Raw genomic sequence first — 57671 nt, 5'->3', positions numbered from 1 at the left:
CCACCCTAAGGCTGGCGCCCGATTATGGGAGGCCCGGTGCCACAGCGACCTGCGGCTGCCCACGGCTGAACGCCGGACGGGCCGAAGCACCCGTCCGGCGTCACACGCGCCGCGTCGTTCCTACGATCCGCTCCGCTGCCCCGGCAGACTCGCCGACAGCTGAGGTCCCGAACCCACCGCGCTCGCCGCCGCCGTACGACGGGTCTGGAGCGGGACCGGACCGCCCTCCGGGTGGAGAACCGGCGCCGGACCCACCGGGCCCGCCGCTCCGTCACTGTCGCTCGGCCGGTCGCCCTGCGGACGCCGCGCCCGGTACGCCGCGCGGTACGCCGCCGGAGACGAGCCCAGCTGGCGGCGGAAGTGCCCGCGCAGCGCCACCGGCGAGCGGAAGCCGCAGCGCCCCGCGACCTCGTCCACCGAGTAGTCCGACGTCTCCAGGAGACGCTGGGCCTGGAGCACCCGCTGCGTGATCAGCCACTGGAGCGGGGCCGAGCCCGTCAGCGAGCGGAAGCGGCGGTCGAAGGTACGGCGTGACATGTACGCCCTCGCTGCCAGCGTCTCCACGTCGAACTGCTCGTGGAGGTGCTCCAGCGCCCAGGCGACGACCTCGGCGAGCGGGTCGGCGCCGATCTCCTCAGGTAAAGACCTGTCGAGGTAGCGCTCCTGGCCGCCCGACCGGCGCGGGGGGACCACCAGGCGACGGGCCAGCGCACCGGCCGCCTCGTTGCCGTGGTCCGTCCGCACGATGTGGAGACAGAGGTCGATTCCGGCCGCCGTACCGGCCGATGTGAGGACGTCTCCGTCGTCGACGAAGAGTTCTCTCGGATCCACATGCACCGACGGATAGCGCTTGGCCAGCGTCGGTGCGTACATCCAGTGTGTCGTCGCGGGTCGGCCGTCCAGCAGGCCCGCCGCGGCCAGCACGAAGGCGCCGGTGCACAGCCCGACGATACGGGCGCCTTCCTCGTGCGCCCGGCGCAGTGCGTCGAGCGCCTCCTCCGGCGGCGGCGAGGTGATCGAACGCCAGGCCGGCACGACGACCGTGCCCGCCCGTGAGATCGCCTCCAGGCCATGTGGCGCGGTGAGTTCCAGGCCCCCTGTGGTCCGCAGCGGGCCTTCCTCGCCGCCGCACACCAGCAAGCGGTAGCGCGGCACGCCGGCGTCCTGGCGGTCGATCCCGAACACCGACAGCGGTATGGAACTCTCGAAGATGGGGCCGCCGCTGAACAGCAGCACCGCGACGATCTCCTTGCGGCGTCGCCCGGAGAGTTTCCGGGCCGCGGCTTCCGGCGCGGCAGTGGAGTCGTGGCTCATACTGCTAAGCCCCCCTCGGTGGTCGCGGCTCCTCGGTTGTGTCGCTCCTGCACGTTTCCCCTCGGTCCTGCACGAGTCCCCCGCCGTAAGACGTCAAGATCGAATCTACTGTGTCCCGTGGTGCCGGGGTGACCAGTTCGGCAACCGGCACAATGTCGACATGGCAACTTGGCGTGAAGCATTCGATCACGAAGCGTTGCACTCGTGGGCCGTGCAGGGAAGTGCGCCTCGTCGTAGTGGCCAATCCACGTAGGGTGCGGGGGCCCTTGGAGACCCTTTCCGTGCAGGTCGAACGGGGGGTGGGGGGTGGTGAGGGCAACGGATGCACGGTGGCCGGAAGTTGGCTGAAAAGATACGGGTCCGTGCGCGGAAACCGGTCAAGCGACCGGTGAGTTTCCCCCAGTGTGACGACCGCCTCGGTGGGACCCGGTGCCGGTCCTGTGACGACGGCCACGATGAGGTGCGTGTTCCTCGGCGAGCAAGCGGGCCGCACCGCGTTCCGACTGGCGCAGCAGGATCCGGCACACGGCGGTGACGGCGGCGAGACCGAGGGCGGTGCCCGCGGCGCCGGCGAGCGAGCTGCCGTACCAGACAAGGACCACCGGGACGAGAACGCAACTGAAGGCCGCCCAGCGGACCACGTCCGTGGCGGATTCCTCGGAGGGCGGGCGGTGTCCGGACATGCGGTGCTCCCTGGGGCGTGGGGGTACCGGTTCAACGCCTGTTCGAGCGGTCGGTCACTGCGCGGGCGGCCATGCGGGGCGTACGGGCGCGTGAATCCTGTGCAAACCGCCTGTACAGCGCAGCAACCATTGCGTTACGGGCGTCCCCTCGTGCATGCTCCCTGGAACCCCCACGTCCTGGGGGCGGGATCTGGGCTAAGGAGGCGTGCCGCCGTACCCTTGGGGGTATGGGGTTGGGAAGATGATTCCCGGACACAGCTCCGCCGCACACGGTCGTCCCTCCCAATAAGGATCACAACGCCGAGACAGCCATGGCCGGTCACGAATTCTTCGAACCCGCGGACCGCAAGCGGCCCGTCGCCGATCCCACGGCGGCCGAGCCCCTGGCGGCCGAAGAGCCACGTCATTCCTGCGACCCCGCCTTCAAGCACGGCGTAGTGGTCGGCTTCGACGGCTCCACGTCCAGTGAACGCGCCCTGGCGTACGCCATCGGCATGGCCCACCGCTCCGGCTCGGCCCTGATCATCGTCCATGTCGCCAACCGGCTGCCCACCACCGTGTGGGCGGGCTGCGAGCCGCCGGTCTTCGTGGACGTCCCCGACCATCGCACCGAGGTGCTCGGCCTGGAGCTCGCCTGCGCCGACTATCTCGCCGAGGTGCCCTGGATCCTCGTCGAGCGCGGCGGCGACATCTGCCATGAACTCGAAGAGGTCGGGCGGGAGTACGAGGCGGACGCGATCGTCGTCGGGTCGACCCATGGGATCGTGGGGCGCATCTTCGGATCCGTCGCGGGGCGGCTCGCGAAGCGCGCGAAGCGGCCCGTCGTTGTGATTCCGTAACGCGCCGTTGGCCCTCGTGATATCCCAGGTGGGAAGGGCCAGCTGGTCCTTCGAACTCCCTTGAGCGGTGCGTAAATCTACTGGCGCGTAGAGGTGTTTGTGCCTTTGTGAAGGGCATATATCGCTCACCGCGCAACTGCACAGCATGAAGGGAGCCCGCCGTGGACAACGACGTCTCCGCGGGAGCAACCACCACTATCGTCGGCCGACTCGCCCTCGGGATCACCCTCCTGGCGTTCGGACTCGGCCACACCGACGTGATCGACGGTGTGACGGCCGCTGACGCCGTATCAATCGCCCATTACGTGGGCGGAGTTGCCCTCTTCGTCGCGGGCCTGCTGGCCTTCCGCGACCACGACACCGCCAACGGCACGGCTTTCGCGGCGCTCGGTGCGCTGTGGTTCACCTGGGCCGTCTCCGACGCCGGATCCGCCAACGCGGCCGGGCTGTTCCTGCTGTTGTTCGCCCTCGTGGCACTGTCCCTGACCCTCGCGGGAGGGGACCAACTCGGGCAGGCGACCTACGGGTTGTTCTTCGTGGCACTGGTGCTGATGGCCATCGCCCAGTTCGCCGACAACGACGGGCTCACCAAGGTGGGCGGCTGGTTCGCCGTCGCCTCCGGTGCGGTGGCCTGGTACGCGGCGACCGCGGCGCTGGCGCACTGGCCGACGGTGCTTCCTCGACGTGCTGCCGGCCGGGGGGTGACGGCCACCGGCTAACTGGCAGCCGCCGCCGGGGTATTGGGCGGCCCCGGCGATGAAAAACGGACCCCCACGTGCGGTGGCACACGTGGGGGGCCGTTTTGTGCGCCTAAACCGGCGCCGCTCTCGCGGATGCGGTTGCTCGCCGTGGGGGTTGCGCAATTATCGCTTCCGTCAGAGCGGGACTTCCTACTCGACCGTCACCGACTTCGCCAGGTTGCGCGGCTTGTCGATGTCCCGGCCGAGCGCCAAGGCCGTGTGGTACGCCAGGAGTTGGAGGGGGATGCCCATCAGGATGGGGTCGAGTTCGTCCTCGTTCTTCGGGACGACGATCGTGTGGTCGGCCTTTTCCTGGGGCTGGTGGGCCACGGCGAGGATCTTGCCGCTGCGGGCCTTGATCTCCTCCATGGCGGCGCGGTTCTTCTCCAGGAGGTCGTCGTCCGGGACGATCGCCACCGTCGGCAACGCGGGCTCGATCAGGGCCAGGGGGCCGTGCTTGAGCTCCGAGGCCGGGTAGGCCTCCGCGTGGATGTAGGAGACCTCCTTGAGCTTGAGGGAGGCCTCGCGGGCGACCGGGTAGCCGCGGACGCGGCCGATGAAGAGCATGGAGCGGGCGTCGGCGTACTGCTCGGACAGCTTCTTGATCTCGTCCTCGTTGTCGAGGATCTCGGTGATCTGCTGGGGGAGCTTGCGCAGGCCCTCGATGATGCGCTTGCCGTCGCGGACCGAGAGGTCGCGGGTGCGGCCCAGGTGGAGCGCGAGGAGTGCGAAGGCGACCGTCGTGTTCGTGAAGCACTTCGTGGAGACCACGCAGACCTCGGGGCCCGCGTGGACGTAGATGCCGGCGTCCGCCTCGCGGGCGATCGCCGAGCCGACGACGTTGACGACGCCGAAGACCCGGGCGCCCTTGCGCTTCAGCTCCTGGACGGCGGCCAGGACGTCGTAGGTCTCGCCGGACTGGGAGACGGCGACGTAGAGGGTGTCGGGGTCGACCACCGCGTTGCGGTAGCGGAACTCCGAGGCCGGCTCGGCGTCCGCGGGGATGCGGGCCAGCTCCTCGATCATCTGGGCGCCGATCATGCCGGCGTGGTACGAGGTGCCGCAGCCGAGGATCTTGACGCGGCGGATCTGGCGGGCCTCGCGGGCGTCGAGGTTGAGGCCGCCGAGGTGGACCGTGGAGAAGCGGTCGTCGATGCGGCCGCGCAGGACGCGGTCGACGGCGTCGGCCTGCTCGTGGATCTCCTTGTGCATGTACGTGTCGTGGCCGCCCATGTCGTAGGAGGCGGCCTCCCACTCCACCGTGGTGGGCTCCGACGTCGTACGGGTGCCCTCCGTCGTGTACGTGCGGAAGTCGTCGGCCTTCAGGGTGGCCATCTCGCCGTCGTCGAGAGTCACTATCTGCCGCGTGTGGGTGACGAGGGCGGCGATGTCCGAGGCGACGAACATCTCCTTCTCGCCGACGCCGAGGACGACCGGGGAGCCGTTGCGGGCCACGACGATGCGGTCGCTGAAGTCGGCGTGCATGACGGCGATGCCGTACGTGCCCTCGATGACCCGCAGGGTGTCGCGGACCTTCTCCTCCAGGGTGGTGGCCTGGGAGCGGGCGATGAGGTGGACGAGGACCTCGGTGTCGGTCTCGGAGAGGAACTCGACGCCGTCCGCCTCCAGCTTGCGGCGCAGGTCGGAGGCGTTGTCGATGATGCCGTTGTGGACGACGGCGACCTTGAGGTCGGCCGACATGTGCGGGTGGGCGTTGATGTCGGAGGGGGCGCCGTGGGTGGCCCAGCGGGTGTGGGCGATGCCGGTGGTGCCCTTGAAGCGCGCCGGGACCTTGGCCTCCAGGTCACGGACCCGGCCCTTGGCCTTGACCATCTTCAGGCCGGCCGTCTTCGGGGACGTGACGACGATGCCCGCCGAGTCGTAGCCGCGGTACTCCAGGCGCTGGAGGCCCTCCAGGAGCAGGGGGGCGACATCACGCTTGCCGATGTATCCGACGATTCCGCACATATAGGGGTATTCCTCAGCCGTAGACGATGCGGCGCAGCTGCCTGAGCGTAAGCTCCGGCGGCGCGACCGCCCGGTATTTCAGATCCGCCTCGATCCGTTCGAAGATCTGCGCGTTGACCAGGCCCTGGGCCTGGAGTTCGCGGTGGCGGCGACGGACGTAGTCCTCGGTCGTCTCGTCGAAGTACGCGAGCACGTCCTGGATCACCCGTAGCGCCTCGCCCCGCTGGAGGGGCGTGGACCGCATCAGATGATCAACAAGGTCGTCGTGCACTCGGTAGATCCTGGGGTATCGAAGGGCGCGTCGCAAGAATCCTGCCCGATTTCGGGCAGAGGCATGTGGAAACTCTTAGAAGAACATTGAATCTCTTATGAGGCCGTGTTCGTGAGTTGGCCATCCCGCGTCTTGCGTCTCGTTGCCTGAGGGGACGAGTTTCGGACGCCATGGACACTCCTCGCATGGGCGTACCCGAGCAGCTCGCCGAACGCATGAGCATGGCCGAGCAGCATGAATACCTTCGCGCCAGATTCTCCCGGCGCACGATGATCAGGGGCGGCGCCGTCACGCTGGGCGCGGTCGCCGGTGGCGCCTTCGTTCCGGGCGGCACCGCACAGGCGGCCACCCCGACCCGGACGTACGCCGCCACCGAGACCGTCGACGGCGCGCTCGTCGCCCCCTTCGGCCGTCACCTCGCCTTCGGCGCCGACCCGCGCACGGAGCTCACCGTCTCCTGGCAGGTCCCGGTCGCCGTCAAGAAGCCGTTCGTCCGCATCGGCGCCCACCCCTGGGAACTCTCCCGCAAGATCGAGGCCGAGGTCCGCACCCTCTACACCCCGGCCGGAGTCGGCGCCAGCGCCGACCACACGCAGTACTACGTCCACGCCGAGCTGAGCCACCTCAAGCCCGGCAAGACGTACTACTACGGAGTCGGCCACCAGGGCTTCGACCCCGCCGCCCCGCACCTCCTCGGCACCCTCGGCACCTTCACCACCGCCCCCGCCCACAAGAAGCCGTTCACCTTCACCGCCTTCGGCGACGAGGGCGTCGGCTACCACGGCCTCGCCAACAACAGCCTCCTCCTCGGCCAGAACCCCGCCTTCCACCTGCACGCCGGCGACATCGCCTACGCCGACCCGGCCGGCGCGGGCAAGACCGCCGACACCGGCTTCGACTCCCGGGTCTGGGACCAGTTCCTCGCCCAGACCGAGTCCGTCGCCAAGTCCGTCCCGTGGATGCCCGCCTACGGCAACCACGACATGGAGGCCTGGTACTCGCCCAACGGCTACGGCGGCGAGGAGGCCCGCTGGAACCTCCCCGCCAACGGCCCCGACGCCAAGAACCTCCCCGGCGTCTACTCCTTCGTCTACGGCAACACCGCGGTCATCTCGCTCGACGCCAACGACATCTCGTACGAGATCCCCGCCAACCTCGGGATCTCCGGCGGTACGCAGACGAAATGGCTGGAGGCCCAGCTGAAGAAGTACCGGGCCGCCAAGGACGTCGACTTCATCGTCGTGTTCTTCCACCACTGCGCCTACTGCACCTCCACCGCGCACGCCTCGGAGGGGGGTGTGCGCCAGGAGTGGGTGCCGCTGTTCGAGAAGTACACCGTCGATCTCGTCATCAACGGCCACAACCACCAGTACGAGCGCACCGACGTCATCAAGGCGGGCGCCGTCACCAAGAAGCTCCCGATCGGCGGCACGGCCCACCCCGAGACCGAGGGCGTCGTGTACGTGACGGCCGGTGCGGCGGGGCGCAGCCTGTACGCCTTCACCGCGCCCGAGTCGTACGAGGGGCACGAGGACGAGGTCGAGTCGGTGGCCTCGTTCATCAACACCAAGGACGGCAAGGTCAACGAGACGGTCACCTGGTCGCGGGTGCGCTACCTCGACTACTCGTTCCTGCGCGTGGACGTCACGCCGGCCGCGCCGGGGCGCACGGCGACGCTGAAGGTGCGGGGGATCGCCGAGACGGGCGAGGAAGTGGACCACTTCGTCGTGGCCCGCAAGGCGAAGTAGCCGCCCAACGGCTTTGAGAAGAGGGTGCGTTACATCCGTTTGAGGATCGCCTGTTTGGCCAGGGTGAACTCCTCTTCCGTCAGCACCTCGGTGCGGCGCAGCTCACCGAGCTCGCGCAGACGGCGGAGAAGGGCGTCGTGGTCGTCCTCGGCGGGCGCGACCGGAGGAGAGGGCAGTTCCGGTCGGGAGTCGCGGGGGTCGCGGGTGTCCTGTGCGTGAGGGGAGGCCGTCCGGGCCGGGTGAGGCAGCCTGGCCTGGACGGCCGCCGCGATCAGGGCCATCAGGGGGTCCTTCTTGAAGCCCCACAGTTCGACCGAGTTGGGGTCGTACTTCGGCGGGGCCTTCGTGGGCGCGTTCTTCACCGTGAAGCGGAGATAGCCGTTCTCCAGGCCCGCCGCCGGGTGCCACTCCACGGCGGCCAGGTCGGTCAGGGCGAGGGTGCGGACACCGGCGGCGGCCTTGGCGTCCTCCGTCTTCCAGTTCCACTCCAGACGGACGCGCTCGCCGTCGAAGCTCGCGGTGCCGTCCCCGGCGGAGACGGAGAGCGGGACGGGCGGTCCCGGCAGCAGATACTCGGTGACCGGCGCGGTGGGCACCTGGTCCAGGAGGAGGGCGCCGCGGGCCTCGTCCACGAAGTACTCGGCGACGCCGTAGCGGTCCGACTCCACCATCAGCTGATACGGGTCGTGCGGCTCGGTCAGCCGGCCGCCGGTCGCATGCAGCAGCGGGTCGGCGCCGTCGCGCAGCCGCAGCCTCAGGCGCCCCGTCTTGCGGCCCTGTTCGAAGGAGACGCCCGCCAACGCGCCCAGCGGGACGACCAGTTCACCCAGCGTCTTGCGGAGCAGACCGACGTTCTTGTCGCGTCCCGGGGTCAGCCGGAGGGCGTCGCCGTCGAAGGTCCAGGTGCCGTCCCGCTGGATGATTTCCGCCATGGGCAAAGTCTGGCATTCCAGGCTCAGTTGCCCAGCGCCTTCACCAGTCGGTCGTCCAGGGCGAAGCGGATCGCCTTGCCGGAGGTGGCCGGCAGCATCCTCAGTGCGCCCGCGCTCACTCCCACCGCGATCTTCGGGTTGGCCTGGCAGATCAGGGTGAAGGTGCCGTCGGGGCGCGTGTTGAGCAGGAACGCCTGGTCCTCCGGGTAGGGGGCGCCGTCGCCCAACTGGTAGGCGCAGGGGCGGAGTTGCATGGGGTCGCCCTGGACGCGGTCGCCGGCGATGTCGAGGCAGAACTTCGATGAGGTGTGCAGCAGGGCGTACGTGCTCTTGCCACTGGGGATGACCTGCCACTGCTGCTTCTTGCCGCTGTCGCAGGCCGCCGGTTCTGGGGTGTTGTCGAAGGAGGAGCCCGCGGCGGCGGTGAGGCACTGGCCGGTGGCGGTGTTCTTGAGGGTGATGGTCGCGATCGCCGTGCCGGTGGCGGTGCCGGTGCTCGGGGAGGGTGTGGGCGCCGGGGGCGGGGTGGCCGCGGCGGAGGGTGCGGTGGAGGAGGTGCCCGCGGCCTGTGCGGTCTGCCCGTCGCCGCCCAGGAGCTTCAGGACCGCTGTCGTGGCGGCGGCTGTGAGGACGACGGCGACCGCGACGGCGAGTACGGGCCGCCGTCGGCGGGGGTTGCGGGGGAGGGGTGCCGAGGTCTCGGGTTCCGGCGCGGGCGCGGGCGCGGGTGCGGTGGCGTTCCGGACCGGGCCGGCGGTCCGAGGCGGCGCAGCCTCGTGGCCGCTGCCGGGTTCCTGTGGCCCTCTCGCCTCCCGGTAGGCCGGGCCGCCCCACACCAGCAGCTGGTCGACCAGTGCGGACCGCAGCTCTTCGGGGGCGCCCGCGGTGAGGGCCCGCAGCAGGGCGAAGTCGTGGGTGCACACCTTGCAGCCCCGCAGGTGCTGCTGGAGGTCCTCGGGGGTGTCGCGGTGGGTGCCTCTGGCCATCGCGCCGAGCATGGTGCCGTAGTGCACACACCGCGCCTCGGCGGTGCGCTCGGCGCGCAGCCGCAGGAACGCGTCGGCCAGACGGGCCTTCGCCGTCTCCGCCACGGAATCGGCGAACTCCTCGGACGTGCCGAGGACTTGGGCGGCCGTCGGCGTCTCGCGCTCGGCGAGGCAGAGCCACAGGGCGGTCTGCGGCTGCTCGGCGAGTTCCCGGAAGGCGGCCAGGAGGAGCGAGCTGTGCTCCACCCGGCGGAGGGTGTCGTGGGGGCCGAAGGAGTCGGCCGCGCGCTGGGACCAGGAGCGGAACCCCGGGCGCAGCAGGCCGGCCCGTTCGTCGCGGACCCAGGTGTCGGCGGTGCGCCGTACGGCGGTGAGGAGGGCGAACCGGCCTACGGGCGCCTGTTGTCGGTCCGCGAGGGTGAGGACCTCGGCGGCGAGGCGATCGGCGGCCTGCTGCTTGCCGCAGAACGCGCCCGCGTAGGCGCGGGCCGCCGAGACGTCCTCGGGCGGGATTCCCGGAGCGACGCCTGGCGGGATCCCCGGCGTGCTTCCCTGCGCGACGGTGCGCGTGGTGGTGCTGTCTTGCTGTGCGATGTGCTCGGACATCTTCGTCTCCCCCCATGGAGCGGGCACGGCAAGGTGTGGACCGTAGTGCCACTCCCTGTGACGGACCTGTGTGTCTGCGTGACCAGCGGGGCAGGGGGGTGGACTGTTTCCCGGGGTCCCCGCAGAGTGGTCTCTACCAGTCCCAGGGGTGGAGGGAGACCGATGTGAGACCGCGCCACAGATCAACTCCCCGTATGACCCGGCTACTTGGCTCGTTGCTGCTGGTGGCGGCGGCGAGCTCCTTCGCCGTAGGGGCGGGGCCGTCGGCATCCGGAGCGGCTGAGGCGTCGGAGGAGGCCGGGATGCGGCGGCTCGGTGAGGTCGTGCCCGCTCCCGCGTCGGTCGCGCCGGGCGGATCGCCGTACCGCATCACCCGGGACACCCGGATCCGCGTCGACGACAACCGGGCGGTGCGGCGGATCGGCGAGTACGTCGCGGACGTGCTGCGCCCCTCCACCGGCTATCCGCTTCGGGTCACGTCGACGGGCAAGGGGGGCATCCAACTCCGGCTGGCCAAGGGGGCGTTCGGGGCCGAAGGGTACCGTCTCGACAGCGGTGCCAAGGGGGTCACCATCACCGCCGCCAAGCCCGCCGGGCTCTTCCACGGCGTCCAGACCCTGCGCCAGCTCCTGCCGGCCGCCGTCGAGAAGGACTCGGTGCAGCCCGGGCCGTGGCTGGTTGCGGGCGGCACCATCACCGACTCCCCGCGCTACGGCTGGCGCGGCGCGATGCTCGATGTGTCCCGGCACTTCTTCACCGTCGACCAGGTCAAGCGGTACGTCGACCAACTCGCCCTGTACAAGGTCAACAAGCTGCATCTGCACCTCAGCGACGACCAGGGCTGGCGGATCGCCGTCGACTCCTGGCCGCGGCTCGCCACGTACGGCGGCTCCACACAGGTCGGCGGAGGCGGCGGTGGCTACTACACCAAGGACGACTACAAGGAGATCGTCCGGTACGCGGCCTCGCGGTATCTGGAGGTCGTCCCCGAGATCGACATGCCGGGGCACACCAACGCGGCGCTCGCCTCGTACGCCGAGCTGAACTGCGACGGGGTGGCGCCGCCGCTGTACACCGGCACCGACGTCGGCTTCAGCTCGCTGTGCGTGGCGAAGGACGTCACCTACGAGTTCGTGGACGACGTACTCCTCGAACTCGCCGCGCTCACGCCGGGGAAGTATCTGCACATCGGCGGGGACGAGGCGCACTCCACGAGCCATGCGGACTATGTGAAGTTCATGGAGCGGGTGCAGCCGATCGTCGCCAAGTACGGGAAGACCGTGGTGGGTTGGCATCAGCTGACCGGGGCCACTCCGGCGCGGGGGGCGGTGGCGCAGTACTGGGGGCTGGACGACACCAGCGCGGAGGAGAAGGAGCAGGTCGCGGCGGCCGCGCGGAGCGGTACCGGGATTGTGCTCTCGCCCGCTGACCGGGTGTACCTCGACATGAAGTACACCGCCGACACTCCGCTGGGGCAGGACTGGGCGGGGCTGGTGGAGGTGCGGCGGGCCTACGACTGGGATCCCGGTGACTATCTGCCGGGGGTGCCGGGTTCTGCGATCCGGGGTGTCGAGGCGCCGCTGTGGACGGAGACGATCGTCACGTCCGCCGACATCGAGTACATGGCGTTTCCGAGGCTGGCGGGGGTGGCCGAGCTGGGGTGGTCGCCGGCCGCCGCGCATGACTGGGAGACGTACAAGGTGCGGCTGGCGGCACAGGGGGCGCGGTGGGAGGCGTTGGGGATCACCTATTACCGGTCGCCTCAAGTTCCTTGGCCTGCACGGTAGATGGGGTAGCTGCACATGCTGACGGGCGCCCCGGGGGACCGTACCCCGGGGCGCCCGTCTGTCTGGGAGGCCGTGGACTACCGGCCCGCGATCGGGTTCTTCAGGTTGCCGACGAGTTGGAGGGCGCCTGCCGGGTCTGCCAGGTCGACCATCTGCTTGTTGTTGCGCAGCTGGAGGCGGTTGAGGCAGGACAGGGCGAACTCGGGGGCGAACATGTCGTACTGGCGGAATTTGTCGGCGAGTTCGGGCACCGTGGCCTGGTACTCGCGGGTGATGTCCGCGACCGTGCGCCAGAAGTCGTCCTCCGTGAGGATTCCCTCGTCGGCGAGGTTCGCCGCGAGGAAGCGGAAGAAGCAGTCGAAGACGTCGGTGAAGATGGAGAGGAGCTTCTTGTCCTCCGGGACGTCCACGCGGAGGCGTTCGACCGTGGGAGGCAGCACCGCGTCGACGTCCATGACGGCGATCTCCTCGGCGATGTCCTTGTAGATCGCGCGCGTCACGGCGCCGTCCTTGAGGGCGAGGATGACGTTCTCGCCGTGCGGCATGTAGACGAGGTCGTAGGCGTAGAAGCTGTGGAGGAGCGGGGTGAAGTACGCCGTCAGGTAGCGGCGCAGCCACTCCGTCGGCGTCAGCCCGGACTGTTCGATCAGGGCGCCCGCGAAGGACCTGCCCTCGTGGTCGACGTGGACCAGGGAGGCCATCGTCGCCAGTGACTCGCCGTCCTGGAGGCCGGCGACCGGGCTCTCGCGCCACAGGGCCGCCAGCATCTTGCGGTACGGCGAGTAGCGGTCGGTCGCGGCCTCGTACTCCAGGTGGCGGTAGCCGACGGCGGCGCGCTCGCGGATGATCGACAGGCCCGTCGACTTCAACACGGGGTCGTTGTCGATGAGTTGGGCCAGCCAGTCGTTGATGGCCGGGGTCGCCTCCATGTACGCCGCCGAAAGGCCGCGCATGAAGCCCATGTTGATGACAGACAGGGCCGTCTTCACGTAGTGCTTCTCGGGGTGGGACTTGTTGAAGAAGGTCCGGATGGACTGCTGGGCCAGGTACTCGTCGTCGCCCTCGCCCAGGCAGACGAGGTGCTTGCGCGCGACCTCGGCGGCGAAGGTGACAGAGAGCTTGTTCCACCACTGCCAGGGGTGGACGGGGATGAGGAGGAAGTCGGCCGGGTCGAGGCCCTCGGCGGTGAGCGTGGCGTGGAAGCGCTCGACGGTCTGTGCGCCCAACTCCTCGCGTACGAAGGTCTCGTACTCGATGCCGACGCCCGCCGTGAAGGCGGCGCGGGAGCGGTGGGCGGCCAGCCAGACCAGGCGGACCGGGCTCGCGGTCTCGGGGGCGTACGAGAGGTACTCGTGGATGCCGAAGCCGAGCCGTCCGTTGTTGGCGACGAAGCAGGGGTGGCCCTCGGTCATGCCGGTCTCGATGGCCTGGAAGCCGCTCTTCGCCAGCTCGGCCACCGGGATCTGGGGCTTGGTGAGCTTGTAGCAGGTGCCGGAGAGGGTGGAGGAGATCTCCTCCAGGTAGACCGGCAGGATCTCGTCGCTCAGGCCCAGCGCCTTCTTCAGCTCGATGAAGAAGTCCAGGGCGGCGAGGGGGAGGTCGACGCCGTCTCGTTGACGGGAGATCGAGTCGGCGTCGACCTGCCAGTGGTCGAGGGCGCGGCGCGTGGCGGTGAACCCGTAGCGGGTCAGACCGTCGTCGCTGCGGACCTCGAAGCGGCCGTCGGCGGTGGCCTCCGGCGTGATGAGCCGCTCGTGCGCGAACTCGGCGAGGGCCTTGCGGATGAGGAGGCGGTTGGCCGTCTCCCAGCGCTCGGGGGAGAGGTGGGCGACGGCGTCGGCGAGGCTCATGCGGGCACCGCCGTCGTCTTCGTGGCGGTCTTCGTGGCGGCCAGGAACCGCTCCCGGGTGCAGAAGCTCAACAGCGCCATTTTCTCCGGCTTCTGGATCTCCCGTTCGGGCACGAACCCGACGGCCTCGTTGAGGGCGTGGACGGCCTTGTTGGAGACGTCCGGTTCGACGACGACCCGCTCGACGGCCGGGTCCTCGAAGAGGTGGGCCATGACCGCCGTGATGACGGACCGGGTGAAGCCGTGCACCGGGGTGTCGGTCGCGGGAGTCAGGAAGTGCATACCCACGTCACCCGGCAACGGCTCGTACAGGCCGACCAGTTCACGGTGGGCGGGGTCGTACTTCTCCATCAGGAAGACGGGGACGCCGTACGCGTCGAGACCCAGCAGCGCGTGGTGGTGCTCGTCGGCGGCGATCTCCATGTACGCCCGCTCGACATCCTCCAGTTTCGCGTCCTGCATCATCCAGAACGCGGCCTTGGGGTGGGTGACCCAGCCGTGCAGCAGCTCGGCGTCCTTGAGCGGGTCGAGGGGGCGGAAGGTGAAGGGGGCCACCTGTGGGGCGGTGGTGCTCATACGGAAAACTCCTGGAACGCGATGGTCTTCTCGACCGGGTAGTACTCGGTGCCGAGCAGCTCACGGATGATGTACGCGTTGCGGTACGCGCCCATGCCCAGGTCGGGCGAGGTGATGCTGTGGGTGTGCACGCCGGCGTTCTGGAGGAAGACACCGCGGCCGGTCGTGTCGATCGAGTAGTTGCGGGCGACGTCGAAGTTGCCCTGGGTGTCGTACCGGAGCCGGTCCTTGACGGGGGTCAGGAACTCGGGCTCCGCGTACTTGTAGCCGGTGGCCAGGACCAGGCCCTGCGTGTGCAGGTCGTAGTCCTTCTCCTGCTCCTCCTGGCGGAAGGAGAGGGTGTAGGTACCGTTCTCGTAAGTGGCGCTGTTCAGCGCGGAGTTGGTGAGCAGCCGGGTGGGGACCGGACCGCCGAGGTTCTTCTGGTAGAGCAGGTCGAAGATCTCGTTGATGAGATCGCCGTCGATGCCCTTGAAGAGGCCCTTCTGCTGGGCGGTGAGCCGGTAGCGGGTGGCTTCCGGCAGCTCGCGGTAGTAGTCGATGTACTCCGGGGAGGTCATCTCCAGCGTGAGCTTGGTGTATTCGAGGGGGAAGAAGCGCGGGGAGCGCGTCACCCAGTTGAGCCGGTAGCCGTGTACGTCGATCTCGGCGAGGAGGTCGTAGTAGATCTCGGCGGCGGACTGGCCGGAGCCGACGATCGTGATCGAGTCCTTCTTCTGCAACTCCGCCTTGTTCTGCATGTACTGGGAGTTGTGGAAGAAGTCGCCGCCGAGGCCCTGGACGGCGTCCGGGTAGTGGGGGGAGGTGCCGGTGCCGAGGACGAGGTGGCGGGCGCGGTAGGTGTCACCGGCGGTCGTCGTCACGACGTAGACGTCGTTCTCGTACGTGACCTGGGCGACCGTCGTGCTGAAGCGGACGCTGCTCAGCTGGTTCGCGGCCCAGCGGCAGTAGTCGTCGTACTCCACGCGCAGCGGGTAGAAGTTCTCGCGGATGTAGAACGAGTACAGCCGGCCCTTCTGCTTCAGGTAGTTGAGGAAGGAGTACGGCGAGGTCGGGTCCGCGAGCGTCACCAGGTCCGACATGAACGGCGTCTGGAGGTGGGCGCCTTCGAGGAACATGCCGGCGTGCCACTCGAAGTCGGGCTTCGACTCCAGGAAGACACCGTCGAGTTCGTCGATGGGCTCGGTGAGACAGGCCAGGCCGAGGTTGAAGGGGCCGAGCCCGATGCCTACGAAGTCGTAGGTTTTGGTCGGGTTTTCAGGACGCGCGGTCAAGGGACTCTCCCAGGTACTGCTCGGCGTGGCCGGCTATCAGGTCGAGGACGGCCGAGATGTCGTCGGTCGTCGTCTCGGGGTTGAGCAGGGTGAACTTCAGGTAGTGGCGACCTGCCACCTTGGTGCCCGCGACCACCGCGTCGCCGGAGGCGAACAGGGCCTTGCGGGCGTACAGGTTGGCGCGGTCGATCTCCGCCGGGTCGGTCACGGCGGCGGGGATGTAGCGGAAGACGAGGGTGGAGAGCGTGGGCTCGACCACGACGTCGTAGCGCGGGTCGGCGGCGAGGACCCGCCAGCCCTCGACGGCCAGGTCGCAGACCTCGTCGAAGAGCTGGCCGATGCCGTCGGCGCCCATCACCCGCAGGGTCATCCACAGCTTGAGGGCGTCGAAGCGGCGGGTGGTCTGGAGGGACTTGTCGACCTGGTTGGGGATGCGTTCGGTGACCATGCGCTTCGGGTTGAGGTACTCGGCGTGGTACGTCGCGTGGCGCAGCGTCGAGGCGTCCCGGACCAGCACTGCGGACGAACTCACCGGCTGGAAGAAGGACTTGTGGTAGTCGACGGTGACCGAGTCGGCGCGCTCGATGCCGTCGATCCGGCCGCGGTACTTCACCGAGGCGAGCAGTCCGCAGCCGTAGGCGGCGTCGACGTGCATCCAAGTGCCGTACTGGGCGCAGAGTTCGGCGATCTCGGGCAGCGGATCGATGGACCCGAAGTCGGTCGTACCGGCGGTCGCGACGACGGCCATGGGGACGAGCCCGGCGGCCTTGCAGCGCTCCAGCTCGTGGGCGAGCGCGACGGTCTGCATCCGCTTGTCGTGGTCGACGGGGATGGTGACGACGGAGTCGGGGGCGAGGCCGAGGAGTTTGGCGGACTTCTTGACGCTGAAGTGGCTAACCTCGGAGGCGAAGATGCGCAGTTTCGCGAAGGAGGCCCCCTCTTCCCACCCACCCGGCCCTGGCTTCGCTTCCTCACGCGCGAGGAGCAGGGCCTGGAGGTTGGACTGGGAGCCGCCGGAGGTGAACACGCCGTCGGCGTTGGGGCCGAGGCCGGCCCGCGCGGTGGTCCAGTCGATGAGCTTGCGCTCGATGAGGGTGCCGCCGGCCGACTGGTCCCAGGTGTCCAGGGAGGAGTTGACCGCGGAGAGGATCGCCTCGCCGAGCACGGCCGGGATGACGACCGGGCAGTTGAGGTGGGCGAGGTAGCGCGGGTGGTGGAAGTAGATCGCGTCCCGGAGGTAGACGTCCTCCAGCTCGTCGAGGGCCGCGGCGGTGTCGAGGAGCGGCTTGTCGAGGTCGATCGAGTCGATCGCCGGGGCGAGGGCGTCGACGGTGACACCGGTGAACGGACGGTCGGTGGCGGCGAGTTTGGCTGCCACCCGCTCTACTCCTTCGGTCACGGAGCGGCGGTACTGCTCCGCGGTCGTGTCATTGAGCAGGTGCGAGCGCATGGTGGGGGTCCTCCGGGGGGAGCAGTCCGTGCGGGTCGGATGGGGCTGGGGACGCGGGGTGACGGGGTGGGGACGCGATCTTCGATCCTGTGATCGTCGACCTTGCTTCGCGTTACTTAGGTTAGCCTAACCTAAGTAACGCGAGCGAAACGCAGCACCAGCCGTGACTACGGTCACTCCGACCGCAGTTGGCGCAGCAGGGGCAGCAGTCACCGCCGCACGCGGGGGAGTTGGGGCGTGCGGCGGCTTCGTGGTGCTTGCTTCGGTGGTCTACTCGGCGGCGCGGAGCTGTTCCTCGGTCAGCCCCTGTCGCCAGTAGCCGACGAAGGTGACGCTGCGACGGTCGACACCGCGCTCACCGACGAAGTGCCGGCGCAGCGCCTTGATGTGGCTCGACTCGCCCGCGATCCAGACGTACGGGCGCTCGGCGGACGGCAGTTGGGCGTCACGGATGGCGTCGAGGGCCATGGGGGAGCTCTCGGCGTCCCGGTCACCGGTGAACCGGTCGCGCACGAGCCAGGTGATCTCGGCGTCCGCCTCCGTCACCAGATCCTGGATGTCCTCGGCATGCTGCACCTCCAGCCAGACCCGGGCCTGGATGCCGGCCGGCAACGACTCGACGATCGCGGAGGCGGCCGGTACGGCGGTCTCGTCGCCCCAGATGAGCACGAGATCGGTGTCCTCGGCGGGCCGGAACCGGATCGCGCGGTTGTCGGCGACGGCGGGCCCGAGGAGGAGGACGCGGTCACCGGCGGCGGCGCGGGAGGCCCAGCGGGAGGCGGGCCCGGCGGGGGTGGCGGCGTCGGGCTCGACGCCGTGCAGGACGAAGTCGATGTCGATCTCGGTGGTGTGGCCGAGCGCGTCCCGCCGCAGCGCGCGGAGCGTGTACGACCGCATCACCGCCCGTACGTCATCGGGCAGTTCACGCCACGCCTGCCACCAGCCGTCGCCGAGCTCGACCGGAACACGCGGCTCGGTCTGCCCCTCGGCGGGGATGAAGAGCGACAGCGACTGGTCGCACCCGTTGGAGTGGAACTCCCGCAGCTCGTCCCCGGCGAAGGTGACCCGGACGAGAGACGGCCCGAGCCGCCGCGTCCGCACGACGTGGAGGGCGAAGAAGCGGAAGGGGGCGGCGACGGCGGTGGTCATGGGGTGCGCTCCTGAATCAGCAGGGGGGCAAGGTTTTTAGGGGCGCGGGGAACTGCGCGACCAGCCACATGCGGCCCGCAGTTCACCCACAACATCAAGCCCCGTTGTTTCAGCTGACCTTCTTCGCGTTCTCAAGCGCCTCGGCGAGGGTCTCAAGAAGCGGCGTGCACTTGTCGTACGACAGAATCGGCTCGGGCGAACGGGAGATGACCTGCCCGGCCTTGACGGCAGGCAGCTTCTTCCACGTGGCCTCGGTGATGTCGGCGGGCTGAATCGTCGCCGACCGGTCGTCCATCATGATGATGTCGGCCTTGTACTTGTCGACGTTCTCCCAGCTCAGCGACTCGTACCAGCCGCCACCCTCCGCCTTGGCCTTCTCCGACGGCTCGACGAAGTTCACGCCGAGCGCCTTGAAGTACTCGAGGTCGATGGAGAGGTTGGTGCCGGAGACGTAGAAGATGTCCTGGCTGGCGGACCCGGCGAGCACCTTGATGTCGGGCTTCGCCTTGGCGGCGGCGCGCAGCCGGGTGGCGGCGGCCTCGAACTTCTTCTTCGCGTCGACGACGGCGGAGGCCGTCATGTCGGCGCCCAGGGACTCGGCCAGTTCCCACACGCGCTGGAGCGGCTCGGTGATCTGGCGGTCGTAGACGGAGATGCCGACGCTCGGGGCGAGCTTGGCGATCTTGTCCTTGGAGGCGGCGGGGACGTACCAGAGGGTGCCGGCGTCGTCGAACATCGTGGTGATGAGGACGTCCGGGGCGAGCGCGGCGTACTTCTCGACGTTGAACTGGTCCCAGACGTTGCCGAGGATGGTCACCTTGGAGATGTCCATGTCGCCGGCCTGGACGTCGGCCTTGCCGTCGGTGGTCTTGGTGGGGCCGAAGACGCCCTTGACCTGGATGCCGTAGTCGTAGAGCGCGGCGCCGACACCGGTGAACGCGACGATGTTCGCGGGGATCTTGTCGAGCTTCACCTCGGTGCCGCGGTCGTCCTTGAACGTCCAGGGACCGGACTTCTTCGCGGCGGTCGTCTCCTTGTCAGAGCCACCGCTTTTCGCGTCGTCGTCACCGCAGGCCGCGAGCACGGCACCGAGGCCGAGGGCGCCGCCCGCGGCGAGGAGGCCGCGGCGGGTGAGGTGGGAGGCTCTGGCGTTGGACATGAGTGTGGCTGCTTTCGAACGGGCGACAAGTTCGAACGAAGGTTAGCCTAACCTCATCAGTTGTCCAGGGGGTGGGGGGCTCTTGATCGAAAGCTGTGCGGGGGCTGTGGCAGGGGCTGTGAAGGTTCACGTGGGTCAACTCCCTTGAAATCAGCGCCAGTTGATCGGGGCCGGTTCGGCTGGGCAGTCGTGCTCTCTTTACGGATGTGACCGCCAGGTAAAGTCCGTGATATGCCGAGAATCAAGGTCAGCGTGATCGTCCCCGTCTACAACACGGGCAAGTACGTCGACGAGTGCGCCCCGTCACTCCTCGGGCAGAGCCTGCCCGCCGACGAGTACGAGGTCATCTACGTCGACGACGGCTCGACGGACGACACGCTGGGCCGGCTGGAGAAGATCGCCGCCGCGCATCCGAACGTCCAGGTGCACACCCGGCCCAACTCGGGCTGGCCGGGGGCGCCCCGCAATCACGGGATGCGGCACGCCAAGGGCGAGTACATCCAGTTCGTCGACCATGACGACACGCTCGGGCCCGAGGCGCTGGAGCGGCTGTACGAGCACGCGAAGAGCAACGACGCCGACGTCGTGATCGGCAAGATGTCCAGCACGATGGTCCGGCCCCGACGCCTGTTCCGGCACACCGTGGACGCCTGCACGATCGAGAACGACGAGCTCATGCAGAGCATGTCGCCGCACAAGATGTTCCGGCGGGCCTTCGTCGAGGAGCACGGGCTGCGATTCCCGGAGGGGCCCTGGATCCTGGAGGATCTGCTCTTCGTCAGCGCCGCCTACCTCAAGGCCGAGCGGATCTCGATCCTCGCCGACTACCCCTGCTACTACTGGATGAAGCGGGACGACGGCGGCAACAACACCCAGCACCGCTTCAACCCGAGGCACGGCTTCTGGTCCAACGCCCGCACCATCGTGCGCCAGATCAAGGACGGGACGACCCCCTCCGACGACATCGACGCCCTCCAGAACCGGCTGCTTCACCGCCTCTACCACGTGGAGGTCCTCTCCCGGACCCGTGAGCCCGAGATCCTGCGCGAGGACCCGGCCGAGCAGCGGGAGCGGTTCGAGGCCGCCCGCGAACTGGCGACGACGGAGTTCCCGGCGGCCGTACGGGAAGGGCTGCCGGCCGTCTCCCGGCTGCGCGCCGAGTTCCTCGAACGCGGTGACTTCGACGGGGCCTTCGCCCTGGCCGAGCGCGTCCGGGAGGTCAAGGCCCGCAGCCAGGTCGGCGGCCTGCGCTGGGAGGACGGCAGTCTCGTCGCCGAGGTCACGCTGGATCTCCTGCGCGGTGACGGCGAGCCTCTGGTCATCGTCGAGCGCGACGGGAAGTGGTGGCTGGACCCGGAGATGCTGGACGGCGTCCCCGGCACGGAGGACGGCTGGGAGGTCCGCGACCCCTTCCGGCTGGCGCACGGGGAACTGGTCGTCAAGGACCGGGACCGCGAGGACTGGTGGTACCCGGAGGGCGACCTCGACGTACGGCTGAAGTCCCTCGGTGAGGGACGCTCGCAGGTCGTCGCCTCCGGGCGGCTGCGGCTCGACCCGGAGCGGATCGCCGGCGGGCGGCCGCTGGAGCGTGGCGTGCACGACGTATGGGCGTTTGTCCAACTGCTGGGCGTCGACCGTATGGTCCGGGTGACCGGCGACGGCACCCCGGGCGAGCCGGCCGCCGGACCGGCGCTGACCGGCGGGCGGCTCGCGCTGCCGTACTGGACGGGCAGTGGGCAGCTCGCTCTCGATGTGGACCAGCGGCAGCGGAGGTTCGGCACCGACACGGCTGCCGCCGCCGGACAGAACGCCGAGCGGGGTGACGGACAGGCGCTGCCACTGCCGTACGTGGCGGCAGTCGACAGCGCCCCCGTCGTCGTCAAGGTCACCGTCGCATCGGTGAAGGCGGACGCCGAACTGGTCCGCGACGGCGCGATCGCTCACCTGCGCCTCCCGGCCCGCCTCAAGCTCCCGACCGGACGCCACCCGGTCACCCTCCCGAAGACGGACACCCCGATCGCCTACGCCGTCGTACGCGATGGCGCGGTGCTGCGTCTGGAGGGTCCGGCCTACGAGGCCGGTGCCGGGCGGCGGTTCCTCGACGCGGTCGGCGACAACCGGCGGGTGCGGCGGGTGCTGGGCAGGTAAGGCGGTGCCGGCCCGCTCACAGGCACGGCGGGCCGGCGACCATTCCCCCTCAGCCCACCAACCCCAACTCCCGAGCGATCAGCATCCGCTGCACCTCACTCGTCCCCTCCCCGATCTCCAGGATCTTGGAGTCCCGCCACATCCGGGCGACCGGGTACTCGTTCATGAACCCGTACCCGCCATGCACCTGCGTGGCATCCCGGGCGTTGTCCACCGCGATCGTCGACGAATACAGCTTCGCCAGCGCCGCCTCCTTCTTGAAGGGCTCGCCCGCCACCAACCGCGAAGCCGCGTCACGCCACGCAAGCCTCGCCGTGTGGGCCTTCATCTCCATGTCGGCGATCTTGAACTGGATGGCCTGGTTGGAGCCGATGGGGCGGCCGAAGGCGTGCCGTTCCTTCGCGTACTTCACCGACTCGTCCACGCAGCCCTGCGCCAGCCCCGTCGCCAGTGCCGCGATCGCGATGCGGCCCTCGTCCAGGATGCGCAGGAACTGGGCGTAGCCGCGGCCCTCCTCGCCGAGCAAATTCGACGCGGGGACTCGGACGTCCTGGAACGACAACTCCCTCGTGTCCGACGCGTTCCAGCCCACCTTCGAGTACGGCGCCGCCACCGTGAAGCCCGGTGTGCCCGACGGGACGATGATCGAGGAGATCAGCGGCTTGCCGTCCGGCTTCCTCCCCGTCACCGCCGTGACCGTCACCAGGCCCGTGATGTCCGTGCCCGAGTTGGTGATGAAGCACTTCGTGCCGTTGATCACCCACTCGTTCGTCGACTCGTCCAGGCGGGCCGTCGTCCGGGTCGCGCCCGCGTCGCTGCCGCCGTCCGGTTCCGTCAGGCCGAACGCGCCCAGGATCTCGCCCGAGCACAATCGGGGGAGCCACTCCTGTTTCTGGGCCTCCGTGCCGTACAGGTGGAGCGGCATCGCGCCCAGCGACACCCCGGCCTCCAGCGTGATCGCCACCGAGGAGTCGACGCGTGCCAGCTCCTCCAACGCCACGCCCAACGCCATGTAGTCGCCGCCCATGCCGCCGTACTCCTCCGGGAAGGGCAGGCCGAACAGGCCCATGCGGCCCATCTCGCGGACGATCTCGTAGGGGAACTCGTGGTGTTCGTAGTAGTCGGCGATCTTGGGGGCTACCACCTCGTGTGCGAACTGCTCGACCGTGCGGCGGAGTTCTTCGAGTTCGGGGGAGAGTCGGTGGTCCATGGCGGGTCACTGCTCCTTGTGGGACAGGGCTCGGACGGTGCGGGACGGGCTGGGTCGGCCCAGTTGGTCGGCCATCCAGACGCTTGTGGCGACCAGACGGTCGAGGTCGACTCCGGTGTCGATGCCGAGCCCCCGCAGCATCCACACGAGGTCTTCGGTGGCGAGATTGCCGGTCGCGGACTTGGCGTACGGGCAGCCGCCGAGGCCGCCCGCGGAGGCGTCCACCGTGGTGACGCCGTGCTGCAACGCCGCGTAGGTGTTCGCCAGCGCCTGGCCGTAGGTGTCGTGGAAGTGGACGCCGATCGATGAGGTGGGCACGCCTGCCTCGCCCAACTCCGTCAGCAGCACCTCCACATGGCCCGGTGTCGCCACGCCGATCGTGTCGCCGAGGCTCAGCTCGTCGCAGCCCATGTCGAGCAGCGCCTTGCAGACCTTCACGACCTGGGGGACCGGGACCGCGCCCTCCCACGGGTCGCCGAAGCACATCGACAGATAGCCGCGGACCTCCACATCCGCCGCCTTCGCCCTGGCCACCACCGGCTCGAACATCGCCAGCGCCTCGTCCACCGTGCGGTTGAGGTTGGCCTTGGCGAAGGACTCCGTCGCGCTGGCGAAGACGGCCACCCGTCCGGCCCCGAGGGCCAGCGCGCGATCCAGACCGCGTTCGTTCGGGACCAGCACCGGGAGGTCCACCGGGAGGTCGGCGACCTGCGGGAACAGCTGTTCCGCGTCGGCCAGTTGGGGCACCCACTTGGGGTGTACGAAGCTGGTGGCCTCGATCGTCGTCAGGCCGGCGTCGGCGAGGCGGCGGATGAACTCCGCCTTGATCTCCGTCGGGACGGTCGACTTCTCGTTCTGGAGGCCGTCACGGGCGCCGACCTCGTGGATGCGGACCCGGGCGGGCAGGCCCGCGGACGGTACGACCATGGGGAGTGTCACTGGTCCTCCTCCGCCGGGGTGATGACCGCCAGGACCTGGTCCATGGCGACCGTGCTGCCGGGGGTGACGTCGAGTTCGGCGACCGTGCCGGCGTGCGGGGCGGAGACGACGTGCTCCATCTTCATCGCTTCCACGACCAACAGGCTCTGGCCCGCGGCCACTTCGTCACCGACCGCGACCTTCACCACCGTCACCGTCCCCGGCATCGGCGCGGTGAGCGAGTCGGCGCCCGCGTGCGCGGCCCCGACGAGTGACGCGGCCACCGGGTCGTGGTCCCGTACCTGCCACGCGTCGCCGTCCCGGCCCAGCCAGTCGGCGGCGCGGTGGAAGGTGTGGCGTACGCCGTCCAGGGTCACGGAGACCCGGTCGGCGGTGACGTCATGGGTGCCGCGCGCGAGGTGAGTGACGGGTTCGAGTCCCGGCACCCGGAGATCGACGGACGTCGGCCTGGCCTGACCGCCCAGCCGCCAGCCGCTCGGCACCGAGAACGGGTCCACCCATCCCTCGCCCTTCGGCCGCAGCGCCTCCAGACGTACGGCGGCCGCCGCCTCGTACACCTCTTCCGGTACGCCGGCCGGGACCAGCCCGTCGACCTCCCGCTCCACCAGGCCTGTGTCCAACTCGCCCGCCACGACCGCCGGATGGGCCAGCAGGCGACGCAGGAAGCCAGCGTTCGTCTGCACGCCCAGCGTGACCGTCTCCGCGAGGGCCGCCCGGAGTTTCCGGAGGGCCGTCGGCCGGTCCGGGCCGTACGCGATGACCTTGCTCAGCATCGGGTCGTACAGGCTTCCGACCTCCGTGCCCTCGCTGAGCCCGGAGTCCGTGCGGATGCCGTCTCCCTGGGGCTCGGACAGGCGCAGGACCGTGCCGCCCGACGGCAGGAACCCGCGCGCGGGGTCCTCGGCGCAGATGCGGGCCTCGACGGCGTGCCCGGTGAGCCGTACGTCCTCCTGGCCGAAGGCCAGCTTCTCGCCCGCCGCGACCCGCAGCTGCCACTCGACCAGGTCCAGGCCGGTCACCAGCTCCGTCACCGGGTGTTCCACCTGGAGGCGGGTGTTCATCTCCATGAAGTAGTACGCGGAGGGGTCGCCGCCGGGGACGATGAACTCCACCGTGCCCGCGCCCCGGTAGCCGCAGGAGCGGGCCGCCTGGACCGCCGCCTCGCCCATCGACGCGCGGGTCTTCTCGTCCAGCAGGACGCTCGGCGCCTCCTCGATGATCTTCTGGTGGCGGCGCTGGAGGGAGCACTCGCGTTCGCCGAGGTGGACGACGTTGCCGTGGCCGTCGGCCAGGATCTGGATCTCGATGTGCCGGGGGCGGTCGACCCACCGTTCGACGAGGAGGGTGTCGTCGCCGAAGGAGGCGCGGGCCTCGCGGCGGGCGGCGGCGATCTCGTCGTCCAGCAACTCCAGGTCCCTGACCAGGCGCATGCCCTTGCCGCCACCACCGGCGGAGGGCTTCAGCAGCACCGGTGGGCCCAATTCCCATGCGGCGGCCGCCAGTTCCGGGTCCCTTCCACCCGGCACCACCGGGACGCCCGCCGCCTTCACCGTCTCCTTCGCGCGGATCTTGTCGCCCATCAGGGAGATGGCCTCGGCGGACGGTCCGATGAAGACCAGTCCGGCGTCGGCGCAGGCGCGCGCGAAGGCCGCGTTCTCGGCGAGGAAGCCGTAGCCGGGGTGGACGGCCTGCGCGCCCGTCGACGAGGCGGCCGCCAGCAGGCGTTCCACCGACAGATAGCTCTCGGCGGCCGGTGCCGGGCCGAGGCGTACGGCCGTGTCGGCCTCCCGGACGTGCCGGGCGTCGGCGTCCGCGTCGGAGAAGACGGCGACGCTTCGGACGCCCAACGCGCGCAGGGTGCGGATGACGCGGACCGCGATCTCGCCCCGGTTGGCGACAAGCACTGTGTCAAACATGGGTCCTCACATCCGGAAGACGCCGAACTGGGGGTCGCCCAGTGGCGCGTTGGCGCAGGCGGTCAGGGCCAGCCCCAGCACCTGCCGGGTCTCCAGGGGATCGATGACCCCGTCGTCCCACAGGCGGGCTGTCGCGTAATAAGCGTTCCCCTGACGGTCGTACTGCGCACGGATCGGATCCTTGAAGGCCTCTTCGGCCTCCGCGGGCCAGTCCTCGCCGCGCGCCTCCAACTGGTCCCGCTTGACGGTCGCGAGGACGGAGGCGGCCTGCTCGCCGCCCATGACGGAGATCTTGGCGTTGGGCCACATCCACAGGAAGCGGGGGGAGTACGCCCGCCCGCACATCGAGTAGTTGCCGGCGCCGTACGAACCGCCGACGACCACCGTCAGCTTGGGCACGCGCGTGCAGGCGACGGCCGTGACCATCTTGGCGCCGTGCTTGGCGATGCCGCCGGCCTCGTACGAACGGCCCACCATGAAGCCGGAGATGTTCTGGAGGAAGACCAGCGGGATGCCGCGCTGGTCGCACAGTTCGATGAAGTGGGCGCCCTTCTGGGCGGATTCGGAGAAGAGGATGCCGTTGTTGGCGACGATGCCGACCGGGTGGCCGTGGATCCGGGCGAAGCCGGTGATCAGGGTCTGGCCGAACTCGGCCTTGAACTCCGCGAAACGGGAGCCGTCGACCACGCGCGCGATGATCTCGCGTACGTCGTAGGGGGTGCGGGAGTCGACGGGGACGGCGCCGTAGAGCCCGTACGGGTCGACCTTGGGCTCGGTCGCGGGCCGTACGTCCCAGGGGAGCGGTCCGCGCGCGGGGAGGGTCGCGGCGATGTTCCGCACGATGCGCAGGGCGTGGGCGTCGTCCTCGGCGAGGTGGTCGGTGACGCCGGAGATCCGGGAGTGGACCTCGCCGCCGCCCAGCTCCTCGGCGGTGACGACCTCACCGGTGGCGGCCTTCACGAGGGGCGGGCCGCCGAGGAAGATCGTGCCCTGGTTCCGGACGATGACGGCTTCGTCGCTCATCGCGGGGACGTACGCCCCGCCCGCCGTGCAGGAGCCGAGGACGGCGGCGATCTGCGGGATGCCGGCGCCGGACATCCGGGCCTGGTTGTAGAAGATCCGCCCGAAGTGCTCGCGGTCGGGGAAGACCTCGTCCTGCATGGGCAGGAAGGCGCCGCCGGAGTCCACGAGGTAGATGCAGGGGAGGCGGTTCTCCAGCGCCACTTCCTGGGCCCGGAGGTGCTTCTTCACCGTCATCGGGTAGTACGTGCCGCCCTTGACGGTGGCGTCGTTGGCGACGACCACGCACTCGCGCCCGCTGACCCGGCCGATCCCGGCGATGACCCCGGCGGCCGGTGCCTGCCCCTCGTACATCCCGTCGGCGGCGAGCGGCGCGAGCTCCAGGAAGGGTGAGCCGGGGTCGAGGAGGGTGTCGACGCGGTCCCGGGGCAGCAGCTTGCCGCGCGCGGTGTGGCGGGCGCGCGCCTTCTCGCCGCCGCCGAGCCGGGCGGCCGCGAGCTTGGCGTGCAACTCCTCGACCAGCTGCCGGTGGCCCCGCTCGTTGGCCCGCCAGGCCTCCGACGCGGGGTCCGCCGCGCTCGTCAGCTCCGGTGCCTGATCCATCCTCGCGATCCCCTCACTTTGTTAATGAGCGTTAACGCATTTCCTTCAGGTTAACGACCGCTAACCTCCCTGTCTAGAATTGCCCTCATGGCCACCAGAACCGACTCCCCCACCCGGCGCGAGCAGATCCTGAAGGAGGCCGCGCGGCTCTTCGCCGAGCGCGGCTTCCACGGCGTCGGCGTCGACGAGATAGGCGCCGCGGTCGGCATCAGCGGTCCCGGTCTCTACCGGCACTTCGCGGGCAAGGACGCGATGCTGGCGGAGCTGCTGGTGGGGATCAGCGAGCAGCTGCTGAGGGGGGCGAGGCGGCGGCTGGCCGAGGCGGACGGCTCTACCGCGGCGGACGTCCTCGACTCCCTGATCGAGGGCCACATCGACTTCGCCCTGGACGACCGCCCGCTCATCACCCTCCACGACCGCGAGCTGGACCGCCTGCGGGACAGCGACCGCAAGCTCGTACGGCAGCTCCAGCGGCAGTACGTCGAGCTGTGGGTGGGGGTGGTGCGGGAGGTGTACCAGGGGGTGCCGGAACCCTCCGCGCGGTCGGCCGTGCACTCGGTGTTCGGTTTGTTGAACTCGACGCCACACCTGGGCCGCCCCGGGTCGCTGCCGGGGCGGGGAGCGACGGCGGAGCTGCTGCACCGGATGGCGCGGGGTGCCTTCGGGGCCCTTGGCGGGGCTTCAGGAGTGGAGTGACGAGCGTTACGGAGGGGCTCCTCTGGCGCGTCTCCCTACCGGCCGGTACCTTTGATGTCTGAGCAAGCGCTTAGACAAGCGACCCTGAGCCAGGTGGAGGTGGCGGCGGTGCGCCGTACGGTGTTCAACGAGGATCACGAGGCGTTCCGGGAGACCCTCCGGGCCTTCATCGAGGCCGAGGTCGTCCCCGTCTACGACGAGTGGTTCGCCGCGGGCCAGGCGCCGCGCGAGTTCTACTACAAGCTGGCCGAGCTGGGCCTGTTCGGCATCAACGTGCCGGAGGAGTTCGGCGGCGCGGGCATCGACTCGTACAAGTTCGAGGCCGTGATGTACGAGGAGACGGCCCGCGCGGGCGTCCACTTCGGCGGCTCCGGCGTGCACGTGCTGCTCGGCCTGCCGTACATCAAGATGCTCGCCACCGACGAGCAGAAGAAGCGGTTCCTGCCCAAGTTCGTCTCCGCCGAGGAGATGTGGGCCCTGGCGATGACCGAGCCGGGCACCGGCTCCGACCTCGCGGGCATGAAGACCACCGCCAAGCTGAGCGAGGACGGCACGCACTACGTCCTCAACGGCTCGAAGACCTTCATCACCGGTGGCGTCCACGCCGACCGCGTGATCGTCTGCGCCCGCACCGCCGCGCCCACCGCCGAGGACCGCCGCCACGGCATCTCCCTCTTCGCCGTGGACACCAAGTCCGAGGGCTACTCGATCGGCCGCAAGCTGGACAAGCTGGGCCTGCGCACCTCCGACACCGCCGAGCTGGCGTTCGTCGACGTCAAGGTGCCCGTCGAGGACCTCCTCGGCGAGGAGAACAAGGGCTTCTACTACCTCGGCCACAACCTCGCCTCCGAGCGCTGGGGCATCGCCTTCGGCGCCTACGCGCAGGCCAAGGCCGCCGTCCGGTTCGCCCAGCAGTACGTCACCGACCGCACGGTCTTCGGCAAGCCGGTCGCCACCTTCCAGAACACCAAGTTCGAGCTGGCCGCCTGCAAGGCCGAGGTGGACGCCGCCGAGGCCGTCGCCGACCGCGCCCTGGAGGCCCTGGACGCCGGTGAGCTGACCCCCGCCGAGGCCGCCTCCGCGAAGCTGTTCTGCACCGAGGTCGCGCACCGCGTCATCGACCGCTGCCTCCAGCTGCACGGCGGCTACGGCTTCATGAACGAGTACCCGATCGCCCGCCTGTACGCGGACAACCGCGTCAACCGCATCTACGGCGGCACCAGCGAGATCATGAAGACGATCATCGCGAAGGACATGGGCCTGTAAGGTCCCCGCAATTACTGACCAGTAGAAATGACTGCATGAGTCAGGCACTACAGGGTCTCCTCGATCTGCTCGACCTGGAGCAGATCGAGGAGAACATCTTCCGCGGCCGGTCCCGGCCCGCCATCGTTCCGCGTGTCTTCGGCGGCCAGGTCGCGGCGCAGGCGCTCGTCGCCGCCGGGCGGACGGTCCCCGAGGACCGCCTCGCCCACTCCCTCCACGCGTACTTCCTGCGCACCGGCGACCCGGGCGCGCCCATCGTGTACACGGTGGACCGCATGAACGACGGCCGCTCCTTCACCACCCGCCGCGTGGTCGCCGTCCAGCACGGCCAGCCGATCTTCGCGCTGTCGGCGTCCTTCCAGAAGCACGAGGAAGGCTTCGACCACCAGGCCCCCATGCCGGCCTCCCCCGACCCGGAGACCCTCCCCACCTCCGCGGAACGGATCAGCGGCTACGACCACATCGCCGCGGACGTCAGGGAGAAGTTCCTGGAGACCCGCGAGGCGATCGACCTGCGCTACGTCGACGAGCCGCCGTACGGCAAGTTCGGCGAGCCCCGCGAGCCGCACTCCCAGGTCTGGTTCCGCACCAACGGCAAGCTCGCCGACGACCCGCTCCTGCACGTCGTCCTCGCCACCTACGTCTCCGACATGACCCTCCTCGACTCGATCCTCCTCGCGCACGGACGCGGCGGCTGGGCGGTCAACGACGTCGTCGGGGCCTCCCTCGACCACGCGATGTGGTTCCACCGGCCGTTCCGCGCCGACGAATGGCTGCTCTACGACCAGGAGTCGCCGTCCGCGCACGGCGGCCGCGGGCTCGGGCAGGCCCGCATCTACACCCAGGACGGACAGCTCGCCATCTCGGTCATCCAGGAAGGCGTGGTCCGCGCACCTCGCCCACACTGAGGGGCATGGGAGCAGAGGAGAACGGCGGCGGCGAGTCGACCTTCACGGTCGTCGTGGCCGCCGTCGCCAATCTGGGGATCGCCGTGGCCAAAGCCGTCGCCGGAGTCGTCAGCGGGTCCAGCGCGATGCTGTCCGAGGCCGCGCACTCCGTCGCCGACACCGTCACCGAGGTACTGCTGCTCGCCGCGCTGAAGCGCAGCGAGAAACCCGCCGACGAGGAACACCCCCTCGGATACGGGCCCGAGCGGTACATCTGGGCCATGCTCGCCGCCGTCGCCACCTTCGTCGGCGGCGCCGTCTTCTCGCTCTACGACGGCATCCACACCCTCGTCGCGGGCGAGGAACTCGGCGACCCCCTCGTGTCGTACATCGTGCTCGGCGTGGCCTTCCTGCTGGAGGGCTACTCGCTGCGGACCGGGCTCAAGCAGGCGCGGGGCGAGGCGGCCCGCTTCGAGGCGCCCATGAAGACGTATCTGCGCCACACCCCCGACACCGCCGTGAAGGCCGTCGTCCTGGAGGACTCAGCGGCACTCATCGGCCTCGTCCTCGCCGCGGGCGGGCTGCTCGGCGGGCAGCTCACCGGTTCGGGCGTCTGGGACGGCGTCGCCTCGCTCCTCATCGGGCTGCTGCTGCTCTGCGTGGCCTGGGTCCTCGGCCGCTCCAACGCCGAACTCCTCATCGGCCGGCCCCTCCCCGCGCCCATGCGGGAGCGGATCCGGGCCGAACTGCTGGCCGTGGAGCACGTCGAGGCCGTACTGGAGCTGACCACGCTGGTCCAGGGGCCGCGCGAGGCGCTGGTCGCGGCCAAGGTCGACTTCCGGGACGTGTCCACGGCGGCCCAGATCGAGTGGGCCTGCGAGCAGGCCGAGCAGCGGCTGCGGGCGGTGTTCCCGGGGGTGAGCCGGGTGTATCTGGATCCGACGCCGGGGTTCGTGCAGCAGCGGGAGGAGGGGCTGAATCCCTGGCCGTGAGGGCAACTCGCGCCCGGTGAAAGCCGGTTGAGCCGCCGTTGTCGGGCGGGGTTGGATGGGCCCATGACCGACGAGCTCAGGACCGACAAACGTACGACCGAAGAGACATGGAACTGGCGGGGCGAACGGATCCGGGAGGCCTTCCTGGCGGCCGGGGAGGTCGTCGCGGGGCTGCTGGCCGAGCCCGCCGTCGCCGCCGCCTGGGAGAAGCCGAGCGCGCTCGCCGACTTCAGCGTCGGAGGCCTTGCCGCGCACGCGGGCTGGCAGACGCGGGCCGTACCGGACCTGCTCGACGCGCCGGAGCCGCGGGAGCCGGTGGTGAGCCTGCGGGAGTACTACCTGGAGCGGGCGACCTGGCTGGACGCCGGGGTCGACGGCGACACCAACGTCCGTATCCGCAAGGGCGGCGAGGCCCTGGCGGAGGACGGGCCCGAGGCGGTCCTCGCGCGGGCCGACGAGGCGCTCGCGCGGCTGCGGGACGCGCTGCCGGCCGTGCCCGCCGGGCGGCCGGTGCGGATGGGGTCCTGGGGCGACTGGTCCCTCACCCTCGACGACTTCCTGCTCACCCGGCTCATGGAACTCGTCGTCCACGCCGACGACCTCGCCCACAGCGTCGGTCTGCCGACCCCCGCGTTCCCCGAGCGGGCGACCGCCCCCGTCGTCGAACTCCTCGCCCGGCTCGCCGTCCGCCGCCACGGCACGGTGGACGTGATCCGGGGGCTCGCCCGCGCGGAACGAGCCCCGGGTTCGATCGCCGGCATCTAGTCCGCTGGTCCGCGCTAGGACAGGCCTGCTTCCGCGAGCAGATACGCCGTCATCGGGTCGTAGTAGCGAGGGCTCAGGACGTGGTCGTCGAGGGGTACCGTCACCTGGACGGTCCCCTCGGCCTCGGCGAGGAAGAGTGCCGGGTCGTTGCAGTCGGCGTATCCGACGGAGTCGACGCCGTGCTGACCGGCGTAACCGGCCCACCCGTGGTCCGCGACGACGAGGTCGGGCAGCGGGCGGCCCTCGCGCTCCAGGGCGGTGAGGATGGCCTTCATGGGCTCGCCGGAGTGGGTGTGCCACAGGGTCGCCCCGTGCTCCAGGACCGCCACGTCCGCGAACTGCATGACGTACCCCTCGTCCGTCTGGAGCCCGTCCGGGATGACGACGATCTCGCAGCCGGCGGCGCGCAGCGCGGCGGCGGTGGAGTGATGGACCTCAAGGAGCCCGCCGGGGTGACCGGTCGCGAACAGCACCCGCTGCTGTCCGTCGGCGGCCTTCCGCAGCCGCGCCGCCATCCGGTCGAGGCCGTCCACGGTCAGCTCGGGGTCGATGGTGTCCTGGCCGTACCGGTACTCCGGGTCGTCGTTCACGCCCACCCGCTCCGCCATCACGGCGAGCACGTCCTGCTCGTCGGTCCAGCGGTCGCCGAGCTCCAGGCCGAGCCAGAAGTTGCGGACGCCGTTGGCCAGCTGGCGGTAGTGGGAGAGGTTGTTCTCGCGGGGCGTCGCGACATCGCCCGCGATGCGGGTCCGTACGAGGTGGTCGACGAGCTCTGCGCGGCTGGGGGTCCCGGGTATCGGCATGCTGTCCATTGTGAGGCAGGCGGCGGTGGTCGTGCCGGTTGTACCGGCCGCTGGGACGCGGGTCACTCGGGGGTCACTGTCGCAGGTCCCGGCCCAGCGCGAACCACAACTCCATGCGTACGTCGGGGTCGTCGAGGTCGGTGCCCAGCAGCGCCGCGCAACGGGCGACGCGTTGGCGGACGGTGTTGCGGTGCACGGCCAGGGCGACGGCGGTACGGTCCCAACTCCCGTGCAGGGACAGCCAGGTGCGCAGGGTCTCGGTGAGGGCGGGGGAGTCCGCGATCGGCGCGAGGAGGGCACGCGCGTGTGCCTCGGCCTCGGCGGGCGGGACGAGCGCGGCGAGGCCGGGCCGGGCGTCATGGCGGACGAGCTCGCTCCGGTTCGCCCGGGCACGGGCCAGCGCACGCGCCGCCTGGGTGTCGGCGGCGGGCCACTCGTGCGGACGCGCGGGCGCGCTGACGCCCAGCGTCCAGCCGGGCTGCGGCCGCGCCTCACGATCGGCCGGCACGAGGACCCGTACGACGTCCTCCGCGAGGTCGACCAGCGGCGAGCCGAGCGCGGCGCCCAGCGCGGACGCGGCGACGGCGTCGGGCGCGTGCGCGTACGGCCGCGCGTGCACCACGACCCACCGCCCGGCCCCCAGCAGCCCGGCCACGTCCTCGGGCCCGGCCCCCAGCAACAGCCGCACCAGCGCCGAGGACCGCGCCGCCCCCGACCCGCTCTGGTGCTCGCCGGTGAGCAGGGAGAGCAGCACGGCGGCGACGGAGGCGATCGTGTGGTCACCGGGGTCGCGGTGCGGGGCGGCGACCCCGAGAACGAAGCCCTGACCGGCACCGAGGGCGTAGGCGGCGAGGTGGGTGTCGGAGACTTTGTCGGTGGCGGAGGTGGGGGTGGGTGAGGTGGGGGTGCCTGAGGTGGAGGTGGGTCCCGGCCGCACCACCCCCGCCAGTTCCGTCAGCGCGCCCCGCACCTCGCCGCCCGGCTCTCTCCCGGCCGCCGCCAGCTCACCCCCCTCCGGTCCGTACAGCACCGCCTGCCCGCCGACCCGCTGGGCCAGCTGGCGCAGTACCGACGGCACCGGGTCCGGGCGGGACGCGGCGGCGGCCAGGCTCTGCTGGGCCTCGGTGACGCGACGGAGTTCGGCGAGGCGGGCCTGGGCCATGAGCTGCCAGACCGCGCGGGCGACGCCGGAGAAGGTGGTCTGGGGCGGGACCTCGATCAGGGGGAGCTCGTAGGCGTCGCAGGCGGCCACCAGGGCGCGGGGGACCGTGTCGTGCACCGGGGCCAGACCGAAGCCCAGCGCCGCGCCGCCCGCCGCGACGATCCGGGAGACGTAGCCGTCGAAGTACGCCCCCGAGCCCGCCGCCTCCGGGACGTGCACGCCCGCCGTGAGCAGCAGCTCGCCGCCCAGCAGATAGGGGTACGGGTCGGCCATCTCGGAGGTGTGCGCCCAGTGGATGACGGCGGCCGGGTCCACGGGGCCCGCGATCTGCCGCAGTGCGAGGTCCTCGCGGGCCAGGAGTGCGGCCAGCGGGACGGGTGGGGTGGGCGGGACGGCCGGGTCCGGCATGGTGTGCGTTCCATCTATTTGATCGGGCGTGAGTGTGTGAAAAGTACACTTACGCGGCCCTCTGGGGCCACCTAGGGTCAACTCCCGAGCGAGCTCAGCCACCCATTGCGGAACCACCGCGGCGAGCAACCAGGTCCGCGAGAGCGGCGGCGGTTTAGCCGCAAAGAGGGGAGGGCCTTGTGGCCGTCGACTACACAGTGATCGTTGTCTATCTGCTCGGCATGCTGGCCATGGGCTGGTGGGGCATGCGCCGAGCCAAGTCCAAGAGCGAGTTCCTCGTGGCGGGGCGACGGCTCGGGCCCGCCATGTACTCCGGGACCATGGCCGCCATCGTCCTCGGCGGCGCCTCCACCATCGGCGGCGTCGGCCTCGGCTACCAGTACGGCCTTTCCGGCGCCTGGATGGTCTTCACCATCGGCCTCGGACTGCTCGCCCTGTCCGTCTTCTTCTCCGCCCGCATCGCCCGCCTGAAGGTCTACACCGTCTCCGAGATGCTCGACCTCCGCTACGGCGGCCGGGCCGGGGTCATCTCGGGCCTGGTCATGTGGGCGTACACCCTCATGCTCGCGGTGACGTCCACCATCGCGTACGCCACGATCTTCGACGTCCTCTTCGACATGAACCGGACCGTCGCGATCATCCTCGGCGGCTCGATCGTCGTCGCCTACTCCACGCTCGGCGGCATGTGGTCGATCACTCTGACGGACATGGTCCAGTTCGTCGTCAAGACCATCGGCGTACTGCTGCTCCTGCTGCCCATCGCCGTCGTCAAGGCGGGCGGCTTCGGCGAGATGAAGGCCAAGCTGCCGACCGAGTACTTCGACCCGCTGGGCATCGGCGGCGAGACGATCTTCACGTACGTGCTGATCTACACGTTCGGCATGCTCATCGGTCAGGACATCTGGCAGCGCGTCTTCACCGCCCGCAGCGACAAGACGGCGAAGTGGGGCGGCACGGTCGCCGGTACCTACTGTCTCGTCTACGCCCTCGCCGGCGCCGTCATCGGTACGGCGGCCAAGGTCCTCTACCCGAACCTCGCCAACGCGGACGACGCCTTCGCGACCATCGTGAAGGACGAACTGCCTGTCGGCGTAAGGGGCTTGGTGCTCGCCGCGGCCCTGGCGGCAGTGATGTCGACGTCCTCCGGCGCGCTGATCGCCTGCGCGACCGTGGCCAACAACGACATCTGGTCGCGGCTGCGCGGCAAGGTCACCGGCGGCCCGGACGGCGAGCGGGACGAAGTGGCGGGCAACCGTGTCTTCATCCTGGTCATGGGCCTCGGCGTGATCGGCACGGCGATCGCCCTCAACAACGTCGTCGAGGCGCTGACCGTGGCGTACAACCTCCTCGTCGGCGGGCTCCTCGTCCCGATCCTCGGCGGACTGCTGTGGAAGCGCGGCACGGTGTACGGCGCGCTCGCCTCGGTCGTCGTCGGCGGCCTCGCGGTGATCGGGCTGATGGCGTCCTACGGCATCCTCGCGAACGAGCCCGTCTACTACGGCCTGCTGTCGTCCTTGGCCGTGTACGTGGTCGTCTCCCTGGCGACCCCGGCGACCGACGCCGCCGTACTGGCCGCCTGGCGCGAGCGGCTCGCCGGACGGTCACCCGAACTCGTGTCTGAACCAGTCCCGGCTCCCCAGTAGAGTCGTACAAGAAGTAGTGAAGTAGTACAAAACCCTCCGTGCGCGAGGAAGCGCAGGAAAGAAGGCAGTACCTCATGAGCAGCAACGAGACGCCCCGCGGCCCCGTCGACTCCTCCCGCATCCCGCGGTACGCCGGGCCCGCGACCTTCGCCCGGCTGCCCCGCCTCGACGAGGTCGGCCGCGCCGATGTCGCCGTCGTGGGCGTGCCGTTCGACTCGGGCGTCTCGTACCGGCCGGGCGCCCGCTTCGGCGGCAACGCGATCCGCGAGGCGTCCCGGCTGCTGCGCCCCTACAACCCGGCGCAGGACGCGTCCCCGTTCGCCCTCGCCCAGGTCGCGGACGGCGGGGACATCGCCGTGAACCCGTTCAACATCCACGAGGCCGTGGAGACCATCGAGGCGGCGGCCGACGACCTGCTGGGGACGGGGGCGCGGCTGATGACCCTGGGCGGTGACCACACCATCGCCCTCCCTCTCCTCCGCTCGGTCGCCAAGAAGCACGGTCCGGTGGCGCTGCTCCACTTCGACGCCCACCTCGACACCTGGGACACCTACTTCGGCGCCGAGTACACGCACGGCACCCCGTTCCGGCGCGCGGTGGAGGAGGGCATCCTCGACACCGAGGCCCTCTCGCACGTCGGTACGCGCGGCCCGCTGTACGGCAAGCAGGACCTCACCGACGACGAGAAGCTCGGCTTCGGCATCGTGACGTCCTCCGACGTCTACCGCCGGGGCGCCGACGAGGTCGCCGACCAGCTGCGCCAGCGCATCGGCGACCGTCCGCTCTACATCTCCATCGACATCGACTGCCTGGACCCGGCCCACGCGCCCGGCACGGGCACGCCCGAGGCCGGCGGCATGACCTCCCGGGAGCTGCTGGAGATCCTGCGCGGTCTGGCGTCCTGCAACCTGGTCTCGGCCGACGTCGTCGAGGTGGCCCCCGCGTACGATCACGCGGAGATCACGTCGGTGGCCGCGTCCCACACGGCGTACGAACTGACCACGATCATGTCCCGCCAGATCGCGGCGGCCCGGAAGGACTCGGAAGCGAAGTGACCCACGACCACGACCTGGTGCTCCGCCCGACGGAGGCACAGATTTCGGCTGCCCTGAACCCGCCCGCCGGGCGCAACGGCGGAGACCTGGTCGTGGAGACGCTGGCCGCGCTCGGCACGACCACCGTCTTCGGGCTGCCCGGCCAGCACGCGCTGGGCATGTTCGACGCGCTGCGGCGGTCGTCGCTGCGGTACATCGGTCTGCGGGTGGAGAACAACGCCGGGTTCGCGGCGGACGCGTACGGCCGGATCACGGGTGAGGCGGCACCGCTGCTGCTGTCGACGGGGCCGGGGGCGCTGACGTCTCTCGCGGCGTTGCAGGAAGCGGCGGCGGCATCGGCCCCCGTCCTGGCGATCAGCAGTCAGATCCCTTCCGCCGGGCTGGGCGGCGGCCGGCACGGCTACCTCCACGAACTCCCGGACCAGTCCGCCTCCTTCCGGGGCGTGGTGAAGTCCGTCCACACCGTCCGCACCCAGTCCCAGATCCCCTCCGCGATCGAGGCGGCCTGGAAGTCGGCGCTGACCGCCCCGCACGGGCCGGTGTGGGTGGAGATCCCGCAGGACGTGCTGCTGGCCGAGACGTCCATCCCGGTGGTGACGGGCGGCGACGCGTTCCCGGAGGAACTGCCGCCGCGTGTCGAACTGACGGCGGTGGCGGCCGACTTGCTGTCGCGGGCGGAACGTCCGGCGATCATCGCGGGCGGGGGAGTCGTACGGGCGGACGCGTCCGGCAAGCTGCGCCAGCTGGCGGAGGTGCTCCAGGCCCCGGTGGTGACGACACCGGGCGGCAAGGGGGCGTTCCCCTGGAACCACCCGCTGTCCCTCCAGTCCTGGATCGAGGACCGGCACACGACCGACTTCCTGGAGGACGCGGACGTCCTGCTGGTGGTCGGCTCCGGCCTCGGTGAACTGTCCTCGAACTACCACACGTTCAAGCCCCGCGGCCGGGTCATCCAGATCGAGGCGGACCTCGGCAAGCTGGAGTCCAACCACCCCGCGCTGGGCATCCACGCGGACGCGCGACTGGCCTTGCAGGCGCTGCTGGAGACGGTGGGGGAGCGGGAGGACGAGGGGGCGCCGGAGCGGGTGCGTGAGGTACTGGCCCGTGTCGCGGACCGTATCGCCGCCCAGGAACTCACCCTGGAACAGGACGTGTTGGCGTCGGTACGCCGTGCCCTCCCCGCCGACTCCCCGTCCTTCTGGGACATGACGATTCTGGCCTACTGGGCCTGGTCGGCCTTCGACGCCAAGGGCCCCAACCACATGCACTCGGCCCAGGGCGCGGGCGGCCTGGGCTACGGCTTCCCCGCGGCGCTCGGCGCGGCGGCGGCCGATCCGACGCGGCCCGTCCTGGCGGTGTCCGGCGACGGCGGTGCCCTCTACTCGATCGCCGAACTGGCGACGGCACGGCAGTACGACCTGAACGTGACGTGGCTGATCGTCGACGACGGCGGCTACGGCATCCTGCGCGAGTACATGACCGACGCCTTCGGCGAGGCGACGGCGACCGAGCTGACCCGGCCCGACTATGTGGCGCTGGCCGAGTCGTTCGGCGTGCCCGGGGTGCGGACCTCGCCGGAGACACTGGAGGCGGACCTGGCGAAGGCGCTCGCGGCGCCGGGGCCCTCGGTGGTCGTACTACCGGCGGTGCTGCGGATGTTCGCGCCGACGCATCTGGGTTGAGCGGCCGGGCCAGTACGGCACTGACGGCGTAAAAGCGTCGAACTCCCCACTTCGTGTGGGGAGTTCGACATTTCACCGACTGCGACTACCAGATCGCCTCGACCCACTCCGGGTGGTCGATGAACGGGTTGCGGTTGTGCTGGTAGGTGTCGTAGATGACCTGGTTGCGGTTCTCCTCGAACGCGCTCGGCGGGTCCTCGTCGTTCCAGGCCTTCAGTACGGACAGGCGGCCCATGTACGGGTTGGAGCCGTTGCCGACGGAGTCGTTGGGCTCCAGGTCGGCGAAGCCGTCGTCGCCCTCGTAGCGCACGGCCATGTAGAGGATCATGCGGGCCACGTCACCCTTGTCCGCGTCGCGCGGCTCGAAGGAGTTGGAGTCGACGAGGCTGCCGCCGCCGTTGGTGACGGTGCTGCCGCCGTTGTCGAAGTCCAGGTTGCCGCGGGTGCTGTTGACCTGGACGTCACAGGCGCGCAGGTGGTGCAGGTCGGTGCCGGGACCGGTGACCTCGCCGAAGTCGCCGTGCGACTTGGCCCAGGTGTGCTCGCGGTTCCAGTCGCCGACGTCACCGCCGTTGAGGGACTTGCTGCGCGAGACACCGCTGTAGAGCAGGAGCACGTTGCTGCTGTTGTTCGGGTCCTGGTCGGTCACCTTGAGGGCGTTCCAGACCGCGGAGTACGAGATCTTCGTCTGGCTGCTGATGATCGTGTGCAGCGAGGACTTCAGGCTCGTACCGGTCTTGCCGATCGCGTTCTTGTAGTACGTCGAGTCGTACGCCGTGGTGGTCGCCGCCGCCGGGGTCGCGGTCAGCGTGGGGGCGGTGAGGCCGACGAGGGCGGCCGATATGGCGAGCGCGAGGGTCCTCGCGCGGCGCGTGCGCATGGGGTTCACGGGCATCGGGGGTGTCCGTTCTACGCGTGTTGAATGGAGCGGGCAAACGGGAGCGTGACATGGACATGAGCCCCTGTAAATGGCTTGGAGATGTCGATCAGGTGACCGGAAACGGCATATCGCCCCCGATCTACGCGAGTTGACATACCAAAACGGCCCCCTGCCTTTCGGTCGGGGGCCGTTGAGGGTCGCGTCGGCGCGGTGGCGTCAGCTCACGTCAGAGGCGTCCAGGCGGTAGATGGACGACGAGCTCGACTGGTTCGACGTGTCCGACGAATCGGAAGTGTCAGTCGAACCGGACGTGCCCGACGTCGAATTCGAGCTGTATTCGCTCTCCTTCACCGCCGTGCCGTTCTTCTGCACCCACTCGGTGACCTCGGTGCTGAGGCTGGAGCCGCCGCCGGGGCCGCCGCCCATGCCGCCGCTGCCGACCTGGATGTAGTGCAGCTTGCCCGCCTTCACCAGCTCCTTGAGCTTGGCCAGCGTCATCGCCTGGTCGGAGCCGGACCAGCCCCACATGGAGATCACCGGCTCACCGCTGCTCATGATGAGCTGCGCGGCGCTCTGCGAACTGGACACCGCGAGCAGCCAGGTCGCGCCGTCCTGGTGCTTCTTCAGGTACGCGATGAGCTCGCTGCTGGCGCCGCCGCCCATCCCGCCGCCACCGCCCATGCCGCCACCGCCGCCGGTCATGCCGCCCGGGCCGCCCTGGTTCTGGGTGCCGCCGGAGGTGCCGTCCTCGCCGGTGCCGCCCGGGGGCGTACCGCCGCCCGCCTGGCCACCGCCGGGGAGTTCGCCGGTGCCGCCGCCGGGCATCATCTGACCGCCGCCCGGCATCTCGCCGTTCTGGCCGCCGCCCTGCTGGCCCCCGCCCGGGAACCCGCCCTCGGCCTGACCGCCGGCCTGGCTGTTCTGCCCGTCCTGCTGACCGTTCTGCTGGCCGTCCTGCTGGTTGCCGCCGGGACCGCCACCGTTGCCGCCGGGCATCCCGCCCCGGCCGCCACCGCCTCCGCCGAAGCCGCCGTTGCCCGTCGAGGGACCGGCCGTCGGGTTCGTACCGCCCATGCCGCCGCCCGTTCCGGACGGTACCGACCAGGCGTACGCGGCCGGACCGGCGACCGAGGCGACGACCGCCGCGGCGACGGAAGCGGCCAGCAGCCGGGCCTTGTTGGTGTTGCCGCCGGCGCGGAAGAGGAGCAGTCCGACGATCGCCAGCGCCATGACGACGAGGATCGTCGGCCACAGCCAGGTGTTCCAGCCGGAGGCCCGCCGCAGCAGGACGGCCGCCCAGATCGCGGTGACCCCGAGCCCGAGCGGCAGCACCCACGCCCACCGCTTGTCGGCGCGGAAGGCACGCCACAGCATCACGCCGCCGCCTCCGCACAGGGCCGCGATGCCCGGGGCGAGCGCGGTCGTGTAGTACGGGTGCATGGTGCCCTCGGCCATGGCGAAGGTCAGGTAGTGCAGGCCGGTCCAGCCGCCCCACATGATCAGCGCGGCGCGGGTCATGTCGGTGCGCGGGGCGCGGCCGCACAGGACCAGGCCGCCGATCAGGGCGATCGCCGCGAAGGGGATCAGCCAGGAGATCTGGCCGCCGAGGATGTCGTTGAAGAGGCGTCCGATGCCCGCCGTACCGGAGAAGCCTCCGCCTCCGCCGCCACCGCCGTTGCCCTCGCCGCCGAAGATCCGGCCCAGGCCGTTGTAGCCCATGATCAGGTTCCAGGCGGTGCCGTCCGTCGAACCGCCGATGTACGGGCGGGAGTCGGCGGGGACGAGAGAGACCGCGGCCGCCCACCAGAAGCTGGAGACCGCCAGGACCACGCCCGCGAGCAGCAGGTTGACGATCCGCTTCACCAGCTTCGGCTTGGCGGCGTACAGGTAGACCGCGAAGACGATCGGCAGCGGGATGTACCCCTGGAGCATCTTGGTGTTGAAGGCGAGGCCGAAGCAGGCCGCCGAGCCGAGCAGCGGGGCCAGCTTGCCGTCACGGGTGGCGCGCAGGGCGAGGGCCGCGCCCGCCGCCATCAGGAACACCAGCAGGGTGTCGGGGTTGTTATCCCGGTTGATGGCGACCGTGATCGGGGTGAGGGCGAGGACCAGGGCGGCGACGGTCGCCGCGACGTGGCCCCACACGCGCTTCACGGAGGAGTGCACGATCCAGATCGAGCCGAGGGCCGTCAGGATCATCGGCAGCATCATCTGCCAGGTGCCGAAGCCGAAGACGCGGCACGACAGGCCCATGACCATCAGCGCGAACGGCGGCTTGTCGACGGTGAGGAAGTTGCCCGCGTCCAGCGAACCGAAGAACCACGCCTTCCAGCTCTGCGTGCCGCTCAGCACGGCCGCGCTGTAGAAGCTGTTGAGGCCGGATCCGGAGAGGTTCCAGGAGTACAGGACCGCCGCCAGGGCGAGGATCGCGAGCAGCGCGGGCAGGGACCAGCGGGGTGCCTTGTCCGGGGTCGCCGCGGGTGGGGCGGGCGGCGGCCAGTCGGACGACACGGCCGTGGCCTCGGACTGGGACTCGGGCTCGGACTCGGGCTGGGTGTGGGGGTGTGGATCGGTGGCAGATGTCACCCGGTCATCGTGCGGACCAGGGGTGGGTGCGCGCTGTGCCGGACCTTGTCGCCGCCTGTGAATTCGCAAAGGAGGGAGTAACGGCTCGCACATCCATTCCCCAACTCGTACAACCTTTCCCACGAACCCATGCGTCAACAGGGCATGAATACGGGGATATCCAGACGCGCCAGACGTGCCAGATGGGTGGCGGGGGCCGCACTCGTCGCCTGTGTCGCCGCCGCCACACCGGCCGCCGCGGCGACCACGCCGAGTGTCAGCTGTACGTCGGCCAAGGCCGGCCTCGCCGACAAGCTGAAGCGGGACATCACGTCCGCTCTCGCGAACCGCAAGGGCACCATCGCGGTCGGCCTCTACGACCGCACCACGAACACCACCTGCACGCTCCGCTCCGCGACGGCCTACGACTCCGCGAGCGTCGTCAAGGTCACCGTCCTCGCCACGCTGCTCTGGGACGCGCAGAAGCACGACAGGGCGCTGACCAGCCGCGAGAAGTCCCTCGCCACGGCCATGATCACCAAGTCGGACAACGCCTCGACCTCCACCCTGTGGAAGCAGCTCGGCGTGACCAAGGTGAAAGGATTCCTCACCGCGGCGAACATGACCCAGACCAAGCCCGGCGCCAACGGCTACTGGGGCCTGACCCAGATCACCGTCACCGACGAGCAGAAGCTGATGAAGCTGCTCACGGCCCGGAACACGGTCCTCACCGACGACTCCCGCTGGTACATCCGCAAGCTGATGGGCGACGTCGTCTCCTCGCAGCGCTGGGGCACCCCCTACGGAACCCCCTCCGGCGTCCTCGTCCACGTCAAGAACGGCTGGCTGCAACGCTCCACCCACGGCTGGCGGGTGCACAGCGTCGGCACGTTCAAGGGCGGCGGCCACGACTACATGATCACGGTGCTGACCCATGGCAACAGCACGATGAACTACGGGATCACGACGATCCAGGGGGTGGCGAAGGTGATCCACAGGGACCTGGCAGCATCGTGACGACGCCCCGATCATCACCGAGTCCTGGAGTTGGCATGGCTGAGCCGATCGTTCCCGACCCCGTCACGCGCGACCTGCTCGCGGCCTTCGAGAACGTGCGGTTCCGGCTGTTCGAGCGCATGAAGGGACTGACCGACGCCGAGTACCTCTGGGAGCCGGTCGGCGACTGCATCAGCATCGAGCCCGGCGACGACGGCGTCTTCCGCGTCGCCGAGCTGATCCCGGAATCGGGCCCGGAGGAGCCGGACCCCGTCACGACGATCGCCTGGCGCATCTGGCACATCGGCAGCCTCTGCCTGCGCGGCTATGTCATCCACTTCTTCGAGGACACCCCCGAGTACGGCGACCGCGACGCGTGGCCGGGCACCGCCGAGGAGGGCATCCAGGCGCTCGCCGAGGACTGGGAGCACTTCATCTCCCGTATCGCGGCCCTCGGCGACGAACGCCTGCTGGCCCCGATAGGCATCGGCCCCGGCGGCTGGGCCGACGAGACCTATCTGAAGCTCGCGCTGCACGCCTTCAAAGAGGTCACGCATCACGGCGGCGAGATCGGCCTGCTGCGGGATCTGTATCTGCGCGAAGGCGTCTGATTCCGATAGAGAGATACACCGAACTCCCCATGCGCGCATGGGGAGTTCGGTGCGTTCCGCGGGACGGTCAGCTGACGACCTTCAGGCTGGTCGGGAAGCCGACGTTCTTGGCCTTGGTGTACAGGCTCTTGATGTCGGCCGGCTTGAGCTTGATGCAACCGGCGGACTTGTAGTCGCTGTTGCCGTCCCAGCGGGTGGGCTCGGTGGTGCCCTGGCCGCCGTTCTTGGTCATCTCGCTGTGGATGAACAGCTCGGTCCGCTTGGTGCCGTTGGAGCACTTCTTGTCGGAGAGCTGGAAGGCGTAGCCCTTGATCAGGGAGCCGTTGTACTTCGTGTGGTACGCCTTGATGGTGTACGTGCCGTTCGGCAGCCAGCCCTGGCCGGTGGCGCACGGGTTGGTGATGACACCGGAACCGGCGCGGTAGCTCGCGAGCTTGGTCTCGGTGCTGCCCGACTTCTTGATCAGGTAGAGCTTCGAGTTGGTGTTGGTGCCCTTGTCGAACTTGAGGTAGTAGCTCACCGCGGCGGCCTGGGTGTCCCCGGCCGGAGCGGCCTGCGCCGGGGTGAGGGCGGCGGTGAGGCCGCCGAGGGCGAGGGCGGCGGAGGCGGCCAGGGCGACTCGCTTGCGTACGACCATGATGAACTCCCCGTTCTGTTCTGTTCGTGCGTCGGAAGTGCCTTGTGTGCTCGGCGTGTTCACTGTGTTCGGCGTGTTCACTGTGTTCGGTGTGTCCGCCGGGCTCTTCGCTCGGCGTGCGTCACACGATGTCAGCGGGGCCAGGGGGAGCGGCAGGACTTTTGATCTGCCTCGAAAGACCCAGGTCGAGGGAGCGTTGCCGGAGCCGCAGCAGGGCCGCGCCGACCGGCGTGAGGGTGTGCAGCACGGTGTTGGCGGACCGCTCGCTGGTGACGAGGCCCGACTCCCGCAGCACGGTGACGTGATGGGTGGCCGTGGGCGCCGAGATGCCGAGGGCGCGGGCCAGTTCGGAGGTCGTGGCGCCGCCGGTGAGCGCCCGCAGCGCGGCGGCGCGGGTACGTCCGAGCAGCGCGCCCAGCGACACGTCGTCCTGCTGCCGCTCGGACTCGGGGGTCCGGTCGTGGCACAGGGGGTAGAGCAGGGTGGGCGGCAGGCCCGGGTCCGCCAGCGAGGTCGGAGTGTTCCAGCAGAAGTAGGAGGGGACGACCCGCAGGCCCCGCCCGTCGAGGTACAGGTCGCGGTCCTCGCAGTAGTCGACCTCCAGGACCGGCGCCCGCCACCGCAGCGCCGGGGACAGGCCGTCGAGCAGCCCGTCGATCCCGCCGTCGAGGAACGCCCTTGCCTGTAACGCCCGTTCGTTGTCGATCCGGGCCTGGATGCGGTCGGCGTGCGGAGCGATCGCCGTGTCGTAGTAGGAGCGCAGGGTCCGGGTGAGCTCCAGGCGGGTCTCCCGCTCGGTGAGCCGCAGCGCCCACGCCGGTGCCCCGACGATCCGGTCGAGGGTCCGTATCTCCCGCTCGACCCGGTCGGGCGGGGTGTCGACGATCGCGGCGAGCCCGGCGTCCAGTCCCTCGCACCCCTCGTACGGGGTGAGGAAGTCCGGGTAGTACGCGGCCTGCGGCACGACCGGCATCACCTGTCTGAGCACCGCGTTCCCGAGCGGCGTCCCCGACAGATGCCCCCGCGCGGCCCGGTACCACCCGGCGAACGCCCACCGGCCCCGCCGGTTGCGCAGCCGGTGCAGGCTGAGCGAGATCTCCCACAGCGGATCGGGCCCCGCCGCGATCCTGACCTGTCTCAGATCCTCGGGCGTGAAGTGAATGCGCAGCACAGTCCCCCCTGTACTCGCCGTGCTCGGCGGCTGATGATCGATTGACCGATCATGTACACGACGATGGGGGCGGGGGTGGTTGCCACCGTGGGTAATCGTTCGGTCACGAGAACCTGTGCGGTGCCGGTGACTCCGCTGACCGGTGTGCATACACAGGCAGTTGATGCCCGGAGGTCTCCTGCGCGTCACACACCCGTCCTACGGTGACGCCCATGCGCATGAGAACCGTACTCGCGACCACCACCGCCGGCCTCGCGGCGGCCACCTGCCTCTCCGCCGCCGGACCGGCCAACGCCGACGCCAACTCCCCGGCCGACCATGCCTGTTCGCCGTCCGTCTCGATCGACAGCTTCTCCGACGCGCTCGACAAGACGACGTACGGCGGCACCTTCGTCGGCAACCTCTCCGCGCTCGCGCTGGACGGGGACGGCTCGCTCGCCGCGCTCTCCGACCGGTCCGCGCTGTTCACGCTGGACCCGCAGACCCTCGCGCCCACCTCCGTCGTGCCGCTCGCCGACGAGAGCGGGGCGGCGCTGGACTCCGAGGGCCTGGTCGTGGACCGGGACGGGACGCGGCTGGTCACCTCGGAGACCGAGCCGTCGATACGCCGGTACAGCCCCGACGGCAAGGTCCTCGACCGCCTCCCGGTCCCGTCCTCGCTGCTTGTCGCCCCGGCTGGACGGGCCGTCTCGAACCAGACTTTCGAGGGCCTGACCCTCCTCCCCGGCGGACACACGCTGCTCGCGTCCATGGAGTACGCGATCTCCGGCGACTCCACCGGCATAGTCCGCTTCCAGACCTGGAACCGCACGAAGGACGGCCACTGGCGGCTCGGCGCCCAGTACGCCTACCGCACCGACGCGGCCATCCTCGGCGTTCCCGAGGTACAGGCCCTCCCCGACGGCCGCCTCCTCGTCCTGGAACGCGGCTTCACCTCCGGCGTCGGCAACACGGTCCGCCTCTACCTGGCCGACCCCCGGCACGCCACCGACACCAGCGGCGTCGAGAACCTGACGGGCCAGGACGACGTACACCTGATCAAGAAGACCCTGCTCGCCGATCTCGTGAACTGCCCGGCCCTCGGCGCCACCGCCAAGCAGCCCCAGCCCAACCCGCTCCTCGACAACATCGAGGGCATGGTGGTGACCGGCCACGGCAAGGGCGGCTGGAAGGTCCTCCTGGTCAGCGACGACAACCAGAACGCGGTGCAGACGACGAGGTTCTACCGCCTGACCGTCAAGCCGGGGATTGTTGCGGAGGGATGAAATCCGGTTCCGTCGGCGTTGGTGCCTTCCGGAAGATCAGGACTGCTGACGGAGGGCACCGGCGTGAAACCGGAACGGGGATGGGCACGACGGCTGGCCGGATACGCCTGGCGGTATCCGAAGGACGTCGTCCTCGCGCTCGGCTCCTCCCTCGTCGGCATGGCCGTCATGGCCCTCGCGCCCCTGATCACCAAGGTGATCATCGACGACGTCATCGGCGACCACAGCCGCTCCATGACCACCTGGGCGGGCCTGCTCATCGGCTCCGCCGTCGTCGTGTACGTCCTCACCTACATCCGCCGTTACTACGGCGGCCGCCTCGCCCTCGACGTCCAGCACGACCTGCGGACCGAGATGTACGGCACGATCACCCGCCTCGACGGCCGCCGCCAGGACGAGCTGTCCACCGGGCAGGTCGTCGGCCGTGCCACCAGCGACCTCCAGCTGATCCAGGGCCTGCTCTTCATGCTCCCGATGACCATCGGGAACTTCGCCCTCTTCCTGGTCTCCCTGGTCGTCATGGCCTGGCTCTCCCTGCCGCTGACCCTGGTCGCGCTCGCCGTGGCCCCCGCGCTCGCCTGGATCGCCAGGCGCTCCCGCAGCAAGCTGCACCCCGCCACCTGGTACGCCCAGGCCCAGGCCGCCGCCGTCGCGGGCGTGGTCGACGGGGCCGTCGGCGGCGTACGCGTGGTGAAGGGCTTCGGGCAGGAGGAGCAGGAGACCGGGAAGCTGCGGGAGGTCAGCCGACGGCTCTTCGCGGGCCGTCTGCGCACCATCCGCTTCAACTCCAGGTACACCCCGGCCCTCCAGGCCGTCCCCGCCCTCGGCCAGGTCGCCATGCTCGCCCTCGGCGGCTGGCTCGCCGTGCGCGGACACATCACCCTCGGCACCTTCGTCGCCTTCTCCGCCTACCTCGCCCAGCTCGTCGGCCCGGTCCGGATGCTCGCCATGGTCCTCACGGTCGCCCAGCAGGCCCGCGCGGGCACCGAACGCGTCCTGGAGCTGATCGACACCGAGCCGTCGATGAAGGACGGGAGCAAGGAGCTGCCCGCCGACGCGCCCGCGACGGTCGAGTTCGACGACGTCTCCTTCGGATACGAGGGCGCCCCCGGCAAAACCAGCCCGGTCCTCGACGGGCTGAGTTTCGAGATCCAGCCCGGCGAGACCCTCGCCGTCGTCGGCTCCTCCGGCTCCGGCAAGTCCACCGTCTCCCTTCTCCTCCCGCGCTTCTACGACGTCACCCACGGCGCCGTCCTCGTCGGCGGCCACGACGTCCGCGAGCTGACCCTCGACTCGCTGCGGGCCGCGATCGGGCTGGTCCCCGAGGACTCCTTCCTCTTCTCGGACACGGTCCGCAACAACATCGCGTACGGCCGTCCCGACGCGACCCAGGAGGAGATCGAGAGGGCCGCACGCGCCGCCCAGGCGGACCGTTTCATCGCCGAGCTGCCCGAGGGATACGACACCAAGGTCGGCGAGCACGGCCTCACCCTCTCCGGCGGCCAGCGTCAGCGCGTCGCCCTCGCCCGCGCGATCCTCACCGACCCGAGGCTCCTCGTCCTCGACGACGCCACCTCCGCGGTGGACGCCCGGGTCGAGCACGAGATCCACGAGGCGCTGAAGCAGGTCATGGAGGGCCGCACCACCCTCCTCATCGCGCACCGCCGCTCCACCCTCAACCTCGCCGACCGCATCGCCGTTCTCGAAGACGGCCGGCTCGCGGACATCGGCACCCACGACGAGCTGCAGAAACGGTCCGCCCTCTATCGGCGCCTGCTCACCGACCCGGACGAACTCGGCGGCGTCTCCCCCGGCCACAGCCAGCCCGTGGTCCCGGCCGAGGACACCTCCGTACGGGAGGAGCTGGACGCCGAGTTCGACGCCGAGCGCGGCATCACCCCGAGGCTGTGGGCGGGAGAGCGGACCCCGCGTGACGCCGCCCTCGACGGCACACCCGCCACCCCCGAACTCCTCGCCCAGGTCGACGCGCTGCCCCCGGCCCAGGACACCCCCGACATCGACGAGGCCCGCGCGATCACCCCGGAGGAGTCGTACGGCCTGCGCAGGCTCCTGCGAGGCTTCGGCCGGCCCCTGCTCATCAGCCTCGGCCTGGTCGCCGTCGACGCCGGGATGGGGCTCCTCCTCCCCGTCCTGATCCGGCACGGCATCGACTCCGGCGTCAGCGAACTCGCCCTCGGCGCGGTGTGGGCGGCCTCGCTGCTCGGTCTGCTCGCGGTGGGCGTGCAGTGGGCGGCGCAGGTCGGCGAGACACGGATGACGGGACGGACCGGCGAGCGGGTCCTGTACTCCCTCCGCCTCAAGATCTTCGCCCAGCTCCAGCGGCTCGGACTCGACTACTACGAGCGGGAGCTGACCGGCCGGATCATGACCCGCATGACGACGGACGTCGACGCCCTCTCGACGTTCCTCCAGACCGGCCTGGTCACCGCGTTCGTCTCGGTCGTCACCTTCTTCGGCATCATGGTCGCCCTGCTGGTGATCGACATCCAGCTGGCGCTCCTCGTGTTCGTGACCCTGCCGCCGCTGATCGTCGCCACGTACTACTTCCGCCGGGCGAGCGTGAAGGCGTACGAACTGGCCCGTGAACGTGTCTCGGTGGTCAACGCCGACCTCCAGGAGTCGGTGTCCGGGCTGCGGATCGTGCAGGCCTTCCGGCGCGAGCGGGACGGCGGGGCGCGGTTCGCCGAGCGCAGCGACAGCTACCGGCGGGCGCGGATCCGGGGCCAGTGGCTGATCTCCGTGTACTTCCCCTTCGTACAGCTGCTGTCGTCGGTGGCCGCGGCGGCCGTACTGATCGCGGGTGCGGGACGCATCGACGACGCGACGCTGACGACCGGTGCGCTGGTGGCGTATCTGCTCTACATCGACCTGTTCTTCGCGCCCGTGCAGCAGCTCTCGCAGGTCTTCGACGGCTACCAGCAGGCGACCGTCTCGCTGGGCCGCATCCAGGAGCTGCTCCAGGAGCCGACGTCCACGAAGGCGGCGGACGAGCCCCTCGAAGTGCTGTCCCTGCGCGGCGAGATCGCCTTCGAGGACGTGCGGTTCGCGTACGGGGCCGCCGACGCACCCGAAGAGGCCCTCGGCGGCATCGAGTTGACCATCCCGGCCGGGCAGACCGTCGCGTTCGTCGGGGAGACCGGCGCCGGAAAGTCGACGCTGGTGAAGCTGGTGGCGCGGTTCTACGACCCCACGGCCGGCCGGGTCACGGTCGACGGCACGGACCTGCGGACGCTGGACCTGACGTCGTACCGTCACCGTCTCGGGGTCGTCCCGCAGGAGGCCTACCTCTTCCAGGGCACCGTCCGCGACGCCATCGCCTACGGCCGCCCGGACGCCACCGACGCCGAGGTGGAGGCGGCGGCCCGCGCGGTCGGCGCCCACGAGATGATCGCCACCCTCGACGGCGGCTACCTCCACGAGGTCGCCGAACGCGGCCGCAACCTCTCCGCAGGCCAGCGCCAGCTCATCGCCCTCGCCCGCGCCGAACTCGTCGACCCCGACATCCTCCTCCTCGACGAGGCCACCGCCGCCCTCGACCTGGCCACGGAGGCCCAGGTCAACCAGGCGACCGACCGGTTGGCGGGACGCCGTACCACCCTGGTCGTCGCCCACCGCCTGACGACCGCGGCCCGCGCCGACCGAGTGGTCGTGATGGCCCACGGCCGGGTCGCCGAGGACGGCACACACGAGGAGCTGCTGGCGCTCGGCGGACAGTACGCGGAGCTGTGGCGGACGTTCGTGGGGGAGGACGCGCCGGTGGTGGCGTGAGCGACTGACGGTCCGGCGTCGGTGGCAGCATCGGCTGACCGCGTGACGCCGGTGGTCTGTGGGGCGGCGGCCGTGCCGGGTGCCGGGACGGGGTCCGGCCCGCTGTTCCGCGGTAGCGGCCACCACCGCGGCGCGGCCGGGAGGCCCGCCCGGGCGGTATCGATCGGTTCAGCCCACGGCAGTGACGCGTGGCTTGAACTCGTGACGCCCGTGCAACCATCCGACATACGTCATGCGTCCGTACACCAGTACGCTCATCGCCGGTGTACGGGAGGGACGACAGTGGAGCGTGGGGCTATACGGCGGCGGCTCGCCGCCGGTCTGGCCGTGCTGACCGCTTCCGCGCTGCTCGCGATCGGGGCGGCGGGGGACGCGCAGGCCGCCACAGGCACGCACTGCGAGGGGCGCAAGGTCAGGACGTTCACCTTCGCCACCGGGTCGGTGAAGGTCTACAAGAACGGCACCTCCCTGTGCGCCATGACCGTGCCCAAGAAGGCGGGCCCCCGGCGCACGATGATGGTCAGCCTCCAGGCGCGCGGCTTCGAGGCCGTGGTCGACGAGGGGCAGTACAGCAAGCACGCGGGGCCGGTGGAGACGTACGTCGGCGGCCGCAAGGTGTGGATCAAGGGCCGGGTCGGCAGCGGGTACTACTCGACAGACGGCTGGATCAGGATCTGAACCCGCCCCCGAACCCGCCAATAACCGAGGGGTTTCCCTATCTCCCCTGGTGCGCAAGCGAGTTGCTCCGATAGCTTCCGCTCGCACATCTGTCTCACAGGGGAGGGTGCATGCGCAAGGCGCTCAGATGGCTGCTGGCGCTCACGGTGCTCATAGGCACGTTGAGCACGGCAGGGGCGGCCACCGCCGCCGAGCCGGAGGCCACCGGCACCACCGGCACCACCGACATCAAGGAACAACTGCTCGCCATACCGGGCGTGAGCCTGATCGAGGAGAAGCCGTACACCGGGTACCGCTTCTTCGTGCTCAACTTCACGCAGCCGGTCGACCACCGTGATCCGGCCAAGGGCACGTTCCAGCAGCGGATCACCGTGCTGCACAAGGACGTCTCCCGCCCCACGGTCTTCTACACCAGCGGCTACAACGTCTCCACGAACCCCAGCCGCCGCGAACCGACCCAGATCGTGGACGGCAACCAGGTCTCCCTGGAATACCGCTTCTTCACCCCGTCCCGGCCCGCCCCGGCCGACTGGACCAAGCTGGACATCTGGCAGGCCGCCAGTGACCAGCACCGGGTCTTCAAGGCGCTGAAGAAGATCTACACCAAGAACTGGATCACCACGGGCGGCTCGAAGGGCGGCATGACCGCCACCTACTACGAGCGCTTCTACCCGAAGGACATGGACGGAGTCGTCGCCTACGTCGCCCCCAACGACGTGGTGAACAACGAGGATTCGGCCTACGACCGCTTCTTCGCCTCCGTCGGCACCAAGGAGTGCCGCGACCGTCTGAACGCGGTCCAGCGCGAGGCACTGGTGCGCCGTGAACCACTGGAGAAGAAGTACGCCGAGTACGCCGCCACCGAAGGCTTCACCTTCAACACCGTCGGCAGCCTCGACAAGGCGTACGAGGCCGTCGTACTCGACTACGTCTGGGGCTTCTGGCAGTACGCCCAGGCCGCCGACTGCGCCGAGGACGAGCTGATCCCGCCGAACGCGGCCACCGCGACCGACGACCAGATCTGGAACTCGATCGACATGATCTCCGGGTTCTCGTTCTACACCGACCAGGGCCTGGACCCGTACACGCCGTACTTCTACCAGGCCGCCACCCAGCTCGGCGCGCCGGACATCCACTTCCCGCACATCGAGAAGAAGTACATCCGCTACGGCTACCAGCCGCCGCGGAACTTCGTCCCGAGGGAGATCCCGACCAGGTTCCAGCCGTACGCCATGCGTGACGTGGACACCTGGGTGCGCCACAACGCCCGTCACATGCTCTACGTGTACGGCCAGAACGACCCGTGGGGCTCCGAGCGCTTCCACCTGGGCAAGGGTGCGAAGGACTCGTACATCTTCACCGCCCCCGGCATGAACCACGGTGCCAACGTGGCCGGTCTGGTCGCCGACCAGAAGGCCTTCGCCACCGCCCGCATCCTGGACTGGGCGGGTGTCTCGGACACCGCGGTCGCGGCGGCGAAGCCGCTCGCGACGTTCGACAAGAAGCTGGACGTCAGGGACGTGGAGCGCGAGCCCACGCTCCGGCCGTAACCCCGGGGCCGTGCCCGGCCGGTGCTCACACCGGCCGGGCGCAGCCCACCGGTTCGGTGCCGCCGAGCTGGACGTAGAGGGCCGTCGACATCGGGCACCGGCTGCGCTTCGCGACCGCCTTCGTCACCTTGAACTCCGGCTTCTTCTCGCCCTTGCCGTCGCACGCCGTCTCCCGGACCTGGCCGTCGCCCGAGCTGTAGACGCAGTCGCCCACGATGGTGCGCGGACCGCCTCCGCCGCCCGGGTCGCCGGGGTGCGGCGGGGTGAGGCTGCGCATACACGCGTAGCCCTGCGGGACCGCGCCGTCGCCGTCCTCGTCGGAGGACGGGTTCTGTTCGCTGATGTGCAGCACGAAGTCCGTGGTCCCCGGGCACAGCGGCCCCTCGCCCACCTTGCCGTCGAAGCGCGCCACGACCCGCGCCGCCGCCCGCTCGCTGGTGCAGGGCACCTCGGTGAAGCTGGTCGTCCCGAAGGAACTGCACTCGTCGACACCCAGGAACACCGTGCCGTAGCCGGAGGGGCTGGCGGGACCGGTGGGCGTCACCTCGCTGCTGAGCCGGCCGTCACCGTCCGTGCCCCCGCCGCCCGAGGAGTTCTGGCATCCCGCCAACAGGGCAGCGAGCAGCGCCACCAGTGCGCACACCACCCCCACGGAACCTCTGTCACGCATCACAGTCCCCCCGGATACCCCGGTCCAGCGTGACCCGCCGCAGCGGGCACACGCCAGACGTGCGGGGTGCTTTGCGCCCTTTGGCGGGCGTGCGCCGGGGGTGTGACGTACGCGCACTACGTCTTGTACGGCGGTCCGGGCGGGCGCCCGCGCGTACTACGCCGGGTACGTCAGCCCGTACCCGATCGGATAGAGCACCCGCGTCGGATCGTCCGCCCGCTGCACCGGCACCGGCAGCCTCCCGCGCGGCGCCCGCTTCCCCGCGATCACCCGGGCGGCGGCCCGCAGTTCGACATCGGTCCACGCGTACGACGCCACGACGGCCGGTACGGAGGGCAGTTGGGCCACGTCGTAGGGGTTGCGGACCGCGATCGCGACCACCGGCTTCCCGGTGGCGACCAGCTGCTCGACGAGGGTCTTCTGGCTGCTGGTCGCCGAGACGTTGTACGTTCCGACGACGACCGCGTCCACGTCCTGCGCCGCCGCGACCGCCTTGGCGATGGTGGCGGCGGAGGGCGCCGTCCCCGTCGACAGGGCCGTGGCCGTGAAGCCGAGCTCGGTGAACGCGGCCGCGAGCACACCGGTGGGCGGACCCGTCGTACCGGAGGGGGAGGCGGGGTCGGCGCCCACGACGAGGAGCTTGCGCGGAGACAGGGGGAGCAGGTTGCCCTTGTTGACCAGCAGGGTGGTGGTCCGGTCGGCGATCCGGTCGGCCTCCGCGAGATGGGCGGGAATGCCGACGGTCCGGGTGACGTCGCCCTGCCTGACGTACGGCTCCTCGAAGAGCCGCAGCCGCGCCTTCAGCCGCAGCACCCGCAGGATCGACTCGTCGAGCCGCGCCTCGGTCAGCTCCCCGTCCTGTACGGCCTTCAGGACCGCGTTCCACGCGACGGCGAGGTCGGGCGGGTTGAGGAGCTGGTCCACCCCCGCCTTCAGCGCGAGCACGGGGACACGGTCGTCGCCGTACTTCGTCCGTACGCCCTCCATGCCGAGGGAGTCGGTGACGATGACCCCCTCGTAGCCGAGCTCCCCGCGCAGGATGCCGCCCAGGATGGGCCGGGAGAGGGTGGCCGGGTCGCCGGAGTCGTCGAGGGCCGGGACCATGATGTGCGCCGTCATGATCGAGTCGATGCCGGCGGCGATCGCGGCCCGGAACGACGGCGCGTCGAGCTGCTCCCACTGCGCGCGGGTGTGGGTGATGACCGGGAAGCCGTAGTGACTGTCCACGGCCGTGTCCCCGTGCCCCGGGAAGTGCTTGGCGGTCGCCGCGACCTGCCGTGCGTGCTGGTACCCGGCGACCTCGGCGGCGACGAGCCCGGCCACCGCGTCCGGGTCGGCGCCGAAGGAGCGGACGCCGATGACCGGGTTGGCCGGGTTGACGTTCACATCGGCGACGGGGGAGTAGTTCTGCCGGATGCCGAGCGCGCGCAGCTCCTGCCCGGCGATCCGGCCGAGGGTGCGGGCGTCCTTGCGGGAGCGGCCCGCGCCGAGGGCCATGGCGCCGGGGAAGAGCGTGGCGGGTTCGCCGACCCGGCAGACGATGCCGTGCTCCTGGTCGGTGGAGATGAGGACGGGCAGGCCGCGCGGCTGGGTCAGGGACGCCTTCTGGATGCCGTTGGACAGGTCGGCGATCTGGTGCGGGTCCTTGGTGTTGTGCGCCCAGGTGAAGTAGATGATGCCGCCGACGCGGTACTTGGCGATCAGCTCGGCGGCCGTACGGACGCCGATCTCCTTGAGGTTGGCGTCGATGTCGGCCTGGTCGGGGGCGGTGGCGGAGTGGCCGTAGACCCGCATCACGAAGAGCTGGCCGACCTTCTCCTCCAGGGTCATGCGGGAGATGAGGGAGCGGAGCTTCTTGTCGTCGGGACTCGCGGCTTGTGCTTCGGTGCCGATGGCCAGGGCGGCGGTGACGCCCGCGGTGGCGGCGAGGACGGTACGTCTGGAGGGCACGTGCGCTCCTTCCGGAGATGATCCGCTGAAGGAAACTTCCGTGGGGACAGAGGTATCCGGGAAGTTTCTGCCAGTCAAGGGAGTGCGCGCACCGTACGTCATGGAGGGGCCGCCATCGGCGCAGTTGGAGGGGGGCGCGCCGATGGCGGCGTGCTGCCGGCCGCAGTACGGCGGAGAGGGTAAGTCAGCGTTCGCAGCCAGCAGCGAGGCCGACACCGCACCGCGGTGACTCTCCGACAGCTTGCGGATTGGACGAGCGGGGGTGGGGGCGGGTTCCCGCCTCGGCCCGGAATCCCGGAAGTTGGTGACCCCGTGCTCAACGGGACGGATGAGCCGCCACCTTGGGCCAATGCTCCTGCAGAGCGCGCACGGTCTCGGTGATCGACGGCCGCCCCGCGGCACCGGAACGCCACAGCGCGTACAGCCGCCGCACGGGCGTCGGAGCCAGCTCGACCTCGACGACACCGGCAGGCAGCGGCCCCCGCCCGAGCCTCGGGATGAGACAGATGCCGAGCCCGGCGGCGACGAGGGCGACGAGGGTCGGATTCTCGTCGGCCTGATGGATGATGTCCGGTTCGTGCCCTGCGGCGCGGAGCGTGCGTACGAGCCAGTCGTGGCAGACCCGTCCGGGCGGCTGGCAGACCCAGCGCTGCCCCGCGAGATCGTCGCGGCGCACCGATTCCCGCCCGGCGAAGGGATGCCCGTCCGGCACGAGCAACGTGCAGCGGTCGTCCCCGATCACCGCCTGCTCGACCCCCGGCGGCACCGGCAAGGGGGAGATGTCCCAGTCGTGCACGACCGCCATGTCGAGGGCGCCCTTGGCGACCAGTCCGACGGACAGATGGGGGTCGATCTCGGTGAGCCGGAGGTCGAGGGCGGGATGCCGGGCGGCGAGATCGGCCAGTACGGCGGGCAGGAGACCGCGCGCGGCGGAGGCGAAGGCGGCGAGCGTGAGGCGCCCGGCCGGAGTCCCGCGCCGCTGCTCGATCCCGGTCTCGGCACGCTCCACGATCGCCAGCAACTCCTGTGCGGTGTCGACGAGTTGCCGCGCCTCGGCGGTGAGCCGGACACCGCGGCCCTCCCTTTCGAGGAGTACTGTCCTGGTCTCCCGCTCCAGCTTGGCGATCTGCTGGGACACCGCGGAGGGCGTGTACCCGAGCGCGGTGGCGGCCGCACCGACGGTGCCGTGGACGGAGACGGCGTGGAGGGCGCGGAGGCGTTGGAGGTCGAGCACGGGACGCTCCATTGTTCAGGGTTGCTACATCTGACCGTGCAGCAATCATCGCTGGTGCTTCACGGTCCTGGGAAGTGATCCTCGACGCATGCGACCTGCCCACATCACCCTGGCCGTCCTCGTCGCCGCCGTCTGGGGCGTCAACTTCACCGTCATAGAGATCGGCCTCGACCACTTCCCGCCGCTGCTCTTCTCCGCCCTGCGCTTCCTGGTGGCGGCGCTGCCGGCGGTGTTCTTCGTGGGCCGGCCCAAGGTGGCGTGGAAGTGGATCGTGGCGGTGGGGCTGGTGCTGGGGGTGGCGAAGTTCGGGCTGCTGTTCGTGGGGATGGACGCGGGGATGCCGGCGGGACTGGCGTCGCTGGTGCTCCAGATCCAGGCGGTGTTCACGGCGGCCATAGCCTTCGCGGTACTAGGCGAACGACCCACCCGCGTCCGGGCGTTGGGCATGCTGGTGGCACTGTCCGGCATCGCCGTCGCGGCCGTGGACGAGGGGACGTCGGGCCCCCTCGGCGCCTTCGCGCTCTGCGTCGCGGCCGCCGCCTGCTGGGGCGCCTCGAACGTCCTGACCCGCAAGGCGGCACCCCCGGACGCGCTCAACTTCATGGTGTGGGTGAGCACGATCCCGGTACTCCCGCTGCTCCTCCTGTCCCTTTTCCTGGAGGGCCCGCGCAGGGACTACGACGCCCTGCGCGCCCTGGACTGGCAGGGCGCCGGAACGGTCGTCTACGTCGCCTGGGTCACCACGGTCTTCGGCTTCGGCGCCTGGGGCTGGCTGCTGCGCCGGCACGCGGCGTCGACGGTGGCGCCCTTCTCGCTCCTGGTCCCGGTGTTCGGGATGACCTCGGCGGCGGTGTTCCTGGGGGAGGGGGTCAGCGGGCTGCGGTGGTGTGCGGCGGGGTTGCTGGTGGGCGGGGTGGCACTGGCGTCGGTGACGTTGCGGCGGCCTGTGGGGGGGCCGTCCGGTGGGTGTCCGGGCGCCGGAGCCGATCGTGGTCCGGTGATGAGGGCCTGCCCGCAGCCGGGCGTGGGTGACGTTCCGGTGGCCTGTGGGGGGGCCGTCCGGTGGGTGTCCGGGCGCCGGAGCCGATCGTGGTCCGGTGATGAGGGCTTGCCCGCGGTCGGATGTCGGTGGCGTTCCGGTGGCCTGTGGCG

The 57671-nt window shown here is 70.2% G+C and carries 45 protein-coding genes; 20 read left to right on the top strand and 25 right to left on the bottom strand.

The annotated features are described in order from the left end of the window. Window positions 1–120: 120 nt before the first annotated feature. The gene (locus tag ABZ928_RS26925; RefSeq protein ID WP_361523970.1) at window positions 121–1314 is read right to left on the bottom strand and encodes a helix-turn-helix domain-containing protein; all 1194 of its coding nucleotides are present in this window, start codon (window positions 1312–1314) and stop codon (window positions 121–123) included. A gap of 377 nt (window positions 1315–1691) precedes the next feature. Further along, entirely contained in the window at window positions 1692–1997 is a 306-nt protein-coding gene (locus ABZ928_RS26920) for a hypothetical protein (RefSeq protein WP_361523967.1), read from the bottom strand. Window positions 1998–2308: 311 nt separating this feature from the next. Between ABZ928_RS26920 and ABZ928_RS26915 the strand changes: the two genes are divergently transcribed. Then, window positions 2309–2836, top strand: a complete 528-nt coding sequence (locus ABZ928_RS26915; protein WP_250078890.1) for a universal stress protein — start codon at window positions 2309–2311, stop codon at window positions 2834–2836. A 161-nt stretch (window positions 2837–2997) separates the two neighbouring features. Continuing rightward, window positions 2998–3555, top strand: coding sequence for a GPR1/FUN34/YaaH family transporter (locus ABZ928_RS26910; protein WP_361523963.1), 558 nt, complete (start codon window positions 2998–3000; stop codon window positions 3553–3555). 171 nt (window positions 3556–3726) lie between these two features. Here the strand turns inward: ABZ928_RS26910 and glmS are convergent, their stop codons facing one another. Then, window positions 3727–5544, bottom strand: coding sequence for a glutamine--fructose-6-phosphate transaminase (isomerizing) (gene glmS, locus ABZ928_RS26905; RefSeq protein ID WP_361523960.1), 1818 nt, complete (start codon window positions 5542–5544; stop codon window positions 3727–3729). A gap of 13 nt (window positions 5545–5557) precedes the next feature. Then, entirely contained in the window at window positions 5558–5815 is a 258-nt protein-coding gene (locus ABZ928_RS26900; protein ID WP_361523957.1) for a hypothetical protein, read from the bottom strand. A gap of 185 nt (window positions 5816–6000) precedes the next feature. Between ABZ928_RS26900 and ABZ928_RS26895 the strand changes: the two genes are divergently transcribed. Beyond that, complete coding sequence (locus tag ABZ928_RS26895) at window positions 6001–7563, top strand: metallophosphoesterase family protein (protein ID WP_361523954.1); 1563 nt, start codon at window positions 6001–6003, stop codon at window positions 7561–7563. A 29-nt stretch (window positions 7564–7592) separates the two neighbouring features. Here ABZ928_RS26895 and ABZ928_RS26890 read toward each other — a convergent pair whose 3' ends face one another. Next, entirely contained in the window at window positions 7593–8495 is a 903-nt protein-coding gene (locus tag ABZ928_RS26890) for a DUF4429 domain-containing protein (protein WP_361523951.1), read from the bottom strand. A 23-nt stretch (window positions 8496–8518) separates the two neighbouring features. After that, window positions 8519–10087 carry an RICIN domain-containing protein gene (locus ABZ928_RS26885; RefSeq protein ID WP_361523948.1) on the bottom strand — a complete coding sequence of 523 codons (1569 nt, stop codon included), beginning with the start codon at window positions 10085–10087 and terminating at the stop codon, window positions 8519–8521. 164 nt (window positions 10088–10251) lie between these two features. Here ABZ928_RS26885 and ABZ928_RS26880 point away from each other — a divergent pair, with 164 nt between their 5' ends. After that, window positions 10252–11874 (top strand): beta-N-acetylhexosaminidase, encoded by a 1623-nt coding sequence (locus tag ABZ928_RS26880; RefSeq protein WP_361523945.1) that lies wholly within the window; start codon window positions 10252–10254, stop codon window positions 11872–11874. A 77-nt stretch (window positions 11875–11951) separates the two neighbouring features. Here the strand turns inward: ABZ928_RS26880 and ABZ928_RS26875 are convergent, their stop codons facing one another. From ABZ928_RS26875 to ABZ928_RS26850, 6 genes are all read right to left on the bottom strand, one after another. Beyond that, a complete protein-coding gene (locus ABZ928_RS26875; RefSeq protein ID WP_361523942.1) occupies window positions 11952–13724 on the bottom strand; it encodes an IucA/IucC family siderophore biosynthesis protein in 1773 nt (590 codons plus the stop codon). Then, entirely contained in the window at window positions 13721–14299 is a 579-nt protein-coding gene (locus ABZ928_RS26870) for a GNAT family N-acetyltransferase (RefSeq protein WP_361523939.1), read from the bottom strand. Before ABZ928_RS26870 ends, ABZ928_RS26875 begins: the two co-directional genes overlap by 4 nt. Further along, entirely contained in the window at window positions 14296–15573 is a 1278-nt protein-coding gene (locus ABZ928_RS26865; protein ID WP_361523936.1) for a lysine N(6)-hydroxylase/L-ornithine N(5)-oxygenase family protein, read from the bottom strand. The genes ABZ928_RS26870 and ABZ928_RS26865 overlap by 4 nt, the downstream gene beginning before the upstream one ends. Beyond that, window positions 15557–17023, bottom strand: coding sequence for a lysine decarboxylase DesA (desA, locus tag ABZ928_RS26860; protein ID WP_361523933.1), 1467 nt, complete (start codon window positions 17021–17023; stop codon window positions 15557–15559). Before desA ends, ABZ928_RS26865 begins: the two co-directional genes overlap by 17 nt. Before the next feature lie 270 nt (window positions 17024–17293). Further along, window positions 17294–18172 (bottom strand): siderophore-interacting protein, encoded by an 879-nt coding sequence (locus tag ABZ928_RS26855; protein ID WP_361523930.1) that lies wholly within the window; start codon window positions 18170–18172, stop codon window positions 17294–17296. Window positions 18173–18281: 109 nt separating this feature from the next. Next, window positions 18282–19331, bottom strand: coding sequence for an ABC transporter substrate-binding protein (locus ABZ928_RS26850; RefSeq protein ID WP_361523927.1), 1050 nt, complete (start codon window positions 19329–19331; stop codon window positions 18282–18284). 231 nt (window positions 19332–19562) lie between these two features. On the opposite strand from ABZ928_RS26850, the gene ABZ928_RS26845 reads away from it, so the two are divergent. Beyond that, on the top strand, window positions 19563–21479 hold the full coding sequence (locus ABZ928_RS26845; RefSeq protein WP_361523924.1) for a glycosyltransferase family 2 protein: 1917 nt from the start codon (window positions 19563–19565) through the stop codon (window positions 21477–21479). 49 nt (window positions 21480–21528) lie between these two features. Here the strand turns inward: ABZ928_RS26845 and ABZ928_RS26840 are convergent, their stop codons facing one another. The 4 genes from ABZ928_RS26840 to ABZ928_RS26825 are packed head-to-tail and all read right to left on the bottom strand — an operon-like array spanning window position 21529 to window position 27167. Further along, window positions 21529–22689 carry an acyl-CoA dehydrogenase family protein gene (locus tag ABZ928_RS26840; RefSeq protein WP_361523922.1) on the bottom strand — a complete coding sequence of 387 codons (1161 nt, stop codon included), beginning with the start codon at window positions 22687–22689 and terminating at the stop codon, window positions 21529–21531. Between the two features lie 6 nt (window positions 22690–22695). Next, a complete protein-coding gene (locus ABZ928_RS26835) occupies window positions 22696–23628 on the bottom strand; it encodes a hydroxymethylglutaryl-CoA lyase (protein ID WP_361523920.1) in 933 nt (310 codons plus the stop codon). Next, window positions 23625–25544, bottom strand: coding sequence for a biotin carboxylase N-terminal domain-containing protein (locus tag ABZ928_RS26830; RefSeq protein WP_361523918.1), 1920 nt, complete (start codon window positions 25542–25544; stop codon window positions 23625–23627). Before ABZ928_RS26830 ends, ABZ928_RS26835 begins: the two co-directional genes overlap by 4 nt. 6 nt (window positions 25545–25550) lie before the next feature. Then, the gene (locus ABZ928_RS26825) at window positions 25551–27167 is read right to left on the bottom strand and encodes a carboxyl transferase domain-containing protein (protein WP_361523915.1); all 1617 of its coding nucleotides are present in this window, start codon (window positions 27165–27167) and stop codon (window positions 25551–25553) included. Window positions 27168–27254: 87 nt separating this feature from the next. On the opposite strand from ABZ928_RS26825, the gene ABZ928_RS26820 reads away from it, so the two are divergent. From ABZ928_RS26820 to ABZ928_RS26800, 5 genes are all read left to right on the top strand, one after another. Beyond that, window positions 27255–27863 carry a TetR/AcrR family transcriptional regulator gene (locus tag ABZ928_RS26820; protein ID WP_361523912.1) on the top strand — a complete coding sequence of 203 codons (609 nt, stop codon included), beginning with the start codon at window positions 27255–27257 and terminating at the stop codon, window positions 27861–27863. Between the two features lie 108 nt (window positions 27864–27971). Beyond that, window positions 27972–29129, top strand: a complete 1158-nt coding sequence (locus ABZ928_RS26815; protein ID WP_361524673.1) for an acyl-CoA dehydrogenase family protein — start codon at window positions 27972–27974, stop codon at window positions 29127–29129. A gap of 35 nt (window positions 29130–29164) precedes the next feature. Beyond that, window positions 29165–30037, top strand: a complete 873-nt coding sequence (tesB, locus tag ABZ928_RS26810) for an acyl-CoA thioesterase II (RefSeq protein WP_361523909.1) — start codon at window positions 29165–29167, stop codon at window positions 30035–30037. Window positions 30038–30042: 5 nt separating this feature from the next. Beyond that, complete coding sequence (locus tag ABZ928_RS26805; protein ID WP_361523906.1) at window positions 30043–31008, top strand: cation diffusion facilitator family transporter; 966 nt, start codon at window positions 30043–30045, stop codon at window positions 31006–31008. A gap of 63 nt (window positions 31009–31071) precedes the next feature. Then, window positions 31072–31773: a maleylpyruvate isomerase N-terminal domain-containing protein gene (locus tag ABZ928_RS26800; protein ID WP_361523903.1), complete on the top strand. Its 702-nt coding sequence runs from the start codon at window positions 31072–31074 to the stop codon at window positions 31771–31773. Between the two features lie 14 nt (window positions 31774–31787). Here the strand turns inward: ABZ928_RS26800 and ABZ928_RS26795 are convergent, their stop codons facing one another. Beyond that, window positions 31788–32576 carry a phosphatase gene (locus ABZ928_RS26795; RefSeq protein WP_361523900.1) on the bottom strand — a complete coding sequence of 263 codons (789 nt, stop codon included), beginning with the start codon at window positions 32574–32576 and terminating at the stop codon, window positions 31788–31790. 73 nt (window positions 32577–32649) lie between these two features. Then, on the bottom strand, window positions 32650–34146 hold the full coding sequence (locus ABZ928_RS26790; protein WP_361523897.1) for a PucR family transcriptional regulator ligand-binding domain-containing protein: 1497 nt from the start codon (window positions 34144–34146) through the stop codon (window positions 32650–32652). Window positions 34147–34325: 179 nt separating this feature from the next. Between ABZ928_RS26790 and ABZ928_RS26785 the strand changes: the two genes are divergently transcribed. The 3 genes from ABZ928_RS26785 to ABZ928_RS26775 all read left to right on the top strand — a co-directional run bounded on the left by ABZ928_RS26785 (window position 34326) and on the right by ABZ928_RS26775 (window position 38526). After that, entirely contained in the window at window positions 34326–35789 is a 1464-nt protein-coding gene (locus ABZ928_RS26785) for a sodium:solute symporter (protein WP_361523894.1), read from the top strand. Window positions 35790–35863: 74 nt separating this feature from the next. Beyond that, window positions 35864–36844 carry an agmatinase gene (gene speB / locus ABZ928_RS26780; protein ID WP_361523891.1) on the top strand — a complete coding sequence of 327 codons (981 nt, stop codon included), beginning with the start codon at window positions 35864–35866 and terminating at the stop codon, window positions 36842–36844. Next, window positions 36841–38526, top strand: a complete 1686-nt coding sequence (locus tag ABZ928_RS26775; RefSeq protein WP_361523888.1) for a thiamine pyrophosphate-binding protein — start codon at window positions 36841–36843, stop codon at window positions 38524–38526. Before speB ends, ABZ928_RS26775 begins: the two co-directional genes overlap by 4 nt. An 85-nt stretch (window positions 38527–38611) precedes the next feature. Here the strand turns inward: ABZ928_RS26775 and ABZ928_RS26770 are convergent, their stop codons facing one another. Beyond that, window positions 38612–39421, bottom strand: coding sequence for an endonuclease (locus ABZ928_RS26770; protein WP_361523885.1), 810 nt, complete (start codon window positions 39419–39421; stop codon window positions 38612–38614). Window positions 39422–39622: 201 nt separating this feature from the next. Beyond that, the gene (locus ABZ928_RS26765; RefSeq protein WP_361523882.1) at window positions 39623–41989 is read right to left on the bottom strand and encodes a glycosyltransferase family 39 protein; all 2367 of its coding nucleotides are present in this window, start codon (window positions 41987–41989) and stop codon (window positions 39623–39625) included. 144 nt (window positions 41990–42133) lie between these two features. Here ABZ928_RS26765 and ABZ928_RS26760 point away from each other — a divergent pair, with 144 nt between their 5' ends. Further along, window positions 42134–42985, top strand: a complete 852-nt coding sequence (locus tag ABZ928_RS26760) for a serine hydrolase (protein WP_361523879.1) — start codon at window positions 42134–42136, stop codon at window positions 42983–42985. Window positions 42986–43020: 35 nt separating this feature from the next. Next, the gene (locus ABZ928_RS26755) at window positions 43021–43575 is read left to right on the top strand and encodes a DinB family protein (RefSeq protein WP_361523876.1); all 555 of its coding nucleotides are present in this window, start codon (window positions 43021–43023) and stop codon (window positions 43573–43575) included. Between the two features lie 67 nt (window positions 43576–43642). On the opposite strand, the gene ABZ928_RS26750 is transcribed toward ABZ928_RS26755, so the two are convergent. Beyond that, the gene (locus ABZ928_RS26750) at window positions 43643–44212 is read right to left on the bottom strand and encodes a L,D-transpeptidase (RefSeq protein WP_361523873.1); all 570 of its coding nucleotides are present in this window, start codon (window positions 44210–44212) and stop codon (window positions 43643–43645) included. A gap of 121 nt (window positions 44213–44333) precedes the next feature. Beyond that, the gene (locus tag ABZ928_RS26745) at window positions 44334–45383 is read right to left on the bottom strand and encodes a winged helix-turn-helix domain-containing protein (protein WP_361523870.1); all 1050 of its coding nucleotides are present in this window, start codon (window positions 45381–45383) and stop codon (window positions 44334–44336) included. A gap of 212 nt (window positions 45384–45595) precedes the next feature. On the opposite strand from ABZ928_RS26745, the gene ABZ928_RS26740 reads away from it, so the two are divergent. The 4 genes from ABZ928_RS26740 to ABZ928_RS26725 all read left to right on the top strand — a co-directional run bounded on the left by ABZ928_RS26740 (window position 45596) and on the right by ABZ928_RS26725 (window position 52665). After that, window positions 45596–46648 carry an esterase-like activity of phytase family protein gene (locus ABZ928_RS26740; RefSeq protein ID WP_361523867.1) on the top strand — a complete coding sequence of 351 codons (1053 nt, stop codon included), beginning with the start codon at window positions 45596–45598 and terminating at the stop codon, window positions 46646–46648. A gap of 63 nt (window positions 46649–46711) precedes the next feature. Next, window positions 46712–50437, top strand: coding sequence for an ABC transporter ATP-binding protein (locus ABZ928_RS26735; protein WP_361523864.1), 3726 nt, complete (start codon window positions 46712–46714; stop codon window positions 50435–50437). A 282-nt stretch (window positions 50438–50719) separates the two neighbouring features. After that, entirely contained in the window at window positions 50720–51115 is a 396-nt protein-coding gene (locus ABZ928_RS26730; protein ID WP_361523862.1) for a hypothetical protein, read from the top strand. Window positions 51116–51225: 110 nt separating this feature from the next. Then, window positions 51226–52665: a S28 family serine protease gene (locus ABZ928_RS26725; RefSeq protein WP_361523859.1), complete on the top strand. Its 1440-nt coding sequence runs from the start codon at window positions 51226–51228 to the stop codon at window positions 52663–52665. 25 nt (window positions 52666–52690) lie between these two features. On the opposite strand, the gene ABZ928_RS26720 is transcribed toward ABZ928_RS26725, so the two are convergent. The 3 genes from ABZ928_RS26720 to ABZ928_RS26710 form a co-directional block, all read right to left on the bottom strand. After that, window positions 52691–53335: a hypothetical protein gene (locus ABZ928_RS26720; protein ID WP_361523855.1), complete on the bottom strand. Its 645-nt coding sequence runs from the start codon at window positions 53333–53335 to the stop codon at window positions 52691–52693. A gap of 156 nt (window positions 53336–53491) precedes the next feature. After that, window positions 53492–55285, bottom strand: a complete 1794-nt coding sequence (locus tag ABZ928_RS26715) for a glycoside hydrolase family 3 protein (protein WP_361523852.1) — start codon at window positions 55283–55285, stop codon at window positions 53492–53494. A 316-nt stretch (window positions 55286–55601) separates the two neighbouring features. Continuing rightward, on the bottom strand, window positions 55602–56519 hold the full coding sequence (locus tag ABZ928_RS26710; protein ID WP_361523849.1) for a LysR family transcriptional regulator: 918 nt from the start codon (window positions 56517–56519) through the stop codon (window positions 55602–55604). 88 nt (window positions 56520–56607) lie between these two features. On the opposite strand from ABZ928_RS26710, the gene ABZ928_RS26705 reads away from it, so the two are divergent. Then, a partial coding sequence (locus ABZ928_RS26705; protein ID WP_361523847.1) for an EamA family transporter occupies window positions 56608–57671 on the top strand: 1064 nt, incomplete at its 3' end.

The organism is Streptomyces sp. NPDC046909 (assembly GCF_040644695.1).
Taxonomy (GTDB): Bacteria; Actinomycetota; Actinomycetes; order Streptomycetales; family Streptomycetaceae; genus Streptomyces.
The sequence above is the reverse complement of the archived record's forward strand: the minus strand, read 5'-3'. Positions and strand labels throughout refer to the sequence as shown.

Coding starts and splice junctions, on each gene's coding strand:
- ABZ928_RS26915 (WP_250078890.1), top strand. CDS start 2,309: ATGGCCGGTCACGAATTCTTCGAACCCGCGGACCGCAAGCGGCCCGTC.
- ABZ928_RS26870 (WP_361523939.1), bottom strand. CDS start 14,299: ATGAGCACCACCGCCCCACAGGTGGCCCCCTTCACCTTCCGCCCCCTC.
- desA (WP_361523933.1), bottom strand. CDS start 17,023: ATGCGCTCGCACCTGCTCAATGACACGACCGCGGAGCAGTACCGCCGC.
- ABZ928_RS26740 (WP_361523867.1), top strand. CDS start 45,596: ATGCGCATGAGAACCGTACTCGCGACCACCACCGCCGGCCTCGCGGCG.
- ABZ928_RS26805 (WP_361523906.1), top strand. CDS start 30,043: ATGGGAGCAGAGGAGAACGGCGGCGGCGAGTCGACCTTCACGGTCGTC.
- ABZ928_RS26925 (WP_361523970.1), bottom strand. CDS start 1,314: ATGAGCCACGACTCCACTGCCGCGCCGGAAGCCGCGGCCCGGAAACTC.
- ABZ928_RS26895 (WP_361523954.1), top strand. CDS start 6,001: ATGGGCGTACCCGAGCAGCTCGCCGAACGCATGAGCATGGCCGAGCAG.
- ABZ928_RS26855 (WP_361523930.1), bottom strand. CDS start 18,172: ATGACCACCGCCGTCGCCGCCCCCTTCCGCTTCTTCGCCCTCCACGTC.
- ABZ928_RS26845 (WP_361523924.1), top strand. CDS start 19,563: ATGCCGAGAATCAAGGTCAGCGTGATCGTCCCCGTCTACAACACGGGC.
- ABZ928_RS26770 (WP_361523885.1), bottom strand. CDS start 39,421: ATGCCCGTGAACCCCATGCGCACGCGCCGCGCGAGGACCCTCGCGCTC.
- ABZ928_RS26830 (WP_361523918.1), bottom strand. CDS start 25,544: ATGTTTGACACAGTGCTTGTCGCCAACCGGGGCGAGATCGCGGTCCGC.
- speB (WP_361523891.1), top strand. CDS start 35,864: ATGAGCAGCAACGAGACGCCCCGCGGCCCCGTCGACTCCTCCCGCATC.
- ABZ928_RS26725 (WP_361523859.1), top strand. CDS start 51,226: ATGCGCAAGGCGCTCAGATGGCTGCTGGCGCTCACGGTGCTCATAGGC.
- ABZ928_RS26750 (WP_361523873.1), bottom strand. CDS start 44,212: ATGGTCGTACGCAAGCGAGTCGCCCTGGCCGCCTCCGCCGCCCTCGCC.
- ABZ928_RS26760 (WP_361523879.1), top strand. CDS start 42,134: ATGAATACGGGGATATCCAGACGCGCCAGACGTGCCAGATGGGTGGCG.
- ABZ928_RS26820 (WP_361523912.1), top strand. CDS start 27,255: ATGGCCACCAGAACCGACTCCCCCACCCGGCGCGAGCAGATCCTGAAG.
- ABZ928_RS26795 (WP_361523900.1), bottom strand. CDS start 32,576: ATGCCGATACCCGGGACCCCCAGCCGCGCAGAGCTCGTCGACCACCTC.
- ABZ928_RS26850 (WP_361523927.1), bottom strand. CDS start 19,331: ATGTCCAACGCCAGAGCCTCCCACCTCACCCGCCGCGGCCTCCTCGCC.
- ABZ928_RS26885 (WP_361523948.1), bottom strand. CDS start 10,087: ATGTCCGAGCACATCGCACAGCAAGACAGCACCACCACGCGCACCGTC.
- ABZ928_RS26875 (WP_361523942.1), bottom strand. CDS start 13,724: ATGAGCCTCGCCGACGCCGTCGCCCACCTCTCCCCCGAGCGCTGGGAG.
- ABZ928_RS26920 (WP_361523967.1), bottom strand. CDS start 1,997: ATGTCCGGACACCGCCCGCCCTCCGAGGAATCCGCCACGGACGTGGTC.
- ABZ928_RS26840 (WP_361523922.1), bottom strand. CDS start 22,689: ATGGACCACCGACTCTCCCCCGAACTCGAAGAACTCCGCCGCACGGTC.
- ABZ928_RS26800 (WP_361523903.1), top strand. CDS start 31,072: ATGACCGACGAGCTCAGGACCGACAAACGTACGACCGAAGAGACATGG.
- glmS (WP_361523960.1), bottom strand. CDS start 5,544: ATGTGCGGAATCGTCGGATACATCGGCAAGCGTGATGTCGCCCCCCTG.
- ABZ928_RS26825 (WP_361523915.1), bottom strand. CDS start 27,167: ATGGATCAGGCACCGGAGCTGACGAGCGCGGCGGACCCCGCGTCGGAG.
- ABZ928_RS26790 (WP_361523897.1), bottom strand. CDS start 34,146: ATGCCGGACCCGGCCGTCCCGCCCACCCCACCCGTCCCGCTGGCCGCA.
- ABZ928_RS26755 (WP_361523876.1), top strand. CDS start 43,021: ATGGCTGAGCCGATCGTTCCCGACCCCGTCACGCGCGACCTGCTCGCG.
- ABZ928_RS26720 (WP_361523855.1), bottom strand. CDS start 53,335: ATGCGTGACAGAGGTTCCGTGGGGGTGGTGTGCGCACTGGTGGCGCTG.
- tesB (WP_361523909.1), top strand. CDS start 29,165: ATGAGTCAGGCACTACAGGGTCTCCTCGATCTGCTCGACCTGGAGCAG.
- ABZ928_RS26890 (WP_361523951.1), bottom strand. CDS start 8,495: ATGGCGGAAATCATCCAGCGGGACGGCACCTGGACCTTCGACGGCGAC.